This window comes from Alcaligenes sp. AB3 (assembly GCF_031844565.1).
GTDB classification, from domain to species: Bacteria; Pseudomonadota; Gammaproteobacteria; order Burkholderiales; family Burkholderiaceae_B; genus Alcaligenes; species Alcaligenes faecalis.
Map to the genome: position 1 here is coordinate 1 of NZ_JAUZVM010000002.1, position 55,426 is coordinate 55,426.

Annotated in this window: 55 protein-coding genes, 1 tRNA gene and 2 riboswitches (1 of these 58 cut by a window edge); of the genes, 24 read left to right on the forward strand and 32 right to left on the reverse strand. The window is 57.5% G+C overall.

From position 1 onward, the window contains the following. Positions 1 to 206: 206 nt before the first annotated feature. The 4 genes from Q9R35_RS05050 to Q9R35_RS05065 all read right to left on the reverse strand — a co-directional run bounded on the left by Q9R35_RS05050 (position 207) and on the right by Q9R35_RS05065 (position 8,394). On the reverse strand, positions 207 to 1,679 hold the full coding sequence (locus Q9R35_RS05050) for a glutamate synthase subunit beta (protein ID WP_045930699.1): 1,473 nt from the start codon (positions 1,677 to 1,679) through the stop codon (positions 207 to 209). Between the two features lie 33 nt (positions 1,680 to 1,712). Beyond that, positions 1,713 to 6,446, reverse strand: a complete 4,734-nt coding sequence (locus Q9R35_RS05055) for a glutamate synthase-related protein (protein ID WP_311219458.1) — start codon at positions 6,444 to 6,446, stop codon at positions 1,713 to 1,715. 219 nt (positions 6,447 to 6,665) lie between these two features. Continuing rightward, complete coding sequence (locus Q9R35_RS05060; RefSeq protein WP_045930700.1) at positions 6,666 to 7,409, reverse strand: enoyl-CoA hydratase/isomerase family protein; 744 nt, start codon at positions 7,407 to 7,409, stop codon at positions 6,666 to 6,668. Positions 7,410 to 7,422: 13 nt separating this feature from the next. Then, positions 7,423 to 8,394 (reverse strand): nitronate monooxygenase family protein, encoded by a 972-nt coding sequence (locus tag Q9R35_RS05065; RefSeq protein WP_042488193.1) that lies wholly within the window; start codon positions 8,392 to 8,394, stop codon positions 7,423 to 7,425. Between the two features lie 246 nt (positions 8,395 to 8,640). Between Q9R35_RS05065 and Q9R35_RS05070 the strand changes: the two genes are divergently transcribed. Then, positions 8,641 to 9,873 (forward strand): CaiB/BaiF CoA-transferase family protein, encoded by a 1,233-nt coding sequence (locus Q9R35_RS05070; RefSeq protein WP_311219459.1) that lies wholly within the window; start codon positions 8,641 to 8,643, stop codon positions 9,871 to 9,873. A gap of 31 nt (positions 9,874 to 9,904) precedes the next feature. Continuing rightward, complete coding sequence (locus Q9R35_RS05075; protein ID WP_042488187.1) at positions 9,905 to 11,440, forward strand: 3-hydroxyacyl-CoA dehydrogenase; 1,536 nt, start codon at positions 9,905 to 9,907, stop codon at positions 11,438 to 11,440. A 276-nt stretch (positions 11,441 to 11,716) separates the two neighbouring features. Here the strand turns inward: Q9R35_RS05075 and Q9R35_RS05080 are convergent, their stop codons facing one another. Both Q9R35_RS05080 and Q9R35_RS05085 read right to left on the reverse strand, forming a co-directional pair. Continuing rightward, positions 11,717 to 12,319, reverse strand: coding sequence for a hypothetical protein (locus tag Q9R35_RS05080; RefSeq protein ID WP_063689320.1), 603 nt, complete (start codon positions 12,317 to 12,319; stop codon positions 11,717 to 11,719). 181 nt (positions 12,320 to 12,500) lie between these two features. After that, on the reverse strand, positions 12,501 to 13,391 hold the full coding sequence (locus tag Q9R35_RS05085) for a c-type cytochrome (RefSeq protein WP_311219460.1): 891 nt from the start codon (positions 13,389 to 13,391) through the stop codon (positions 12,501 to 12,503). 243 nt (positions 13,392 to 13,634) lie between these two features. Between Q9R35_RS05085 and Q9R35_RS05090 the strand changes: the two genes are divergently transcribed. Then, positions 13,635 to 13,709: transfer RNA gene (locus Q9R35_RS05090), tRNA-Arg, on the forward strand. A 429-nt stretch (positions 13,710 to 14,138) separates the two neighbouring features. Here the strand turns inward: Q9R35_RS05090 and Q9R35_RS05095 are convergent. The 3 genes from Q9R35_RS05095 to gshA form a co-directional block, all read right to left on the reverse strand. Continuing rightward, entirely contained in the window at positions 14,139 to 14,915 is a 777-nt protein-coding gene (locus Q9R35_RS05095) for a class I SAM-dependent methyltransferase (RefSeq protein WP_311219461.1), read from the reverse strand. After that, positions 14,912 to 16,972, reverse strand: coding sequence for a TonB-dependent receptor domain-containing protein (locus Q9R35_RS05100; protein WP_125303918.1), 2,061 nt, complete (start codon positions 16,970 to 16,972; stop codon positions 14,912 to 14,914). Before Q9R35_RS05100 ends, Q9R35_RS05095 begins: the two co-directional genes overlap by 4 nt. A 193-nt stretch (positions 16,973 to 17,165) precedes the next feature. Next, the gene (gene gshA, locus Q9R35_RS05105; RefSeq protein ID WP_311219462.1) at positions 17,166 to 18,749 is read right to left on the reverse strand and encodes a glutamate--cysteine ligase; all 1,584 of its coding nucleotides are present in this window, start codon (positions 18,747 to 18,749) and stop codon (positions 17,166 to 17,168) included. Positions 18,750 to 18,943: 194 nt separating this feature from the next. On the opposite strand from gshA, the gene Q9R35_RS05110 reads away from it, so the two are divergent. Beyond that, on the forward strand, positions 18,944 to 19,474 hold the full coding sequence (locus Q9R35_RS05110) for a hypothetical protein (protein ID WP_042488168.1): 531 nt from the start codon (positions 18,944 to 18,946) through the stop codon (positions 19,472 to 19,474). Here Q9R35_RS05110 and Q9R35_RS05115 read toward each other — a convergent pair. Continuing rightward, positions 19,404 to 19,679: a response regulator transcription factor gene (locus tag Q9R35_RS05115; protein ID WP_009462666.1), complete on the reverse strand. Its 276-nt coding sequence runs from the start codon at positions 19,677 to 19,679 to the stop codon at positions 19,404 to 19,406. The genes Q9R35_RS05110 and Q9R35_RS05115 overlap by 71 nt on opposite strands. 203 nt (positions 19,680 to 19,882) lie before the next feature. Then, positions 19,883 to 19,961, forward strand: a riboswitch (SAM riboswitch). Here Q9R35_RS05115 and Q9R35_RS05120 point away from each other — a divergent pair. From Q9R35_RS05120 to Q9R35_RS05135, 4 genes are all read left to right on the forward strand, one after another. Further along, positions 19,951 to 21,195 (forward strand): homoserine O-acetyltransferase, encoded by a 1,245-nt coding sequence (locus Q9R35_RS05120; protein WP_042488164.1) that lies wholly within the window; start codon positions 19,951 to 19,953, stop codon positions 21,193 to 21,195. (Overlaps the previous riboswitch by 11 nt.) Next, entirely contained in the window at positions 21,192 to 21,821 is a 630-nt protein-coding gene (gene metW / locus Q9R35_RS05125) for a methionine biosynthesis protein MetW (protein ID WP_042488161.1), read from the forward strand. The genes Q9R35_RS05120 and metW overlap by 4 nt, the downstream gene beginning before the upstream one ends. A gap of 17 nt (positions 21,822 to 21,838) precedes the next feature. Then, complete coding sequence (locus tag Q9R35_RS05130) at positions 21,839 to 23,068, forward strand: muropeptide transporter (protein WP_086069652.1); 1,230 nt, start codon at positions 21,839 to 21,841, stop codon at positions 23,066 to 23,068. Between the two features lie 8 nt (positions 23,069 to 23,076). Then, positions 23,077 to 23,694 (forward strand): trimeric intracellular cation channel family protein, encoded by a 618-nt coding sequence (locus Q9R35_RS05135; RefSeq protein ID WP_009462658.1) that lies wholly within the window; start codon positions 23,077 to 23,079, stop codon positions 23,692 to 23,694. A gap of 20 nt (positions 23,695 to 23,714) precedes the next feature. Here Q9R35_RS05135 and Q9R35_RS05140 read toward each other — a convergent pair whose 3' ends face one another. From Q9R35_RS05140 to Q9R35_RS05155, 4 genes are all read right to left on the reverse strand, one after another. Beyond that, positions 23,715 to 24,449, reverse strand: coding sequence for an LrgB family protein (locus Q9R35_RS05140; RefSeq protein WP_042488155.1), 735 nt, complete (start codon positions 24,447 to 24,449; stop codon positions 23,715 to 23,717). Continuing rightward, complete coding sequence (locus tag Q9R35_RS05145) at positions 24,449 to 24,799, reverse strand: CidA/LrgA family protein (protein ID WP_042488153.1); 351 nt, start codon at positions 24,797 to 24,799, stop codon at positions 24,449 to 24,451. Before Q9R35_RS05145 ends, Q9R35_RS05140 begins: the two co-directional genes overlap by 1 nt. A gap of 144 nt (positions 24,800 to 24,943) precedes the next feature. Further along, on the reverse strand, positions 24,944 to 25,441 hold the full coding sequence (locus Q9R35_RS05150; protein WP_086069651.1) for a RidA family protein: 498 nt from the start codon (positions 25,439 to 25,441) through the stop codon (positions 24,944 to 24,946). Positions 25,442 to 25,533: 92 nt separating this feature from the next. Then, positions 25,534 to 25,911 carry a RidA family protein gene (locus tag Q9R35_RS05155; protein WP_009462650.1) on the reverse strand — a complete coding sequence of 126 codons (378 nt, stop codon included), beginning with the start codon at positions 25,909 to 25,911 and terminating at the stop codon, positions 25,534 to 25,536. 117 nt (positions 25,912 to 26,028) lie between these two features. On the opposite strand from Q9R35_RS05155, the gene Q9R35_RS05160 reads away from it, so the two are divergent. From Q9R35_RS05160 to Q9R35_RS05185, 6 genes are all read left to right on the forward strand, one after another. Beyond that, complete coding sequence (locus Q9R35_RS05160) at positions 26,029 to 26,904, forward strand: phosphorylase (RefSeq protein ID WP_063689311.1); 876 nt, start codon at positions 26,029 to 26,031, stop codon at positions 26,902 to 26,904. A 337-nt stretch (positions 26,905 to 27,241) separates the two neighbouring features. Further along, a complete protein-coding gene (locus Q9R35_RS05165) occupies positions 27,242 to 27,931 on the forward strand; it encodes a DNA-binding response regulator (RefSeq protein WP_311219463.1) in 690 nt (229 codons plus the stop codon). A gap of 365 nt (positions 27,932 to 28,296) precedes the next feature. Next, positions 28,297 to 29,514: an ESPR-type extended signal peptide-containing protein gene (locus Q9R35_RS05170; protein WP_311219464.1), complete on the forward strand. Its 1,218-nt coding sequence runs from the start codon at positions 28,297 to 28,299 to the stop codon at positions 29,512 to 29,514. 42 nt (positions 29,515 to 29,556) lie between these two features. Then, positions 29,557 to 30,354, forward strand: a complete 798-nt coding sequence (locus Q9R35_RS05175) for a winged helix-turn-helix domain-containing protein (protein ID WP_042488142.1) — start codon at positions 29,557 to 29,559, stop codon at positions 30,352 to 30,354. Positions 30,355 to 30,881: 527 nt separating this feature from the next. Then, a complete protein-coding gene (locus tag Q9R35_RS05180) occupies positions 30,882 to 32,579 on the forward strand; it encodes a sodium:solute symporter family protein (protein WP_063689304.1) in 1,698 nt (565 codons plus the stop codon). 32 nt (positions 32,580 to 32,611) lie between these two features. Further along, positions 32,612 to 32,734 (forward strand): putative transporter small subunit, encoded by a 123-nt coding sequence (locus tag Q9R35_RS05185; protein ID WP_086046060.1) that lies wholly within the window; start codon positions 32,612 to 32,614, stop codon positions 32,732 to 32,734. 107 nt (positions 32,735 to 32,841) lie between these two features. Here the strand turns inward: Q9R35_RS05185 and Q9R35_RS05190 are convergent, their stop codons facing one another. From Q9R35_RS05190 to Q9R35_RS05205, 4 genes are all read right to left on the reverse strand, one after another. Then, a complete protein-coding gene (locus tag Q9R35_RS05190; protein WP_404977940.1) occupies positions 32,842 to 33,498 on the reverse strand; it encodes a LysE family translocator in 657 nt (218 codons plus the stop codon). A gap of 4 nt (positions 33,499 to 33,502) precedes the next feature. Further along, positions 33,503 to 34,237: a 2OG-Fe(II) oxygenase gene (locus tag Q9R35_RS05195; protein WP_197313723.1), complete on the reverse strand. Its 735-nt coding sequence runs from the start codon at positions 34,235 to 34,237 to the stop codon at positions 33,503 to 33,505. A 124-nt stretch (positions 34,238 to 34,361) separates the two neighbouring features. Beyond that, positions 34,362 to 34,694, reverse strand: a complete 333-nt coding sequence (locus Q9R35_RS05200) for an alanine-tRNA synthetase second additional domain-containing protein (protein ID WP_231691436.1) — start codon at positions 34,692 to 34,694, stop codon at positions 34,362 to 34,364. Then, entirely contained in the window at positions 34,675 to 34,998 is a 324-nt protein-coding gene (locus tag Q9R35_RS05205; RefSeq protein WP_231691435.1) for a hypothetical protein, read from the reverse strand. Before Q9R35_RS05205 ends, Q9R35_RS05200 begins: the two co-directional genes overlap by 20 nt. An 86-nt stretch (positions 34,999 to 35,084) precedes the next feature. Between Q9R35_RS05205 and Q9R35_RS05210 the strand changes: the two genes are divergently transcribed. Further along, the gene (locus Q9R35_RS05210) at positions 35,085 to 36,026 is read left to right on the forward strand and encodes a LysR family transcriptional regulator (protein WP_063689292.1); all 942 of its coding nucleotides are present in this window, start codon (positions 35,085 to 35,087) and stop codon (positions 36,024 to 36,026) included. Here Q9R35_RS05210 and Q9R35_RS05215 read toward each other — a convergent pair. Continuing rightward, the gene (locus Q9R35_RS05215) at positions 36,023 to 36,547 is read right to left on the reverse strand and encodes a carboxymuconolactone decarboxylase family protein (protein WP_311219466.1); all 525 of its coding nucleotides are present in this window, start codon (positions 36,545 to 36,547) and stop codon (positions 36,023 to 36,025) included. The genes Q9R35_RS05210 and Q9R35_RS05215 overlap by 4 nt on opposite strands. A 125-nt stretch (positions 36,548 to 36,672) precedes the next feature. Next, positions 36,673 to 37,998, reverse strand: coding sequence for an aspartate aminotransferase family protein (locus Q9R35_RS05220; RefSeq protein WP_252605910.1), 1,326 nt, complete (start codon positions 37,996 to 37,998; stop codon positions 36,673 to 36,675). A 165-nt stretch (positions 37,999 to 38,163) separates the two neighbouring features. Between Q9R35_RS05220 and Q9R35_RS05225 the strand changes: the two genes are divergently transcribed. Both Q9R35_RS05225 and Q9R35_RS05230 read left to right on the forward strand, forming a co-directional pair. After that, complete coding sequence (locus Q9R35_RS05225; RefSeq protein WP_236779997.1) at positions 38,164 to 39,039, forward strand: MurR/RpiR family transcriptional regulator; 876 nt, start codon at positions 38,164 to 38,166, stop codon at positions 39,037 to 39,039. A 5-nt stretch (positions 39,040 to 39,044) separates the two neighbouring features. Then, positions 39,045 to 40,082: a C45 family peptidase gene (locus Q9R35_RS05230; RefSeq protein WP_197313721.1), complete on the forward strand. Its 1,038-nt coding sequence runs from the start codon at positions 39,045 to 39,047 to the stop codon at positions 40,080 to 40,082. A gap of 80 nt (positions 40,083 to 40,162) precedes the next feature. Here Q9R35_RS05230 and Q9R35_RS05235 read toward each other — a convergent pair whose 3' ends face one another. Together Q9R35_RS05235 and Q9R35_RS05240 are read right to left on the reverse strand one after the other, a co-directional pair. After that, entirely contained in the window at positions 40,163 to 40,726 is a 564-nt protein-coding gene (locus tag Q9R35_RS05235; RefSeq protein ID WP_063689277.1) for a cob(I)yrinic acid a,c-diamide adenosyltransferase, read from the reverse strand. Positions 40,727 to 40,735: 9 nt separating this feature from the next. Further along, positions 40,736 to 41,260 carry a GNAT family N-acetyltransferase gene (locus Q9R35_RS05240; RefSeq protein ID WP_081251399.1) on the reverse strand — a complete coding sequence of 175 codons (525 nt, stop codon included), beginning with the start codon at positions 41,258 to 41,260 and terminating at the stop codon, positions 40,736 to 40,738. 111 nt (positions 41,261 to 41,371) lie between these two features. On the opposite strand from Q9R35_RS05240, the gene Q9R35_RS05245 reads away from it, so the two are divergent. Beyond that, a complete protein-coding gene (locus tag Q9R35_RS05245) occupies positions 41,372 to 41,677 on the forward strand; it encodes a copper-binding protein (protein ID WP_042488111.1) in 306 nt (101 codons plus the stop codon). A gap of 87 nt (positions 41,678 to 41,764) precedes the next feature. Here the strand turns inward: Q9R35_RS05245 and hslU are convergent, their stop codons facing one another. From hslU to Q9R35_RS05270, 5 genes are all read right to left on the reverse strand, one after another. Continuing rightward, positions 41,765 to 43,102 (reverse strand): ATP-dependent protease ATPase subunit HslU, encoded by a 1,338-nt coding sequence (gene hslU / locus Q9R35_RS05250; RefSeq protein WP_042488109.1) that lies wholly within the window; start codon positions 43,100 to 43,102, stop codon positions 41,765 to 41,767. Between the two features lie 17 nt (positions 43,103 to 43,119). Next, entirely contained in the window at positions 43,120 to 43,653 is a 534-nt protein-coding gene (gene hslV, locus Q9R35_RS05255; protein WP_009462614.1) for an ATP-dependent protease subunit HslV, read from the reverse strand. Positions 43,654 to 43,873: 220 nt separating this feature from the next. Further along, entirely contained in the window at positions 43,874 to 44,311 is a 438-nt protein-coding gene (gene dksA, locus Q9R35_RS05260) for an RNA polymerase-binding protein DksA (protein WP_042488105.1), read from the reverse strand. 82 nt (positions 44,312 to 44,393) lie between these two features. Next, the gene (locus Q9R35_RS05265; RefSeq protein ID WP_045931151.1) at positions 44,394 to 45,494 is read right to left on the reverse strand and encodes a GTP-binding protein; all 1,101 of its coding nucleotides are present in this window, start codon (positions 45,492 to 45,494) and stop codon (positions 44,394 to 44,396) included. Between the two features lie 199 nt (positions 45,495 to 45,693). Next, positions 45,694 to 46,185, reverse strand: a complete 492-nt coding sequence (locus tag Q9R35_RS05270; RefSeq protein WP_009462608.1) for a Fur family transcriptional regulator — start codon at positions 46,183 to 46,185, stop codon at positions 45,694 to 45,696. Positions 46,186 to 46,267: 82 nt separating this feature from the next. On the opposite strand from Q9R35_RS05270, the gene Q9R35_RS05275 reads away from it, so the two are divergent. Genes Q9R35_RS05275 through Q9R35_RS05290 form a run of 4 tightly spaced genes read left to right on the forward strand, consistent with a single transcriptional unit; the run spans position 46,268 to position 49,071 of the window. Continuing rightward, on the forward strand, positions 46,268 to 46,417 hold the full coding sequence (locus Q9R35_RS05275) for a hypothetical protein (RefSeq protein ID WP_165589481.1): 150 nt from the start codon (positions 46,268 to 46,270) through the stop codon (positions 46,415 to 46,417). A 4-nt stretch (positions 46,418 to 46,421) separates the two neighbouring features. Next, the gene (locus Q9R35_RS05280; RefSeq protein ID WP_035273564.1) at positions 46,422 to 47,144 is read left to right on the forward strand and encodes a metal ABC transporter ATP-binding protein; all 723 of its coding nucleotides are present in this window, start codon (positions 46,422 to 46,424) and stop codon (positions 47,142 to 47,144) included. After that, positions 47,144 to 48,043 carry a metal ABC transporter permease gene (locus Q9R35_RS05285; RefSeq protein ID WP_311219606.1) on the forward strand — a complete coding sequence of 300 codons (900 nt, stop codon included), beginning with the start codon at positions 47,144 to 47,146 and terminating at the stop codon, positions 48,041 to 48,043. Before Q9R35_RS05280 ends, Q9R35_RS05285 begins: the two co-directional genes overlap by 1 nt. Next, positions 48,043 to 49,071 carry a metal ABC transporter substrate-binding protein gene (locus Q9R35_RS05290; protein ID WP_311219467.1) on the forward strand — a complete coding sequence of 343 codons (1,029 nt, stop codon included), beginning with the start codon at positions 48,043 to 48,045 and terminating at the stop codon, positions 49,069 to 49,071. Before Q9R35_RS05285 ends, Q9R35_RS05290 begins: the two co-directional genes overlap by 1 nt. A 1-nt stretch (position 49,072) precedes the next feature. Here Q9R35_RS05290 and Q9R35_RS05295 read toward each other — a convergent pair whose 3' ends face one another. Genes Q9R35_RS05295 through Q9R35_RS05315 form a run of 5 tightly spaced genes read right to left on the reverse strand, consistent with a single transcriptional unit; the run spans position 49,073 to position 53,453 of the window. Next, entirely contained in the window at positions 49,073 to 50,113 is a 1,041-nt protein-coding gene (locus Q9R35_RS05295; RefSeq protein WP_404977938.1) for a tyrosine recombinase XerC, read from the reverse strand. Continuing rightward, complete coding sequence (locus Q9R35_RS05300; protein WP_311219468.1) at positions 50,101 to 50,778, reverse strand: DUF484 family protein; 678 nt, start codon at positions 50,776 to 50,778, stop codon at positions 50,101 to 50,103. The genes Q9R35_RS05295 and Q9R35_RS05300 overlap by 13 nt, the downstream gene beginning before the upstream one ends. A gap of 2 nt (positions 50,779 to 50,780) precedes the next feature. Further along, a complete protein-coding gene (dapF, locus tag Q9R35_RS05305) occupies positions 50,781 to 51,704 on the reverse strand; it encodes a diaminopimelate epimerase (RefSeq protein WP_311219469.1) in 924 nt (307 codons plus the stop codon). Positions 51,705 to 51,711: 7 nt separating this feature from the next. Continuing rightward, positions 51,712 to 52,602, reverse strand: coding sequence for a lysophospholipid acyltransferase family protein (locus Q9R35_RS05310; protein ID WP_311219470.1), 891 nt, complete (start codon positions 52,600 to 52,602; stop codon positions 51,712 to 51,714). Continuing rightward, the gene (locus tag Q9R35_RS05315) at positions 52,599 to 53,453 is read right to left on the reverse strand and encodes a lysophospholipid acyltransferase family protein (protein ID WP_311219471.1); all 855 of its coding nucleotides are present in this window, start codon (positions 53,451 to 53,453) and stop codon (positions 52,599 to 52,601) included. Before Q9R35_RS05315 ends, Q9R35_RS05310 begins: the two co-directional genes overlap by 4 nt. 237 nt (positions 53,454 to 53,690) lie before the next feature. Between Q9R35_RS05315 and metK the strand changes: the two genes are divergently transcribed. Both metK and ahcY read left to right on the forward strand, forming a co-directional pair. Next, positions 53,691 to 54,854 (forward strand): methionine adenosyltransferase, encoded by a 1,164-nt coding sequence (gene metK / locus Q9R35_RS05320; protein WP_026484120.1) that lies wholly within the window; start codon positions 53,691 to 53,693, stop codon positions 54,852 to 54,854. A gap of 195 nt (positions 54,855 to 55,049) precedes the next feature. Then, a riboswitch (S-adenosyl-L-homocysteine riboswitch) is annotated at positions 55,050 to 55,141 on the forward strand. Between the two features lie 74 nt (positions 55,142 to 55,215). After that, a protein-coding gene (ahcY, locus tag Q9R35_RS05325; RefSeq protein ID WP_045930729.1) for an adenosylhomocysteinase crosses the window boundary here: on the forward strand, positions 55,216 to 55,426 show its 5' portion. 1,187 nt of this gene lie beyond the right edge of the window; the window shows 211 of its 1,398 coding nt (coding positions 1-211); it begins with the start codon at positions 55,216 to 55,218; its stop codon lies beyond the right edge, outside the window.

Sequence of the window (55,426 nt, forward strand, 5' to 3'; positions counted from 1 at the left end):
ACTCAAACAGCAAGGTGCTTGCATCCCTACAACAGCCCCAGACGGCGGCAAGCCCCCTGAATGCTCCAACCCAGCCTCAAGCCAGCAAGGGCTTCAGAATGGTAGCAACCAACCATCAACCACCAATAATCAACTACCAGTACATAGACGAACAGCCAGCCGTTTATCGCGGCTGGCTGTTTGCTTACTGGTGCTGCCAAGAGGACTTAGCGGGGAAGTGTCGAACTCCCCATCAAGAACTCGTCTACGGAACGGGCACACTGGCGGCCTTCGCGGATGGCCCAGACGATCAGGGACTGGCCGCGTCGCATGTCTCCGGCTGCAAAGACTTTGGCGCGGTTGGTTTGGTAGTCGTCTGTGTTGGCGGCGACGTTGCCGCGCTGGTCGGCGTCCACGGCAAAGGCTTCCAGGACTTGGCGCACGGGGGCGGTGAAGCCCATGGCCAGCAGGACCAGGTCGGCTGGGAAGGTCATTTCAGAGCCGGCGATGGGGGTCATGCTCATGCGGCCTGTTGCTGGGTCGGTTTTCCATTCCACGCGCACGGCGCGCAGTTCTTTGACTTGGCCGTTCTTGCCTTCCAGCTCTACGGTGTTGATTGCCCAGTCACGCTCGCAGCCTTCTTCGTGCGAGGACGAGGTGCGCAGCTTCATGGGCCAGTAGGGCCAGGTCAGCTCCGTGTTTTCCTGCTCGGGCGGGCGGGGCATCAGTTCGAATTGGGTGACTGATTTTGCGCCTTGGCGTGTGCTGGTGCCCACGCAGTCCGAGCCGGTATCACCGCCGCCAATCACTACGACATGCTTGCCTTGAGCGCTGATGGCGGGAGTGCCTCGCGAACCGGCAACTTGCTGGTTCTGGATGCGCAGGAAGTCCATGGCGGGATGTACACCTTGCAGCTGGCTGCCGGGGGCGTCCAGCAGGCGTGGGGTTTCGGAGCCGCCTGCCAGGATGATGGCGTCGAACTGCTGCTCAAGATCGGTAGGGGACAGTACGGTCAGCCCCGGTTCCTGGGCGGCTTGGTCTTGTGCTTGGCCTATGTAGGTAGAGGGGCAAAACTGCACGCCCTCGGCCTGCATTTGGGCGATACGGCGATCCAGCAGGTGCTTGTCCAGCTTGAAGTCGGGGATGCCGTAGCGCATCAGGCCACCAATGCGGTCGCTTTTCTCGTACACGGTGACGTCGTGGCCGACGCGTGCCAATTGCTGGGCGCTGGCCAGTCCGGCAGGGCCGGAGCCGATGACGGCCACACGTTTGCCGGTTTTATGGGTAGGCACTTGTGGCACAACCCAACCTTCTGCCCAGCCTTTGTCGATGATGGCGTGCTCGATGGATTTGATCCCCACGGGTGCGCGATCGATGTTCAGGGTACAGGCTGCCTCGCAAGGAGCGGGGCAGATACGGCCGGTGATTTCCGGAAAGTTGTTGGTGGAGTGCAGCACGTCCAGCGCTTCTTTCCACTGCTGGCGGTAAACCAGATCATTCCAGTCGGGGATGATGTTGTTGACCGGGCAGCCGTTGTGGCAGAAGGGGATGCCGCAGTCCATGCAGCGGGCAGCCTGTTGGCCTGCCTGTTCGTCGTTCAATACCTGGACAAACTCTTTCCAGTGCTTGACCCGCTTTAAAGGAGCTTCTACGGCTTCTTGCAGACGTTGAAACTCAAGAAATCCAGTCGTCTTTCCCATGATGTGTCGTTTCCTGATGGTGATGGGAAGGGTTCAGGCCGAAGCCGAACGGCGGGTTTTACTGCTTTTGGGCGCGGCTTTGCTCGCTTGCGGACCTTGCCACAATTCGCTCAATGCACGGCGGTACTCGCGTGGAATGACTTTGACGAATTGTGCGCGGGCGCTGTCCCAGTCTTTCAAAAGCTCGCGAGCCTGGAAGCTGCCCGTGGCCTTGAAGTGTTCCTGGACCAGAGTTTGCAAGATGGCATCGTCGGTCTGACGTTCGCCCTGGGCGCTACGGCTGTGCCATTGCGCCATGCTGCTGTTCATCTCTTGCTCGGCCTTGCTCAAAACGGGCTCCAGATCCACCATGCCAGGGTTGCAGCGCAGTTGCAGGCGACGTAGCGGGTCCCACACGTAGGCCACGCCACCGGACATGCCGGCTGCGAAGTTGCGGCCCACTTCACCCAGGACAACGACCGTGCCGCCCGTCATGTATTCGCACCCGTGGTCGCCTACGCCTTCTACAACTGCGCTGGCACCGGAGTTACGCACAGCAAAGCGTTCGCCGGCGACGCCGTTGAAGTAGGCTGCACCCGCCAGAGCACCATAAAGCACGGTATTGCCCACGATGATGTGGTCCGGGCCGTAGCCACGGAAGTCGTTGGGCGAGCGCACGATAATGCGGCCACCGGACAAGCCTTTGCCCACGTAGTCATTGGCTTCGCCCACCAGATCCAGGGTGATGCCCTGAGCCAGGAAAGCGCCAAAGCTCTGGCCCGCCGTGCCTTTGCATTGAATGTGCAGGCTGTCGTCAGGCAAACCTTGATGACCGTATTTCTTGGTGAATACGCCCGAGAGCATGGCACCGACGCTGCGGTTGCGGTTGCGTACGGGGGTGATGAAGGACAGTGGGGTGCCCTGATTCAGGGTGACGGCGCTGCGCTCGATCAGTTGGCGATCCAGCGTGTGTTCCAGGTCATGATCCTGGGTGGCGATCTGACGTGGCGACTCTTCGTTTTCCACTTTGTGCAGCAGGCGGGAGAAGTCCAGACCTTGTGCTTTCCAGTGTTCGATACCACTGCGCATATCCAGCCAGTCGCTGCGACCGATCAGATCGTCAAAGTGACGCACGCCCAGTTTAGCCATCAGTTCACGCACTTCTTCGGCAACAAAGAAGAAGTAGTTCACTACGTGCTCAGGCTTGCCCTTGAACTTGCGGCGCAGCACCGGATCCTGGGTGGCAACGCCAACCGGGCAGGTGTTCAGATGGCATTTGCGCATCATGATGCAGCCTTCCACGACCAGCGGGGCGGTAGCAAAGCCAAATTCATCCGCACCCAGCAAGGCGCCGATCACCACATCACGGCCGGTCTTCATCTGGCCGTCAGCCTGCACACGAATGCGGCTGCGCAAGCGGTTCAGCAACAGGGTCTGCTGAGTTTCAGCCAGGCCCAGTTCCCACGGCGTACCGGCGTGCTTGATGGAGGACAGGGGCGAGGCACCCGTACCACCGTCGTGGCCGGCAATCACAATGTGATCGGCCTTGGCTTTGGCAACACCAGCAGCCACAGTACCTACACCCACTTTGGACACCAGCTTCACCGAGATATCCGCCTGCGGGTTCACGTTTTTCAGGTCGTGAATCAGCTGGGCCAAATCTTCGATGGAGTAAATGTCGTGGTGGGGTGGGGGCGAAATCAGTCCCACACCGGGGACGGAATAACGTAGCTTGGCGATGTACTCGGACACTTTGTGGCCGGGCAATTGACCGCCTTCGCCGGGTTTGGCTCCTTGTGCCATCTTGATCTGGATTTGATCGGCACTGCACAGATACTGGGCCGACACGCCAAAGCGGCCGGACGCTACCTGCTTGATGCGCGAGCGCAGCGAATCGTTCTCTTGCAGATCAATGTCGGCAAACACGCGATCCTGGCCCAGGACGCTGGCCAAGGTATCACCCTGGCGGATGCCACTTTTACCGTGCTGCATTTCGTGCTGATAGCGCAACTCGTCCTCGCCACCTTCGCCGGTATTGGACTTGCCGCCAATCCGGTTCATGGCCACGGCCAGTACGGCATGGGCTTCGGTGGAAATCGAACCCAGCGACATGGCGCCGGTTGCAAAGCGTTTGACGATCTCGCTGGCCGGTTCTACCTCTTCCAGGGGAATGGCCCGGGCCGGGTCCAGACGCAGCTCGAACAAACCGCGCAGGGTCATATGACGGCGGCTTTGCTCGTTGATGAGCTGGGCGTATTCCTTGTAGGTGTTGTAGTTCTGGCTGCGGGTAGCGTGTTGCAGCTTGGCGATGGAGTCGGCCGTCCACATATGGTCTTCACCACGCACGCGTACTGCGTATTCGCCACCGGCTTCCAGATGGTTTTCTAGTACGGGGTCCTTACTGTAGGCGGCGCGATGCTGACGCAGCGCTTCTTCGGCCACGGTGAAGATATCAATCCCTTCTACCGGACAGGAGGTGCCCACAAAGTACTTGTCCACCAGCGAGCGCGACAGGCCGATGGTCTCGAAAATCTGCGCGCCGGTGTAGGACATGTAGGTGGAGATGCCCATTTTGGACATGACCTTGTACAAGCCCTTATTGATGGCCTTGATGTAGTAGCCCTCGGCCTGGGACGCGTCGATCTGGTTGATCGGGTCCTGGGCCAGCTGCTGCAGGCTTTCAAAAGCCAGCCAGGGGTGCATGGCTTCGGCACCATATGCACCCAGCAGGGCGAAGTGATGCACTTCACGGGCCGAGCCGGTTTCCACAACCAGACCCGTGCGGGTACGCAGGCCGATGCGGATCAGGTGCTGGTGAATGGCCGAGGTCGCCAGCAGGGCAGGGATGGCCACATGCTCGGCGTCACAACGGCGATCTGTCAGGATCAGGATGTTGTAGCCATCGCGCACGGCATCCGCCGCACGGGCGCACAGGGCGGCCACGCTGGCCTCAATGCCTTCCGGGCCCCAGGCGCTGGGGTAGACGATGTCCAGTTCCTGGCTGCGGAACTTGCCATTGCTGGCCGTTTCAATGCGCCGGATCTGGTTCATGTCAGACGGGCTCAGCACGGGCTGGGAGACTTCCAGACGCAGTGGCGGGTTGACGTTATTGATGTCCAGCAAATTAGGCTTGGGGCCAATAAAGGACACCAGCGACATCACCATCTGTTCGCGAATCGGGTCGATAGGTGGGTTGGTAACCTGGGCAAACAGCTGGCGGAAGTAGTTGTAGAAGGGCTTGGACTTGTCGGACAGCACGGCCAACGGCGCGTCGTTACCCATGGAGCCGGTGGCTTCTTCACCCTTGCTGGCCATGGGCTGCAGCACGACCTTGATGTCTTCCTGGGTCCAGCCAAAGGCTTGTTGTTGATCTAGCAGGTCGCGGTTGGCCAATTGTGGGCGTACACCGGGCACGCTGGGCAGGGAGTCCAGGCGCAAGCGCAGGCGTTCAATCCACTGCTTGTAGGGATGGGTGTTGGCCAGCTGGGACTTGATCTCGGCATCGTCAATGATGCGGCCCTGTTCCAGGTCGATCAGCAGCATCTTGCCGGGTTGCAGACGCCATTTTTTGACGATGCGGTGCTCGGGGATGGGCAGAGTACCGGCTTCAGAGGCCAGCACAATCATGTCGTCGTCGGTGATGACGTAGCGGGCCGGACGCAGGCCGTTACGATCCAGCAGCGCGCCGATTTGCAGGCCATCGGTAAAGGCGATGGCGGCGGGGCCATCCCAAGGCTCCATCTGGGCTGCGTAGTACTCGTAGAAGGCGCGACGGCTTTCATCCATCTCGGCGTGCTGTTCCCAGGCCTCCGGCATCATGATCATCATGGCGTGCGGCAAGGAATAGCCAGCCATCACCAGCAGTTCCAGACAGTTGTCGAAGGTGGCCGTGTCGGACTGGCCTTCGTACACGATGGGGTAGAGCTTTTGCAGGTCCGAGCCCAGCACGGCCGATTCCATGGCGCCTTCACGGGCACGCAGCCAGTTGAAGTTGCCCTGTACCGTGTTGATCTCGCCGTTGTGGGCGATCAGGCGGTACGGGTGGGCCAGAGGCCAGGCAGGGAAGGTGTTGGTGGAAAAGCGCTGATGCACCAGAGCCAGTGCGGAACAGGCACGAGGGTCGGCCAGATCGCGGTAGTAGCGGCCAACCTGGTCAGCCAGCAGCAAGCCCTTGTAGACGATGGTGCGCACCGAGGCCGAGGTCACAAAGTATTCCTGGCCGTGGGCCAATGCCATGCGGTAGATGGCGTGGCTGGCAGTCTTGCGGATGACGTACAGCTTGCGCTCCAGCGCGTCGGGCACCATCACATCCGGGCCGCGGCCAATGAACAGCTGGCGAATCACCGGCTCGTTGGCCTTGACGGTGGGCGACATGGGCATGGTGCTGTCCACAGGCACGTCGCGCCAGCCCAGCATGTGCTGGCCTTCGGCACGTACCGCACGCTCCAGCTCCTGCTCACAGGCCAGGCGGGAGGCGGTTTCCTTGGGCAGGAACACCATGGCCACGCCGTACTCGCCAGGGGGCGGCAGGGTCACGCCCTGGGCGGCCATTTCTTCGCGGTACAACTGGTCGGGGATCTGGATCAGAATGCCTGCACCGTCGCCCATCAAGGGGTCTGCGCCTACAGCGCCGCGGTGATCAAGGTTTTCCAGGATTTTGAGGCCTTGGGTGATGATGGCGTGGCTCGCCTGGCCTTTGATGTGTGCGATAAATCCGACGCCGCAGGCGTCGTGTTCATTAGCGGGGAGGTACAAGCCTTGGGCTTGGGGGGGACAGGAGTGTGTCATGGGCGTATCCGCAAAGAACGTGTTAAAGCGGTGCATTTGTTGCAGCGCAAAAAATAAAATACAGCGATTTTTTTTTTGCACGCAAGAAATTTTTGCGAATACGGTAAAAAAAATTAGGGACCTGCTCTCACAGGCCCCTTATCACCCCCCTGAACGGGGTGCACTGTGGCAAGATCGCTGCACATGCGGGTTTGCGCAGAAATCAGGCCTGATGAACGGCTATTTGCCGCTGCGATTCTGGCTCATTTGGCCCAGAATTTGCAGAGCTTCTTCACCTTCAAGCAGTTTGGAAAACAGCTTGCGTTCGCGCTCCAGAACATCCAGCAACACTTCGCGCTGGGGCTCACGTAGCAAACGCTTGCTGGTGCGTAGGGCAATGGGAGGCTGCTCGGACAGCGCGTGAGCGCAGGCACGGGCGGCTTCCAGGCTGTTGCCGTGGTCGGTCAGTTCAGTGAGCAGGCCGTCTTCCATGGCCTGCTCGGCACTGAAGGCTTGTGACAGCAGCAGCCATTCGTTGGCACGGCGAGGCCCCACGTACTGGGCCAGCAGGTGGCTGGATGCGCCCTCCGGGCACAGGCCCAGGGCCGTGAAAGGCATGCGCAAGCGCGCGTCACGGGCCGCGTACACAAAGTCCGCATGCAGCAGCAAGGTCACGCCGATACCCACAGCGTGGCCTTCTACGGCCACGATCAATGGGATGTCGGCTTTGACCAGACTGCGCAGGAATTTGATCGGCGGCGGCATGTCGTTGTTGCGCACATTGGACAGCTCCGAGATGTCGTTGCCGGCACAGAAATGCTCGCCCGCGCCGGTCAGAATCAGGGCACGATATTTCTGATTCTGATCGGCCTGGTCGATGATGTCGGCCAGCTCTTCGTACATGGGGCCGGTCAAGGCATTGCGTCGTTCCGGACGATCCAGAATGACTTCCAGCCAATGGCCCGCGTCATGAGTCCGTATCATGGCGTGCTCCTGTTCAGGCGAAAGGGGAGGCCAGCAGTGCTGCCTTGGCTTCCTGATATTCGCGGTGCAGACGGGCCACGATGTCGGCAGTAGGTTCTACCGAATCAATGCCACCAATGCCTTGGCCAGCGCCCCAGATGTCGCGCCAGGCTTTGCTCATGCCCGAACCAAAGGCGGTATCGGCCGTTTTTTCCGCATCCAGCTTGTCCGGGTCCAGGCCGGCAGCGCGGATACTGTCCTTCAGGTAGTTGCCAGGGATGCCGGTAAACAGCGGCGTGTAGACGATATCGGCAGCACGGCCCTTGACGATCATGTTCTTGTAATCGTCCGAGGCATTGGCTTCGGTACTGGCAATGAAGCGGGTGCCGATGTAGGCCATGTCGGCCCCCATGGCTTGGGCGGCCAGAATGTCGCGACCCCGGCTCATGGCGCCGGACAGGGCAATCGGGCCATCAAAAATCTGACGAATTTCGTTGACCAGTACAAAGGGGCTCAAGGTACCGGCGTGACCACCTGCACCGGCTGCCACCACGATCAGCCCATCCACACCGGCTTCCAGGGCTTTTTCGGCGTGACGCAAGGTGGTCACATCGTGGAAAACCTTGCCGCCCCAGGCGTGCACATGCGGCACGATGTCCTGCGGGGCACGCAGGCTGGTAATTACCAGCGGCACCTTGTGGTCGGCGCATACCCGCAGATCCTGCTCCAGGCGGTCGTTGGACTGGTGGATGATGTGGTTGATGGCATAGGGGGCGATGCGGCGCTCGGGGTGGCGCTCGCGCAGTTCGGCCAGGGTGTCGTCGATCTCGTCCAGCCAATCCTTGAGCTTTTCCTGGGGGCGGGCGTTCAAGGCGGGGACGGAACCGATAATGCCGCTGGCGCATTGCGCAATCACCAGGGCGGGGTTCGAAACAATAAACATGGGCGCTGCCATTACAGGCAGGGTCATAGATTGATAAAGCTGCTGCGTTAATGCCGATGGCATAAGGTCGGTCTCCTGTTATCGAAAGAAGTGCCCTGCCTCTTGAAGGGGCGGGGTCCTGCAAGGAAGATCTGCCGCTGATAATCTATCGTCACCTATTCTAGGACGGTTTATCGTCGCCCGGCTTGGTGCGCCGCACAAATTCCTCCGGGCCCGAAAATGACCATGGTTTGAGCACTTTTTTCTGTCCGTAGACCGGACTAAGAAGACGTAGTGCACAATAAGCGACTTGAAGGATTTTTGTTTGCTATGACCACGACTGAACGAAAAGCGCCCTTGGCGGGATTGCGTGTTCTGGACTTGACGCGCGTGCTGGCCGGGCCCTGGTGTACTCAAAACCTGGCTGATCTGGGTGCGGAAGTCATCAAGGTCGAACGTCCCGGTGCGGGAGATGACACCCGGGGCTGGGGGCCGCCTTATCTGCAGGATGGTCACAGAGCGGACACGGAAGATGCGGCCTATTTTGGGGCCGCTAACCGCAATAAAGAATCCATCACCCTGGATATAGGCACTGCACAAGGCGCAGATGTGGTGCGTCAACTGGTCAGTCGCTGCGATATCCTGGTGGAAAACTTCAAGGTTGGTGGTCTGAAAAAGTACGGGCTGGATTATGAAAGCCTGCGAGCCATCAACCCGGCCCTGATTTATTGTTCGATTACCGGATTTGGGCAGACTGGCCCCTATGCAAGTCGTCCAGGATATGACTTCATGATCCAGGGGCTGGGTGGCTTGATGTCACTGACTGGTGAGCCAAGAGGCGAACCGCAAAAAGCGGGGGTGGCCGTGGCCGATGTCATGACCGGCATGTACGCCACGGTGGCCGTACTGGCCGCGGTGGTGGAACGCCATCGTAGTGGCCTGGGCCAGCATCTGGATATTGCCTTGCTGGATTGCCAGGTGGCCATGATGGCCAATCAGAACATGAATTACTTGTGTACCGGGCAGGCGCCACAGCGGCCCGGTAATGCACATCAGAATCTGGTGCCCTATCAGGTCTTTGAGGCCAGTGACGGGCATTTGATTGTGGCGGTGGGTAACGATGCCCAATTTCGCAGTTTTGCGCAGGAACTGGGTCACCCCGAGTGGGCGGATGATCCCCGTTTTGCGCGCAATGCCGGACGCGTCATGCACAGGGACGAACTGGTGCCCCTGCTGGCGCAGGTCATGTTGAGCCGGACGCGTGATAGCTGGTTGCAGGCGTTGGAAGCCGTGGGTATTCCAGCCGGGCCCATCAATACGATGGAACAGGTTTATCAGGACCCGCAGGTGTTGGCGCGTGGTTTGCGCCTGGACTTGCCGACCGGGCAGGGTGGCAGGCTGCCTTCGGTGGCCAGCCCTTTGCGTTTGTCGGCTACGCCGGTGCAGTATCGCAGTGCGCCCCCGCGTTTGGGTGAACACACCCGCGAGGTCCTGGCGCGAGTGCTGGAGCTGTCGCCCGACCAGGTAGAGGTCTTGGTGTCTGGCTCCGCTGACCAGGCTTAATTTTTATTGCTTTTCGATCAGGTTGTGAATCATGAAACAGATACAAACCATCGCTATTGTTGGCGCAGGAGCTATGGGACGGGGCATTGCCCAGATTGCTGCCCAGGCTGGCAAGCAGGTCTTGCTGTATGACCTGAATGCGGACTCGGTCAAGGCTGCTTTGGCCGACGTGCATGCCGTTTGGAGCCGTCTGCAAGAAAAAGGCCGCATGACGGCTGAACAGGTGGACGCGGCCAAAGCGTGCCTGCAAACCGCCAGCGACCTGCAAGCCTTGGCCCCTGCTGATCTGGTAGTGGAAGCCATTGTGGAGCGTCTGGACGTCAAGCAAGGCTTGCTGCAGCAGTTGGAAGAGATTGTGTCGGCCGATTGCGTGCTGGCCTCCAATACCTCTTCGCTGTCCATTACCGCCATTGCCCAAGCCTGCCGCCACCCCGAGCGTGTGGCTGGTTATCACTTCTTTAACCCCGTGCCCCTGATGAAAGTGGTTGAGGTGATTGATGGCCTGCGCACCTCGCCTGAAGTGGGTGATGCCCTGATGCAAGTGTCACGCGATATGGGCCATACGCCCGTGCGTGCCAAGGACATGCCTGGCTTTATCGTGAATCACGCTGGTCGCGGCATGAACATCGAGGGCCTGAAAATCGCCCAGGAATGTGTGGCTCCTTTCTACCAGATCGACGCCATCATGCGCGAGCAGGCCGGTTTCCGCATGGGCCCTTTCGAGCTGCTGGATCTGACCGCGCTGGATGTATCTCACCCGGTGATGGAATCCATTTACCGCCAGTTCTACGACGAGCCTCGCTTCCGTCCTTCGCCCATCACGGCAGTGCGTCATGCGGGCAAGCTGTTTGGCCGCAAGAATGGTGAAGGCTTCTATAAGTATGAAGATGGCAAGAAACAGCTTCCTCAAGAGCCTGCCGTGCCTGCCGTGACTTCTTTTGCACCTGTGTGGGTCTCGCCTTACCACGAGCAAGGTCAGGCTCGCGCGCTGCAATTGCTGAACGAGCTGGGTGTGAAAGTGGTGGAGGGCGACCAGCCACCGGCTGATGCGCTGATTCTATTGACGCCTTACGGTGAAGACGTGGCGACTTTGGTGTCCCTGCATGGCCTGGACCCTGCCCGTACCGTGGCGCTGGATACCTTGTTCGGTCTGGAAAAAGGCCGCCGCCGTGTACTGATGTGTTCGGCTGCAACCACGCCCGAATGGCGCGACCAGGCCTGGGCCATGCTGGCCAGCGATGGTACGGCTGTCAGTGTGATTGAGGATTCCGCTGGTTTTGTGGCCCAGCGTTTGGTGGCCACCATTGTGAACATCGCCAGCGATATCGCTCAGCAGCAGATTGCGACACCGTCTGACATCGACGCTGCGGTGCGTCTGGGTCTGGGTTACCCGCATAATGGTCCGCTGTCCATGGGCGATGCCGTCGGCTCGCGGGATTTGCTGGATGTGTTGAACACGCTGCAAGCCGTCACGGGTGATATGCGCTACCGCGCCAGCCCTTGGCTGCAACGCCGTGTGCAATTGGGCATGTCCTTGACGGCCTTGGCGCAGTGCAAGGCGCAGTAAAAGACGTCTCAGATTGCTCTCCTGGGCGCTTTATGAGGCTTTAAAGCGTGTTCTAGGGGTAGATCAGCCAACCAGGCTATGAGTAGGCCTGAGTCCGGGATGACACCGGACTCAGGCTTTTTTATTGTCAGAAGGGAGCTGCAGGAGGAGTTGTTGTTCGGGCAGCTCCTGGTGCTAAGGCTATGGCGAATCCCGCCTACATATAAAAGACAGCCTAAATCAGGTGCTAAAGAAACGGATGCTGGGACCGGGCTTAGGGTCCAAGGAGAGCAGGACTCACTTCTGTGTTTTCGCCGCAGGTATTTTCACCGAGGCCAGGTCCGGATATAGCTCGATCAGTTCTGGCAGCAGCGCATCTTCACTGAGCGGGATGATGAAAATCGTCTTGCCATCTACGCTGGCCAATGTGGGATAGCTAAGCTCAAAGGTTTTGCCGTCTTTCTTGAAGGTACGGCTGTAGTTCAGTACGGCGTAGTCGCGACCAGTGCTGGTTTTACCGAACTGTGCGGTATTCACGTCGTAGTGGCCAGACAGAATCTGTACGGGCTGATGCTCATCCATAGAGCGGCCCAGCCGGATCAGTTCGGCAATGGTCTCTGTATAGTCCTTGCCCATCGCTTGTGACATTTTCTGGATCTTTCGTGGTGACTGAAACTGCAGAATCGTTTTCAGATCCCTGTCCATGGTGGCTTGCAGCAGCGTGTGCATGGCTTTGTCCAGACTATCCCGATTCAGGACGCTAGTGGCCTGTGCTGCGTTCTGAGTGGCTGCCGTTGCCGACTCATTGGCGAAGGCCTGGGCCGACGGCAAGATCAAAACGGCCAGGGCCGACAGGATGCCCGTAACGGCCAGACGAGCAGGGGAAGGAAGGCGTGTCATGGTAAGTGCCCGCAACTGTTTGATGGCGGCGGAGTGCAGTGATCCGAGGGTTCGATTGTAGGGGGCAGTTCCTGCCTCAGTCATCTGCAAACAGCCTTGGACAAAGAAAAAGCCCGATGAATATTCATCGGGCTTTTTGTATTCGCAGGCTCTGTACAGTGCCAGAGCCTTGGAGCAATGCTTACTTGGCGGCGTTGACCATGTGCTGAATGGCAGCACGGATTTCGTCGTCAGAGGCTTGCGAGCCACCGCGTGGAGGCATGGCGCCTACACCGTGGATGGCCTTTTGAACCATAGTGTCCATACCGGATTCGATATATGGCTTCCAGGCAGCTTGATCGCCAAACTTGGGCGCACCAGCTACACCGGCAGCGTGACAGGCAAAGCAGATGGTGTCGTACAGCTTGATACCAGCTGGGTCGACCTTGCTGTCGTCAGCGGCAGAGGTTTCCGTGGCTTTAGGAGCCTCAGCCGCAGGCGCTTCGGCAGGTTTGGTGTCGGCGGCAGCAGTCGCTTCAGGCTTGGCGTCGGCTTCTTCACCTTCTGGTGCAGGCGCTTCGGGTTCCTTGAAGTCAGCGCCAGCAGCGTTAGCCATGTAAGCAACGGCACGAGCCACTTCGATATCGTCCAGCGAAGGGTTACCACCCTTGGCTGGCATGGCACGGATACCGTGAATAGCGTTCTTGACCAGTTCGTCCTGACCCAGATTGATCAGCTCGCCCCAGGCACCCTTGTCGCCAAATTTGGGCGCACCGGCCACACCGGCGCCGTGACAGGCGGTACAGGTGGTTTCGTACACTTGCTGACCCGTCTTCAGTTCTTTGACGGCATTGGCGTCAACCAGTTTGAAGCCAGCCACAGGCTGGATGCGGGCAGCAATGGCTTCAGGGGAAAGGGCGGCGGAGCCAGCACCTGCACCCATGGTGGAGGTAACCAGGCTGACCAGCATGACAATAATCGCGATGGGCACTAAGAAAGCCAGAGCCACGGTCACAAGCAATTGTTTAGGGGTTTTGATCATGGCTGAGTGACCCTCGTTGTGTTCTTCGGTTTTTTGTTCCGTGTTGCTCATTATCGGATCCTGCGAGTTCGTACAAGAAATGACGGGAGGGCCTTTAAAGGCCACCAATAAAGGCTTGCGCCTACCTAATGGGTGTGCGCAAGGACGTGTCTACCAAGCCACCGACCCAGATCGCGCAACCATGGATTATAGCGGAGTGTGTCGCTCTTGTATCTGACTCTTGATTTGGCACAGTCATAATTGCCGGATAGATACTGAAAAAAACTCCAAACTCGCGCTACAATAGCGAGCTTGGCGTCCGTAGTTCAATGGATAGAATTAGGGTTTCCGAAGCCCTCGATACAGGTTCGATTCCTGTCGGACGCGCCAGAACTCCTTGTTTATACGGCTCTTTGGGGCAGTTTTTCAAGGCCTGGTTTGAATTTCCAGTTATAAAGCGTCGCAATGCAGGCAGCCTATGGCTGCTTTTTTTGCGCCTGTTGTTTGTCAAACGTTCTGCTCTGGGCTTGCTGAAGTGAAGTTGGCTAATTATTGATTTCGATCATTTGACCTGGGACGAAGTGGGCGGTGTCCATTTGTATTTTTATGTCCTGCCTTTGCTGGGGCGTGAGGACAGAATGTGTTCAGGTTTATCTCCCGGAATGATGTCTGACACAAGCAGGGCAGCATCCGACAAGGGTATGAAACCAGACGGTGTTTCCAGGTTCTGGCTATAACAAAGTAGAGATCAGTGGGATTCTGAAAAGATAAAGGGACCGATAAGGCCCCTTTATCTTTTTCCTGTGCAGCTTTCTGGTTTTAAATAGCTTCGGCACAAATCACATAGTCATGACCATGGCGCAGCCCCCCCAAGGTCTGATTCAAGGCCAGGGCTTGTTGGCGCAAGGCCTGAACATGCTCGGACAAGGCCATGGCCAGGTTGCGGTCCTTCAGGCGGCGCAAGCGCCCATCACACATATCCAGCTGACCGTGGATAAAGCTGTCGCCGTAACGAATGCCAAAGCGTTGCGCATCCACACAGCGGTAGCCGGACTGCCGCAGGTGGCGCAGTACCCAGTCCATCGGGTACTCGCGGTACGGTCGCTCGCCTGCCAGCAGCAGGCAGGCATCGCGCAAACGGCCTATTTCCACAATCAGTTTGCCCGCCGGATCCGTGCTGCTATAGGGCACGTAGGGCTCCAGACCAATAATGTAGAGGCGCTGGTCGGTCAGTGGCCGCAGGCGGCTGAACAGTTGGTCCTGGGTGTAGGGGGCAAAGCCGTCTATGGCACCGAGCAGATAGTCCGCCAGAACCGTATCAAAGCGTTCGCCCTGCAAAAACTCCGGATCGCTCCAGTTGCCCACCAGCAGACGGTCCTCGGGGCGTTTCTGATCGCCCAGCTCACGGGTCACCTGTTCGGCCATACCGGGGGAGGCGGTAATGGCCGTCCAGCGTTCTGTGTCCAGCGTCAGCAACCAGCGCAGGGAGCCTTTGCCGGTGCCGGCATCCAGAAAGTTGCCCCAGGGACGGTTGCCCTGCATGTCGGCCACGATCTGGTAGAGACGGCTACCCGTGTGTATGGCGGTCTTGCTCAAAATTCCACCTGTATCCCGGCCAGGATGTTGCGCCCCATCAGCGGGGCCTGACGGGCAATAAAGGAGGTATGGCGGTAAGCCAACTTGTTCAGCAAGTTATTTCCTCTCAGGTACAGGGTGTAGGTGTTCTGGTCCATCTGCAGGCGGTAGCTTAAACCCATGCTGAGCAAACCGTAAGACGGCGAGCTCTCTTCATGCTCCGCCACGCGCTCCTGGCCGAAGGTGTGGGTGTATCCCACAAAACCGGACCAGTTCTGCCAGTTCAGATCCGTGCGAATACCCAGGCGGGCGGCGGGCATGCGTGGCAGGTTGCGGCCGGGGTCTTGCAGTTTACCGCGCACCAGATCGCCATAAACGCTCAGCGAGGCCCAGGACGTGACGGGGTAGGAGGCTTCCGCTTCCAGACCCCAGAACTGGGCTTTGTCCTGGCTGTATTGAATCAGCTGGAAGTCTTCGTGGCGGTCCAGGCTGCGGCCATAAATGTAGTTCGAGCTGCGGGTGTAGAAGGTGCGCAGATCAAAGCGCAGATCACCCAGGTGTTTTTGCAGGCCCAGATCAACCGTATGGCTGGTTTCCCGGTCCAGATTCGGATCGCCGCGTTCATAGCTGAGTGTGGCAAAGTGCACGCCTTTGGCAAACAGCTCCTGCGCCGTGGGCAGACGCTGCGAGCGGGATACGGACAGGCTGGCCGCGTACTCAGGCGCAAAGTCCCAGACGGTGCCCAAAGAGAAGGAGGTGGCCGTGCCTTTGCGGCGCTCCAGAGTTTGCGAGTCGGGTGTGACGGTTTGCCATTCCTGACGAGCGCCCAGTTCCAGACGCCAGTCGTCCCAGTTCACGCTCTCCAGAAGGAACAAGCCTTGACTGCGGGTGCGGGTAGGAGGGATGAAGTTTTCCGTGCCGTCGCGGGACGCAAAATCAGACTGGCTGGTTTGCAGGCCGATGACCCCTTCAAACGGCCCCCATGGATTGTGTTCCAGCTCCAGGCGGGTGTCATAACCTCGATTGGTAAAGCGGGTGCCAGCAATATCGCCATCTTTTTCTACGTGCTGGTAGTTGGTCGCACCCGCACGCAGGCGAGCGCGCTGGAAACCGGGCAAGGGATCGCGCAGTTCGCCTCGTATATCGAAACGTTGGGTACGCAGATGAGCGGTGGCGGAGTGCTCGTGCTCATGACCGTGATCGTGGCTGTGCCCATGATCGTGGTCATGGCCATGGTCGTGACTGTGGCCGCCGCAATGCAGGGTGGCGCCGTGCGGGTGGCAGTCCTCGTATTCGTGGCTGTGACCGGGCAGACCATAGCTGCCTTCACGATACGAGTAGGCGGCACCAATGTAGCCACGGTCGCCAATAAAGGACAGGCCGATGCTGCCCGTGTCTGTGCTGGAGTCCGAGTCCTTGACGCGGCTGTCGGTCCAGTTCGGGACACGATAGTCACGGCTGCGGTGGGAGGCACCTTCTACGTGCAAGGCGATATTGCCTTCACCCGCCGTCATTTCCACCGCGCCGATCCTGCCGCGATCAGCCGTGGAGCCTTGGGCGCGTACCGAGCCTTCAAACCCCTTTTCGGGGATGGCGGTTGGGATCTTGCGATCCAGTACGTTGACCACGCCACCAATGGCGCCGCCACCATACAGCAGGGCCGATGGGCCGCGCAGCACTTCAATGCGATCAGCTTGCCAGGTGTCGACCGTGATGGTGTGGTCGGGCGAGATGGCCGATGCGTCCATGACCTCTGCGCCATCGCTCAGGACTTTAACGCGGGGTGCGGTTTGGCCGCGGATGACGGGGCGGCTGGCACCGCTACCAAAGCTGTCTACATGGATGCCGACTTCACCGTCCAGCAACTCACCCAAGGTGCTGCTGCGGCGCAAATCCAGTTTGGGGCCTTGCAGGACCGTGCTGGCCGTGGCCAGCTCGGTTTGTTGCAAGGCCAGGGGGCTGGCGGAGATTCGGATAGGGGCCAGTTCAGGGACAGGTTCTTCAATTTCATTGGCTTGGGCAGAGGCGCACAAAAGCAGAGCCAGGGCGAGTGGCAGGGGACGGGGTTGGAAACGCATCTCATCTTCCGGTTTGTTAATTTTCGAGATGTTATAACATAACAATTATTTTTTGAAATAGTCGGAAAGCCATTTCAAGAAAAGGGGAAAAGCAGAGCTTGCTTTTGTGCTGTTCGAAGGAGCTCGGAGGTCGCGTGGGTGTGCAGGCAGCAAAAAAAAGCCGCTCTTGAGAGCGGCTTTTTAGTGGAGTCGTTTAGCTGTTTTCCACTTCAGGTGGAATCAGGTTGCGCTCGTAGCGCTGTACGTAGTCTTCAAAGGACTCCTGATCCTGGGCCTCGATATCAATTTGGGCTTGCAGAGAATCTTTGGCCTGTTGTTCGAAAGCCGCTTGCTTGTCGGCAGGCAAAGGGTGGGCCAACAAGGTTTCATGATGTTCGCGGCTGCGTTGCAAGGCGTAGTCGTGAAAGCTCAAACCCGTGTCGCGCAAGCGGCTCAGCAGCTGGGCTGACGGCGTCAGCTCGGGGTTCTTCAACTTGCGGATTTGGGCTTGCACGGCTTCGGTGTGACCTTGGGTATTCAGGGCCTGATCCAGCATGTGTGCGTAAGGCAGCAGAGATTCCAGGATCTCGTGGCCCCAGTCCTGCAGCTTGACGCTTTGTTTTTGCTGATTGGTCAGCATCAGGCCTGGGCGGCGGCCTTCGCGTACAACGGTTGCAAAGTTGTTCTTGCTGTCCTGGCAGTAGCCACCGTCCGGGAAGAAGGGGCTGTCTTGTATGGTACAGAACAGCAGGAACGTATCCAGGAAGCGGCAGGTTTGCTCGGATATTCCAGTGGGTGATTCAGGGTCTATATCCAGGCAGCGAACTTCAATGTATTCCACACCGCGCTGGGCCAGGGCTGTAGCCGGGCGCTCGCTGCGCTGGGTGGTGCGCTTGGGACGAATGCTGGAGTAGTACTCGTTTTCAATCTGCAGGATATGGGTGTTGAGCTGAATCCATTCGCCATTGCGGTGAGTACCCAGTTTTTCGTAGTCCGGCCAAGGGGTCACGGCAGCGTGATACATGCGCATCACAAAGGTGTCCAGGTCGTTGTAGCAAAGCTGAAGCTCGGCTTGGGCTTCCTTGTTGTGATAGCCCAGATCGCTCATGCGCAAGCTGGTTGCCCAAGGCATGGTCAAGGTGTCCTCGTCGATCTTGTCCAGATTGTTGCTGCGACCTTGCAGGAAGTTCGCGTCCAGCACGGGCGAGGCGCCAAACAAGTACATCAGTAGCCAGGAATAGCGCGTGAAGTTGCGGATCAGCGCCAAATACCCGTTGGAGCGCTGGTCTTGCAGATTGTCGCCACAGACATTCAACAAGGGCCAGATGCCATCCGGCAGGGAAAAGTTGTAGTGCACGCCGGCGATACATTGCATGGGCTTGCCATAGCGCTCGGCCAGGCCACGGCGGTACACATGCTTGAGCATGCCGGTGTTGGACTTGCCGTACCAGGCAATGGCAATGTCTTTTTCGGCGGGCAGGAGCGCGGGCATGGACTGGTTCCAGATAATTTCCTGGTCCAGCTTGCTGGCTACAAAGGTATGGATGTCGCTTAACTCCTGCAACACGACCTCGACCCGGGCTCGTGGCTCGGTAATCAGCTCCAGCAGGGCTTCGGCGTAGTCGGTGGTGATGTGGCCGTTGGTCAGGGCCGACCCGATAGCTTGCGGGTGGGGAGTGTTTGCCAATTGGCCCAGCGCATCGACGCGCAGTCCTTCTTTTTCGATGCCACGCAAGATCCCTTTCAAAATCTCGGGATTCTGTTGCAGGGCAAGGCGGCGTTCGTGGCTGGTGTTCATGGTGGTGTTTCCCACTTTCGAAATCGGGTGCAAGATACGGGACTGTTCAAAGGGGCCTGGCCCCGTCTATAAATAGTAGTCCGACCACACTTGCTTTGTTAAGTTGCGCCAAAAGGCGTATCGGGCAGGGCGAGTATAAGGCGGCTGTTCAGCCAGCCGATGAAAAGCATGAAACGGGATATGGGATTAGCACCATGATGATCAGGCGCATTATCGCGATACTGGTGGCCTTCTTGACCTTGGCTGCCTGCAGTCCGGAGTTTAACTGGCGCAAGGTCCAGCTTGAGCAAACCGGCTTGTCGGCCATGTTGCCTGGCAAGCCCACCACCAGCCACCGAATGTTGGATTTCGAGCAGCATCAACTGGATTTTTACCTGACTACTGCCACGGCCGGCGGGCAAAGCTATACCGTGGGCCACGTGATTTTGCCCACGGAACTGCAACAGGACGAGGCTGCCCGCCAACGGCTGTATGAAGCGCTGCATGAGTCCCTGCGCGGGAAATTCATACCGGATGGACAGGTCAGCGAGCAAAGCCAGATACAACTTCCTCCACCAGGCCAGGTCTTTTTCATGACGCGTGATGTGGGCGGCGTGGCCTTGCGCCTGGAGGCCATGATACGCATGGAGCCGGGCTGGCTGGTGCAGGGCTTTGTTATGACGGATTCCGGGAAGGCCCCGGACGCGGCTCAGGCAAAGGTTTTCTTTGACGGCTTAGCTCGCTAGCCGGATCGCCACTGATCAGGTGCTGTTGCAGGGCCAGGGTAATGGCAGCTTGACGGCTATAAACTCCAAGCTTGGCGTAGGCGTTCTGGAAGTGAAAGTTGATCGTGCGTTCAGTAATGCCCAGGATGATGCTGATTTCCCAGCTGGTCTTGCCATGGGCAGCCCAGTTCAGGCAGGACTGCTCGCGTGAAGTTAGATGCGTCACGGTAAAGCCATTCCTCATGCATTCGTGGTAGACGTCGGGCCAATGTACTCAAATTTAGCTTAGCTGGCAGACAGATGTGCACGAAAATAATGATGTAAATCAAAGCATTGTATTTTTTCTGACGTTACCTTTGCCCAGAGTTCTGAATCGATCCCGGCTGGTCGATTTGGACGCCGCGCCGCAGCGATGCTAGAATTTTGTCTTATACGTTTTGCGCCGATTTGCCTGATCCGCTTGCGGGCGCTCCATAAATCCAGCTAAAGAGGTCCTGATGGCCACTGATTCCGTCCCTAGCGCCGACGCTGGCGCCCTTAGCCCATCCTGCGGTTTGATCCCCGAAGGTTCCGTGGGCCCTGTACAAGCCGAACTCATCGCCTTTGACGAACCCCTGCATCTGCGCAGCGGGCAAGTGCTGCCCAGCTACGAGCTGGCAGTCGAAACCTACGGCACCCTTAACGAAGAACGCAGCAATGCGGTATTGGTGTGCCATGCGCTCAATGCCTCGCACCACGTTGCCGGTTATTACGACGACGATCCCAAAAGCACTGGCTGGTGGGACAATATGGTCGGCCCCGGCAAAGCGGTGGATACCGATCGCTTCTTTGTTATTGGCGTCAACAATATCGGCTCCTGCTTTGGCTCTACCGGCCCGTCCAGCATCAATCCCGCCACTGGCAAACCCTGGGGTTCCGAGTTTCCCGTTCTGACGGTAGAAGACTGGGTGCGTGCCCAGGCCCGTCTGGCTGATTACTTTGGTATCCGCAAGTTTGCGGCCGTCATGGGCGGTTCCTTGGGGGGCATGCAGGCCCTGAGCTGGGCCATCAGCTGCCCGGAGCGCGTGGAAAACTGCGTGGTCATTGCCAGTACCCCGCGTCTGTCGGCCCAGAACATTGCTTTCAACGAAGTGGCCCGCAGCGCCATTTTGTCCGACCCGCAGTTTCACGGTGGTAATTATTACGAGCACGGCGTGGTGCCCAAGGCTGGCCTGGGCGTGGCTCGCATGGTGGGCCATATCACCTACCTGTCCGATACTGTCATGGCGGAAAAGTTTGGCCGCAATCAGCGCGCCCCAGCCCAAGGCGGTGAGTACCACTACAACTACGGGGTGGAATTCGAGGTCGAATCCTATTTGCGTTATCAAGGCGAGAAGTTCTCGCGTTATTTTGACGCCAATACCTACCTGATCATCACCCGTGCGCTGGATTACTTTGATCCTTCGCGTCAGTACCAGGGGGATCTGGTCAAGGCGCTGGAAAAGGTGCAGGCCAAATTCCTGTTGGTGTCCTTCACGACAGACTGGCGTTTCTCGCCCGAGCGTTCGCGCGAAATCGTGCAGGCCTTGCTGCGCAACCAGCGCCAGGTAACCTATGCCGAAATCGATGCGCCGCACGGGCACGACGCTTTCTTGCTGGAAGACCCTCGTTACCATGCCGTTGTGCAGGGATACTATGACCAGATCGCCACTAATTTGGGCTTGCCTGCGCGCACGCGTACTACAGGGGTGCTGGCAGAATGACTAAGCTGCAAACACAGGTGGATGACGCCATGTTAAGACCGGATTTGCTGCGCATTGCGCAGTGGATTGAGCCAGGTTCGCGTGTGCTGGATCTGGGCTGTAACGATGGCACCTTGCTGGCGCACCTGCGTGATACACGCCGGGTTGTCGGCACGGGTGTGGAGCTGAATGATCAGTTCGTGATCGCTTCGGTGCGCCGTGGCGTCAATGTCATTCAACAGGACTTGGAAAAAGGCCTGGCGCTTTTCAGCGACCAGCAATTTGATACCGTCGTCCTGTCCAAAACCCTGCAGTCCATGCACCATACCGAGCACATCCTGCGCGAGATGGCGCGAGTGGCGCGGTATGGTATCGTCTCGTTTCCTAACTTCGGTTATTGGCCACATGGCTGGAGCATCTTGCGCGGACGCATGCCGGTCACGGGCGAAATGCCTTATCAGTGGTACAACACGCCCAACATCCATTTGTGCACCATGAAAGACTTTCAGGATCTGGCCCAGGCGGTGGGCGTACGTATTCTTGATCGTGCGGCATTCAATGGTCGCGACACGGTGCGCTTTTTGCCGGGCTGGCGCAGTACCTTGGCCATGTATCGTTTCGAGTCTCCCCATTTTCTTGCTGCTTAGCGCTAATAAGGCCTGACGTGTCACGTGTCTATACCAGTCCCCGAGTCTTGCCTTTGCTGATTCTGGGGTTCGCCAGCGGCCTGCCTCTGGCCCTGGTTTCAGGCACTTTGCAGGCCTGGGCAACCGTTGAAAATGTTTCGCTGACCGAGATCGGTTTCCTGACCCTGGTTGGCTCGGCTTATACGCTGAAATTTCTGTGGGCCCCCCTGATTGATCGCTATGCGCCGCCTTTTATGGGGCGTAGACGCGGCTGGATACTGGTCACCCAATTGCTGCTGGCCGCCTCGATTGCGGCCATGGGTCTGTTTTCTCCTTCCGTGAATTTGACTGCGCTGGCCTTGCTGGCCGTGTGGGTAGCCTTTTTGTCGGCCACGCAGGACATTGCCTTTGATGCGTATTGCACGGATGTGCTGCAAGCGCAGGAACGGGCGGCAGGGGCGGCGGTCAAGGTCATGGGTTATCGCATTGCCATGATTGTGTCTGGTGGTTTGGCCCTGATTCTGGCCGACCGCTGGCTGGGCTGGTCCAACACCTATTTCCTGATGGGTGGCTTCATGGCGCTGTGCGCACTGGTGACCTTGATTTCACCGGACCCACAGGAGCAAAGCCGCCCACCGCGCAGCTTGTCTGAGGCGGTGGTAGCGCCGTTGGCAGATTTTTTCTCGCGCCCCGGAGCCTGGAGTGTTCTGGCGCTGATCGTGCTCTACAAGCTGGGCGATGCCTTTGCGGGAGCCTTGTCCACCACCTTTCTGATTCGGGCTGCCGGTTTTACCTTGTCCGAGGTCGGCACGATCAACAAGGTGTTCGGCCTGGCCGCCACCGTAGTTGGAGCCTTGATGGGCGGGGCGATCATGGCGCGTCTGGGCTTGTATCGTGCCTTGATGATTTTTGGTGTTTTGCAGGCCGTCTCCAACCTGGGTTACTGGCTGATTGCGATTGAAACTTCGCCATCCATGTGGCTGATGGGCAGTGTGGTCGGTCTGGAAAACCTGTGTGGTGGCTTGGGTACAGCGGCTTTTGTCGCTTTGTTGATGGCCTTGTGCAATCGAACTTATTCCGCCACTCAATTTGCGTTGCTGTCGGCCTTGTCGGCAGTGGGACGCACCTATCTGGCCGGGCCCTTGACGCCTGTGCTGGTCGAATCCCTGGGCTGGCCGGGCTTTTTTATTTGTACCGTCTTTATTGCTGTGCCTGGCTTGCTGATGCTGCGTTGTTATCGGGGCCTTATTCAACAGCTTGATGCTTGAAAAATATCATGCTCTTACTTGTTCTCTATATTATTGCCATCACCGCAGAAGCCATGACCGCGGCGCTGGCCGCTGGCCGTCGCGATATGGACTGGGTGGGCGTCTGTACCATCGCCTGCGTCACTGCTCTGGGCGGCGGCTCGGTGCGGGACGTGCTCCTGGGGCATTACCCGCTGACCTGGGTGCAGCATCCTGAATACCTGTGGATCACGGCGGGTGCGGCCATTCTTACGGCTTTGATCGCCCCTATCATGCGGCGCTTGCACAGTCTGTTCCTGCTGCTCGATGCCATGGGGCTGGTGGTCTTTACCGTGATTGGCTGTCAGATTGCGCTGGAGATGAAGCTGCCCATTACGGTGGTGCTGCTCAGCGGCATGATTACCGGCTGTGCCGGTGGCGTCTTGCGCGACATCTTGTGTAATGACATCCCCTTGCTGCTGCGCAAGGAGATGTATGCCAGCGTTTCCATGCTGACCGGCGCTTTGTATCTGGGTGCCCAGCACCTGGATTGGCACCCGTATGTGACCCTGCTGGGCCCCATGATTATTGGCTTGAGCTTCCGTATGCTGGCTCTGCACCGCAATTGGCAGATGCCCCGCTTCGTCTATCGCGACGAATGGCGCTAGAGCCAGCCTGTCCTGCCTTGTCAGGCCACGCCTAACCAGCGCAGCACAATTGGAACAAAGGGCACCAGCACTGCGGTCATGATCCCGTTCAGGCTCAGGCCTATGGCGGAGAAGGCTCCAATTGTTTCATGAACCTGCAAGGCACGGGCGGTGCCAATGGCGTGCGCCGTTACTCCCACCGCAAAGCCCCGCGCTTCGGGGCGATCAATACGCAGCAAGTTCAGCAGAGGGCGCGCCATGATGGTGCCCGCAATCCCGGTAATGGCAACCGCCACCGCGGCCAGGGAAGGCTGCCCGTTAAATTGCTCTGCCAAAGCCATGGCAATCGGCATGGTAGCCGAGCGTGGCGCGACCGACATGATGGTTTCAGCCGAGCCACCCAAGGCCCAGGCAATCAGCACCGTACTGAAAATAGCGGTAACCGAGCCAATCAGCAGGGCAATGGTCAGCGGCTTCCAGATCTTGCGCAACTGACGCAGCTGGCTATAGAGCGGTACCGCCAGGGCAACCGTGGCCGGTCCAATCAGAAAGTGAATGAACTTGGCCCCTTCAAAATAGACGGGGTACGGTGTGCGGGTCAGCAAGAGCAGGGACACAATCACAATGACTGAGACCAGAATCGGCAACAAAAAGGGGCTGCTGCCCGACTTGCGATACATCCAGACCGAGCCTGCGTAGACCGAGCAGGTCAGGGTCAGCCACAGCAGGGGTGAGCTGGCCAGAAAGACCCAGATTTGAAAAAGTCCGTCCGTCATTATTCTTCTTCCTGGCGGTTTTTAAGCAGACGATTGAGCACCAGGGCGGTAACCACCATGGTAATGACGGTGCCGCCCAAGGTGGCAATCAGAAAGGGCTGCCATTCATCGGCCACCCGATCAAAATACAACATCACGCCGGTGACAGCGGGGATGAACAGCAGCATCAGGTTTTGCAGCATGACACTGGCCGTGCTCTCCAAAGAGCTGGGCACGCCGCCGCGAATCAGCAAGGCAGCAGTCAGAAGCAGCATGCCTGCCAAAGGGCCTGGCAGTGGCAAGGACAGAGTCTGCACCAGAATTTCGCCTAGTAACTGAAAGGCGAAAAGGGCAGTAATCGCGTAGATCATGAGAGTTTCCGTAAAGGCACGAAAACGCCAGGCGGCGGGCCTGGCGCGGGTGAAAATCGGGCTAAGGGTGCTAGTGTGCCATACAAGGCAGCCAGGCTGTAAGCGTGCTGCTTATATCGAATTGCCTATAGTAAGTGGCCTGCATCAATGCTTGGCGGGGCTGGTTTTAGCGCCTGTCCAGGCTTGAACGTCGATTTCCACGTCCACACCATCTACCAGTTTGGCTTGTACCAGAGAGCGCGCCGGGAAGTTGCTGCCCAGCCGTTCTTTATAGGTTTTGTTGAACTGGTCGTACAAGGCAATATCAGACAGGTAGACCGTGGCTTTGACGATATGGCTGAAGTCTGCGCCTGCCAGTTTCAGAGTCTCTTCAATCCGGTCCAGTGCGGCATTGGTCTGATCTTCAATGCTGCTGCGTACGATCTCGCCTTTCTCGTTCAATGGAATCTGTCCGGACAGGAACAAAAAATCCCCGGCCTGTACGGCGCGGGAGAATGGCATGTCCGAGTTGCCCAGAAAGCGTTTGATCGCAGTCGGCTCTGCGGTTTTTTCAGTATTGGCTGCGTAGGCGGTGCTGCTGATGCCCAGGCCTAAGATAGAACAAGCCAGCAAAGTGTGACGGGCCGAAGAAAAAAAACGCATCAGAATTCTCCTTGGACTAGGGAAATTCAGTGTGCCATAGCCGGGGCTGGGCAGCGTTAATTTGTGTGACGGCCCGTCGGCCTCAAGGCGGCTTAGGCGCGATCGCCCAGCCAGGCCTGCACTTCGATTTCTACGTCCACGTTCTTGGCCAGCTTGGCTTCAACCAGCGAGCGGGTAGGCAGGGTGTCACCAAAGCGCTCGGCATAGACTTTGTTGAAGTCGGCAAACAAGGCCATATCGGACAGCCAGACCGTGGCTTTGACGACATCAGCCAGGGTGGCGTCAGCCAGAGCCAGGCCTTCGATCAGGCGATCAAACACGGCGTGGGTCTGGTCCTGGATGGAACCGCGCACCACTTCACCTTGGGCGTCGTAAGGAATCTGGCCGGACAAGAACAGAAAGCCGCCAGCCATGGTGGCACGCGAGAAGGGCAGTGGCAGTGGGCTGGCAATACGGCGGATACCGGACATGGAGTACTCCTGATAGGGATGGTGGAAAATTCGGACTAGGCAGCAATGCGCGTTTATTCGCGTCTCTTGCCTACAATAAGGCGTCACTATACAACTTCAAATGAGGAGCGAGACGACGTGAGCAAGGAAATTTTGCAACGCCTGGACCAACTGAGCCAGGCCGCGCTGGCCAGCGGTGACTTGTTGCCCGTGCAAGCTCAGGAAGAGCTGATGCAGGATCAAGGGCTGACATTTTTTGTGCGTTGGGTATCCACTCTGGCGGCCAAGGATGCCGCCAGCGTCTCGATTCCAGGTGGACCGCGCGACCCCAACTTCAATCCTTTCTTGCCGCCGGCCCCTGCCTTGACGGTGGCTGATGCCAGCAGCACGCACAATATTGTGCTGAACAAGTTTGCTGTCTGTGATCTGCATCTGGTTTTGGCTGACAAGGTGTTCTCCGAACAGCTCAGCCCGCTACGCGATATTGATTTCCGGATTCTGGCCGACTTTCTGACACTGCAAGGCGGCCTGGGCTTTTATAACGGGGGAGGCCCGGCAGGGGCCAGCCAGCGCCACAAACATACGCAGTGGATTCCGCAAGCAGACCGCAATGGTTCGCTGGCCCTTTATCTGGACAAGCTGCCTGCGCAGGCAGCGGCGGGCGGTGTGCATCACCATCCCGCGCTGGCCTTCGAGCATTGCTTTGTTCGTTTGGTGGATACGTCCGACCCTGTGGCCTTGAGTGACAGTCTTTTAAGTTCTTACCGCCGGGCCTGCAATGAATTGCGACTGGCCCCTGGAGAGGATGGCCTGTTGCCAGCCCATAATATGTTGGCCGGCCAGGGTTGGTTGTTGCTGGTGCCACGCAGTGTGGAGTTGGTCGATGGGATTTCAGTCAATGCACTGTCGTATGCTGGCTGCATTTATGTGCGCACTCCCGAGCAAATCGACCTGGTACGCCAGATCGGCCCATTGGGCGTTCTGGCTCGAGCGGGCTATGCCAGAAACGCATGATCCTTGGGTTTTACCCTGCTTTACATGATGAACCCCGCTGCGGCGGGGTTTTTATTTGTGTATTTGCGTATTGTTTGGAAGCTTCATTTACCAAATTGAAACAAAAGACAAATATTTGAATGTAATAAAGCCCAATTTTCGATTTGTTGCGGTTTGGGGCGACGTTTAATGGGTTTAAAAGGAAATGTTCTGAAATAATGTAACTTTTGTTATAGAAATAAATAGAAATATGGAGTGTGGGAAAATTGGAGCGTTAATGTATAAGCGAAATTAATTATTAGAATTACCGTCAGCTTGAAACTGCAAAAATTTGTCTGTCTTCATAGGTGGATCGCTTATGTGTGTCTCGTCTGAAGCACATATTTTGTTTATTGCTCCAGAACCTGCAGGGGTAGCGGATTTATTAGTTTTGTTACGCACCAGTTTCGCCCGTATCAGCTTTGCGCTGGATGCCCAGCAGGGGCTGGCGCGCTGCCAGTCCTTGCTACCCGATTGTGTGTTGAGTGAGTACCACTTGCCCCGATTGCGGGGTGATACGTTTATGCGAATGTTGCGTTCCAATCCCCAAACAGCCTCTATCCCGGTGGTGTTCATGTCAACGGTGCCCTGTGCGGATAGTCAGCTTATGGCCCTGCGTAGCGGAGCTCGCGATTTCATTGCCTACCAAACAAATATGCAATTAGTGGTGGAGCGAATTCGTTTGCATCTGGGATTGAAAGAAGTGGAGTCAGATAGAGAGGATGTCAGCCAGGCTAGGGAGTGGGGCCGATTTACCAGGCCATCTTTGCAGCATCTCCTGGTGGATGCGGTCCAGCAATATGTGCGGGACAACCTGTCGGATTGCTTGACGGCCGAAAGCCTGGCGGAGATGTTCGGGACCGCAGGACGCCGTCTTAATGAGCTCTTCAAGGGCGGTTGCGGCTTGACAGTGCATGACTTTGTGCGCTCCAGTCGAATGCGCTATGCCATGCACCTGCTCAGACAAACGGATATGGCTGTAACCAATGTGGCGGTGGAGTCCGGGTAGGTGAATCCGGCCAACTTTGCCACCGCCTTTCGTCAGTACAGCGGCCTGTCTCCGTCGGTTTACAGACAGCGCAACGGTACTAATATTTAAAACGAAAATGAAATAAGTAATTTAATAAAATGTTGTTTTGCAGTGATTCAAATGGCTTCTGTAGAAATTCAAAAGTAATTATTAAAAAACGGTAAGAAAATAAAACGATCCGAATAGGAATGAGGGTTCGGTAAGGCTTTCCTGAACAACAAATTCAAATTATCACCGTGACGTGGTGAGGGGATTTGTTGCGCCTGAAAACTCTGTTACGTCAGCGCGGGAGAAGGGTGATCCGGAAAGGCTAATGGCTAATTTTTTTTGTAAGCGAAGAGACCATGAACAGAATCTACAAGTCGGTTTGGAACGAGCAAACTGCAACATTTGTGGCAGTGGCGGAAAACACCAAGGCACGCGGCAAACGCAGTTCAGGGGGCGCTTGCGCCAGCCAGACGGTGCTGGAATGGTTGCAGGGATTGCGTTTGCGGACGGTGGCGCTGGCCTTGCTGAGTGCGGGTGTCGTGACGCAACCTGCCATGGCACAGATTACTGATGGCTGGGAATTGGCTGTAGATGGAGCCGCTCCTTTTCACGTGATTCCTGGCGGGGCTTTCTCCCTGACTTTGGGAAACAACATCGCTCTGACCCAGACGGGCGGGACTGTTGCCGTTGCCCTGAATCCTGATCTCAACGTGGACTCCGTGACGGCTTCGGGCCTGGTCAAAGTGGCCACGGTGCAAGGTAATTTGCAGGCGAATACCGCCACGATTACCAACCAATTGACGGCAGGAAGTGTGTCCGCCGGGGCAGGTCCGTTTACGGGAGGTTTGACGGCACCCAGTGCCATTATTGATGGAAACATCGCGGCAAAATCGGCCTCGGCGGTGGGCTCCGTCAACTCGGGTGGCGTCATTACCGTCAGCCTGACGGCGACCGGCAATAGCAGCCTGCGTGCCGTGAATGTGAATAACAACAAGATTTCGGGTCTGGCCGATGCCGCCGTGAGCGCCTCCAGTACCAAGGCTATCTCGGGCAAAGTCTTGTATGGAGTCTTGAATTCAGGCGATGGCATCAAGTATTTCCACGGCAGCTCCACCAAGGCAGATTCGGTGGTCAGCGGGACAGACTCCACCGCCATAGGGCCGCAAGCGACCTCCAGCGGCGAGGCAGCGTTGGCAGCGGGACTGGAGTCGGAAGTCACAGGCAAGGAAGCAATTGCTCTGGGTGCACGCTCGGGCACGGGCAACACCGTGGAAAACGGTATTGCGATTGGCAGTGATGCAGGGACCACCAGCAAGGGCAGCGATTTGACGCGCGTGGCCTCCTTGCGTACCGAGCAAGGGCAGCATCTGGTTCGATTTCAGTTGAATTCTTTAGGGGCGCGCAAGTTGGCTGAGGTCAGCTCTGGTAATGTGGGACCCTTGCTGGTTTTGGTCATGGAAGATCAGGTGGCACAGGTCGCCCGAATTGGCGAACCCTTGAAGCAGGGGATGATTTACCTCTCCATGCCTGACGACGCAGCGGCACAGCGTTTGTTACGGCAGGTCCAAGGGTAAAAAAACACAAAGTGCCTAATGGGGCCAGCAAGGGTGAGAACTATGACGGTAGAACAGATTTTTCTGTTGTATGACGATAAGGCTAGTTTGCAGCAGATCGCTTTGGAGTCGGAACAGTGGGGGGTGAAGGTTCAGACGGTAGAGACGATGGAGCAGTGCTTGTCCCTGGCGCATTCGACCAGTGCCGAGAGGGTGTTTGCCTTGATGTGTCAGGCAGACAACGTTTTTTTGCATATCAATCGTTTACGCATGGATTTTCCGGCTGCGGGCGTCCTGGTTGTGCGACGCGACAAAATGGCCGGCCTGGAGCGAGGGCATTTGCTGCTTGCCGGGGCTGATGCCTGCTTTGATCAGGACGCCTTGCCGGTGGAAGTGGTGGCCTGCGTGCAGGCGCTGCGACGTCGCGGTTATGCCTTGCAGCGAAGTTTGCAAACCGTTCTTGCGGAACCTGCCAAAGCCGGGCCTGTGTCTCAAAAAAAAGAGCTGGAGCCGGAGCTGCAATTATGGGACTTGATGGAGAACGGTTGGACCATGCTTACCCCCAGAGGCCACTCGGTCATGCTGACCCGTGGCGAGCGGCGTATTGTGCAGGTTCTCTTTGCCGTCAGTCCCCAAACTGTGGAGCGCGACCGTCTGTTTCCACTGGAGGAGGGACGGGAGGCAACTGCCCGTTCTGTGGACGTTTTGATCAGTCGCTTGAAACGTAAAATAACCGCGATGGGAGAGGAGTTGCCCATACGCGCGGTGCGGGGGGAAGGCTACGCTTTTGTAGGCAAAGTGTCCGTTGCCTGCCAGGAACTGGCGCGTGTCAGCCTTAGCATGGACGAGGTCTATGAATGATTCGGAAAAGGCTTGAAAGCCCTTTCTCGATGCTGAAACAGCATGATATAGACCCTAAAATTTTAAATATGTATAATTGATCGCTCTGGTTCATTGAATCAGCTTCTCGAACAGGCCGTTCAGGTGCGACAAAATTGCATAAAAAAATGGCGGTCCGTTCTTCAACAGGTTGTTGCACAACAACCCGGCTTTAGCCCGAAACACCTTGCCCGACCCTTGGGTCGCGGAACAACCAGCCGACTGTCTCACATGACATCGGCCTGCAACAGAGCGGTTTGTCTCTGGCCATGTTTATTTGCTGTAAGGCCCGTAGACTCGCCGTAATGTGAGGCACTTTGCGCTGTGTCTTGCTTTTTTTTCGCTTTGGCTCTCGCCAAGGGCGAAGGCGCTCGTGCGCGCGTTCGGTTCAGGTGTTTCGGTTCTGGTCCTGGGACCGGTGCCGCCCAGCGCGTTACTGCGGAATCGGCACGCATGCGAGTGAGGGTTGTTTTGCAAGCAACCATCGCGCAGAAGAGAAAGGGAAAGACATGCAAGAGGCGGAGTTTTTTACGCTTTCAACTACAACGGCCATATTGTTGCTGGTCGGCTTTTATGGCGCGACATTCCTGATGTCGCTCATGATCGGTCAAAAGAAAGAAAACGTGGATGGATACATGGTATCCAACAGTGCGGTGGGGTTTGGCTTGTCAGCAGCCAGCATGATCGCCACCTGGGTATGGGCGGCGTCGTTTTATGCCAGCGCAACCTCAGGTTTTAAATACGGGCTATCGGGCCCTTTGCATTACGGGCTATGGGGTGCCTTGATGATTCTGTTCATCTACCCCTTTGGCAGGCGTTTTCGCCAGCTTGCCCCGCAGGCACACACATTGGCCGAGGTGCTGCATGCACGGCACGGCTCCTCCAGCCAGATGATTATGGCGATTTCCAACGTGGTGGGCAGTGGTATCAGCCTGATGGTGAACTTCACCGCCGCGGGTGCGTTGGTCTCGATCCTTAGCCCTCTGACATTTATTCAAGGTGTGTTGATTGCCGGTCTGGGTGTGCTGTCTTATACCCTGTGGTCGGGCTTCCGTGCGTCGGTGATGACGGACTTTGCCCAGCTGGTCGCCATGATCTTGTCGGCCGTGGTCATTATTCCGCTGATCTTCTTTAACGCCGGTGGCACAGAGATGATTCAGGCCAACTGGTGGCGTCTGGATTCCGAACAAGCCAACTTTTATTCGACCAAGGCCATTCTGGAGCAAGGTGCGCCGTATTTTGTGGCCGTGCTGGCTTACGCGATTGGTAACCAGACCATTGCGCAGCGCCTGTTTGCCGTGCGTGAAGATTTGATCAAACCCACGTTCCTGACCGCCACCATTGGCTATGGCGCCGTGGTGATTGGTCTGGGCATGCTGGGTCTGCTGGCGCTGTTCACCGGCCTGCAGCCAGTAGACGGGAACATGAACAACATCATCCCGCAGATGGCGTCCACTTACTTGCCGCCATTTGGCATCGCCTTGTTCTTCGTCCTGGTGGTGGGCTCCCTGTCCTCCACGGCGGACTCGGACCTGGCTGCACTGTCGGCCATCATGATGACTGACATCTATGCCAAGAACATTGCCCGTGGTCGTCCAAAACCAGCTCGCATGTTGTGGTGGGGCCGTATCACCATGGTGGTTGCCACGATGGTGGGTGTGATCTTCGCTAGCCTGCGCCTGGATATTCTGGTGATGCTGGTGTTTGTAGGTGCCTTGTGGGGTGCGATTGTGTTCCCGGTCATCGTCAGTTTTTACTGGGACCGTGTCACCAACAAGGCCTTTAGCTGGTCGGTGCTGTGTGCCGTTGTGCTGTTTACGATCGTGCGCTTCGAGTTGATTCCTATCGAAGGTGTGGTGGCGGTCTTCTATGAAGTGACCGCATCGATTGGTGGTGGCGTGGTTGCCGGTTTGATGGCATTCGCATTTTTCCGCAGCCGTATTGCGATTGCGATCGGTGTGATCGCCACGGCTATCTTGCTACCCAACTTCATTGGTTTCCTGCGTGAATACATTGTCTTGCTGGGATCCTTGACGGCTTATGGCGTTAGCGCTGTGGTTTGTGTAGCCATCAGTTTGCGTAGTCAGGAACGTTTTGATTTTTCCGTACTGGCCGAGCGCGTGCAGTCTTTCCACTACGACGAAACCCCGGTACCGAGCAAGAAACAGCGTGAAGTGAAAGGCGAGCCAGCGTCGGCCCGCGCTTGAGTTCACGATAGAAAAACCCAAAGGAGAATCTTATGCTTATGACGATTTACTTTATGGTTTGGCCTGTCATGTCGGCCATTATCCTGGCCTTGCTGGTTGGAAACCTGATCCGCGATTGGCGTAGAGCCCGCAAGACGGGTGAGTCCATGGTCTAAGTGCAAAAAATCCCGCCCTTTTCTGAAGGGCGGGATTTTTTTGTGATGTAGATGAGCCTCACCAAGGCGTTAGAGTACTGAGACCTTGGCGGGGCTCAGGAGCAGACCTAGAGCAGGATGCGCTGTCCTGCATGCACGAGCAGACGCACTGAAAAGCCCAGCAGCAAGATGCCTGTGATCCGTTCAAACCAGGTTCCCATACGCAAGAATCGTTGGCGTACGCCGGGATTGGTAAAGATCAGGCTGACAATTACAAACCAGCCCGCGTTGACCAGACACATCCAGACGCCGTAGAGCATCTGGGTCGTCAAGGGCGTGCTGGCGCTGACCACGGTGGTAAACACCGCCAGAAAGAACAGCGTGGCTTTAGGATTGGTGGCGTTGGTCATGAAGCCCAGCGTCAGGGACTGACGCACACTGACAGCGGCAGACTTGCCATTGCCGGACTCGGCCAGACTGACTTCCATGGGGGTATGGGCCTGCCGTAAAAATCCCCAGCCTATATACAGCAGGTAAGCGCCACCCAGGACTTCGGCCACGCTCATCAGCCAGGGGGTGGAGTGCAGCAAGGCGCCCACGCCCATCAAGGTGTAGATCACATGAACGGAGATTCCTGCGCCAATGCCAATGGCAGTGGCAATCCCGGCCTGGCGGCCCAGCCGCACACTTTGGCGGATGGTGACAGCAAAGTCAGGCCCAGGGGCAATAACGGCCAAAAAATGAATCAAAGCCAGAGTAGCGAACTCTGGCCAATAGGTTTGCAACACATTAACTCCAAAAGGTCAGCGGCATGGCCGGGCCGCGATATCCCACAAAGCAAGACAGGCTCAAGCGCAAATCGCCCTTGCCGGGGGTGACGGCATGCATTTTGCGAGAATTGAAAATAATCAGATCGCCCGGACCGGGACGTATCTGTACTTCGGGGGCGCCCAGCAAGTCAGGTTGAATGCCGTAGCTGTCGCCCCGCATCTGATCAAACTCCTCAGGACTCAGTTCGGTTTGCCAGATCTGCAGTTCACCTCCTTGCTCAGGCATTTTTAAATAAACATTGGCGGCCAGCTGTCCTTGCAGACTGATGGCCTGATAATTACCGGGGGCGTCTTTGGCCAAAATGTCGTGATGCGCCAGAAAGTGGACATCGGGCTGCACCACACGCGACAAACCCACATACATTCTTTTGCCATACAGCGTCTCCAGCGTGGCTCCGGCGGGCCAGACTTCGTCCAGCGTGCAGCGCAGCACATCAATGGGGGACAGGTAGGGCGCGCAGCGGCGACGCAGCTCGTCGATATTGTCAAAAACCCCCTCGAAGTAAGAGGCCATGCGTTCGGGCTGGTTTTCGGCTTCGTAAAAAGCCATGCCTATACGGCCGATGCTGGGGGCATTCACATAGCGATCAAAGCCTTTATCAATGATCTGCTTGCCCAGCTTTTGTGAAGTGGGCGCATCAATGAACTGGGACAGGCGAATGGCCAGGAGTTCGCCATTTAGCAGGGACTGCATATGCTCAGTCCGCAATCGTTCGGTCTCTAAATACATATCTCACTTCCCTTGGGGTTTTAGAAGAATTGTTTTTCTTTTCCGATAATAGCCATAACTAATAAACAGCCTTAATTTTTATTATTTATTAATCCATCATTTCATAATGAACGCTCAATTCATCTTTTTTGTTTTTGATGCGGACTATTTTCAATCCATTTAATTCAGATGTGTTTTCAACATGGGTGCCGCCACATGCATATTGCCCCAGGCCGCCAATGGCAACCTGACGTCGGCCTTCCTGAAAACTGATGGAAATAGGCTGGGCCAGCTGGATCTGTTCGGCACAGCGGTTCGACAAATCATCCAGGAAGGGTGGGAGGGCGTTTTTGGGGTTACGAAAGACGACACGCGACTCGCCACGCCAATGATGTGCCTTTACGGCCTGCCAACCAATGCGCTCAACCAGATGGCCGATCATATGGCACAGCGGTGTGCAGCCGGGCATGTTCCAGTCTATGGTCGCGGTCGATATGCAGTTCTACGGGGCCCAGAGGCAGGCGTACGTGCAGGTAATGCAGTACATGGCCGTCGCGGTTTTGCGCCACATGCAGAACCTCGTGCCCATTTATCGTGCCTTTGTCACAAGGTTGGCCACCGCCTTGAGGGTGAAATAAGGTTTTATCCAGCCTGACAGCATAGCGTTCATTTTCAGAGTGATAACACTCCAGGATTTCCGCTATGCAGGTAAGGCTATTGCTAGTCAAATATAATTTATCTTGCATTTTATTACCTGTAGGTTGGTTTTAAGGCATTGTAGGCATTGTGAGCAGTCCTGATAATTGCAATTCATTGAAATAATTTATTCCCTATGAGCACAAGTAATCTCACTTCCCTGATGAGCGATATGGTGGTTTTTGTCAAAGTGGTGGAGACAGGCAGCTTTTCTGAAGCCTCTCGCCAGCTTGGCTATACCCCGTCGGCGGTCAGCCGTTCCATTGCGCGTCTGGAGAAAGGTCTGGGAACGCGCGTCCTGCAGCGCACGACACGCAAACTGCGCTTAAGTGATAGTGGTCAGGCGATTTATGAGCATGCCCGTGACATGCTGTCTTGTGCCCAGGCGGCGATGGAGATTTCGGGGCAGTTCCAGACCGAGCCAGAGGGGCAGATTCGTTTGAGTGTCCCCAAAGCAGTCGGGCATTTCCTGATTCATCCGCACATGCCGGATTTCCTGGCGGCGCACCCCAAGGTGAATGTGCTGATGAATCTGGATGATCGCTATGCAGACCTGATCGACGATCAGCTGGATCTGGCGATACGGATTACCGATCAGCCGCCGCCCGGTTTGATGGGGCGTCATCTGACCGATATTCGACATGGTCTGTACGCCAGTCCGGACTATCTGGCCGAGCACAGTTTGCCCGTGCATCCCCAGCAGTTGCGCGAACACAGCTGCATCTATCTGGGCGAGGCACCCAGCGATTCACGCTGGCGGTTCAATAAAGGCGGGCGGGTGTTGAATGTGTCGGTTAGCGGACGCTACGCGGCCAACCATACGGGCGTGCGTCTGGATGCGGTGGAGCGGGGCTTGGGGATCGGCAGCCTGCCTTGCTTTGTGGCCAAGGAGCCTGAGCAGGAAGGGCGTATTGTGCGCGTGCTGACCGATTGGGAGTTCCGCACTCAATATTGCGGTGCCTTGTGGGCCTTGTATCCGCCTACCCGCCATCTGCCCCCCAAGCTGCGCTTGTTTGTGGAGTTTCTGGCGGGGCGCTTGGGAGGTAGCAGGACGGATGTACTCAGGGTACCGTTTTAGCGCGAGTCGTCGGAATGGATGTGCAAGGCTTCCAGAAAACGCGACACCATATTGTAGGTAGCGATAGTGGCAGTTAGCTCCACCGTCAGTCGCTCATCGAAATACTGGCGTACGTCCTGAAAAACAGCGGGTTCCACTTGCACATTCAGGGTCATGGCATCTGTGTAAGCCAGTACAGCCCGCTGGATGGGCGTGAATGTCTCCGAGTCCTGCCAGTCAGGCAGGGCATCCAGTTGGGCCTGACTCAGGCCCTCTGCCAGCGCGATAGGGGCATGTTGGTCGGCCTCGTATGGGGCGCGGTTCAGCAAGGCAACACGCATGATGACCAGCTCACGCAGATCACCCGCCAGGCTGCTGTTGTGGCGTATGCCGGTCAGGTGATTTAGCCAACCTTTCGCAATGGGTGGGCTGTGCAGCAGCATCTGGTACAGGTGCAATACGCTGCCACGCTCTGCAATGATCTGTTCTACCAACGGGGCAGCCTCGGGGGCGTTCAAGTCAGCATAAGGTAGGCGGGCCATGGTTCTCCTTTAGGTAAAGCTGGCGGTGCTTCTTGCGGCGGGCTTGCCGCAGGGCGGTCGGCAGAGCGTTCTGCAGTGGCCAAGACCCGGGCGGGCTGCCTGCTCAACGCTCTGCAACATGGGATTTAACGAGGCAAGATGTGCTCTATGGTCTGCGTCAGACGTTTCACGATTTCCTGAATGTCGGACTCGGTGCAGATAAAAGGTGGCGCCAGCAAAATATGATCGCCATGCACCCCATCTATCGTGCCACCCATAGGGTAGAGCATCAGGCCCTGGGAAAACGCATATTGCTTGATCTTGGCATGAGTTTTCAGGCCAGGGTCCAGCGCTTGCTTGCTGGCCCTGTCTTGCACCAGCTCGATCCCGACAAACAGACCGCGACCGCGTATGTCGCCCACGTTGGGGTGGCTGTCCAAGGCCTGATGCAGTTCCCGCCGCAGTTGTTCGCCGCGCTGACGAACGTTTTTCAGCAGCTGGTCTTGCTCAATCACTTGTTGTACGGCCAGAGCACCGGCGCAGGCCGTGGCATGCCCCATATAGGTATGCCCGTGCTGGAAGAAGCCCGAGCCATTCAGTATGGCCTGATAAATCCGGTCACTGGCCAGCATCGCGCCGATAGGTTGATAGCCTGCGCCCAGACCTTTGGCTATGGCCATGATGTCCGGCACTACGCCGTCCTCTTCGCAGGCGAACAGATAGCCGGTGCGCCCCATGCCGGACATGACCTCGTCCAGAATCAGCAGCACGCCATGCTTGTCGCAGACCTGGCGGATTTTCTTCCAGTAGTCGCCTACCGGGGCCAAGGCGCCGGCGGTGGCGCCCACCACGGTCTCGCCAACAAAAGCGGCGACATTCTGGGAGCCCAGACTTTGAATCATGTCGTCCAGCTCCTGGGCCAGACGGTCCGCATATTGCTCGGCGCTTTCATCGCTGCGCTGGTCGCGGTAGGGATAGCAGGGGGAAACGTGCTGGGTTGGAGCCAGTAGGGGCAGGAAGGGCTTGCGACGCCATTCATTCCCCCCAATGGCCAAAGCGCCCAGTGTATTGCCGTGATAGCTCTGGCGGCGGGCGATGAAAATATGGCGCTCGGGCTGGCCAATTTCCACAAAGTATTGCCGAGCCAGTTTCAGACTGGCTTCCACAGCTTCAGAACCGCCGGATAAAAAGTAGACGTGATTCAGATCCCCGGGGGATCGGCTGCTGAGAAAATCCGCCAGATCTTCGGCAGCCTGGCTGCTGAAGAAAGAGGTGTGGGCGTAGGCAATCTGGTCCAGCTGCTGCTTGATGGCCGTGATGACGGCTGGGTGGCTATGGCCCAGGCAGGACACGGCCGCACCCCCACTGGCGTCTATATACGATTTGCCTTCCTTGTCCACGATGCGGATGCCATCGCCTTTGACGGCATAGGGCAGCGTTTGCTTGGGGTTGCGATGAAAAACATGTGTCATGGCGCAGATCCAGAAAGTAGTCCCAATGAATTTTCAACGTATGTTGAATGTATAATAATACTTTCAACAAATAAATCATCATTGAATGATCGGTATGGGTGGATAAAGGCTGCACTGTTGCGCCTTGGCAGCATTTGCGACCGATATATACTTGGTGTCCCCTTTTTGAGCGTATTGGCCATGAACTCCCTGAGCACCTTGACTGAGCGCATTCAAGCGGCGTTTGCCGCCATGTCGCCCCAGTTCCAGCAAAGCGCACGCTATGTGCTTGATCATGCCGATCAGGTGCCCTTGCTGTCCATGCGTCAGTTGGCAGCCCAGGCACAGGTACAGCCTGCAACCTTGCTGCGTTTTGCACAGTCTTTGGGCTTTGGCGGTTGGGCAGAATTCAAGGCCGTGTTCACCCAGGCTCTGCATGGCCAGGGGGCCCGCCGCTATGCCGATCAGGCGCGGGCGGTGGTTCGTAATCGGAACAAGGAAGATCGGCTGGCGCAGGCCTTGACCGCGCAAATGGATAATCTGGCGCTGTTGCGCGAGGTGAACGAAGCGCGGCTGCCCCAGGCTGTCAGCTTGCTTGCCAAGGCGAAACGGGTTTTTGTTGCCGGATTCCGAGCCTCTTTTGCGCCTGCTTTTTCCTTTCATTACCAGTACCGTTTGTTCCGGCCTTCCATTGCCTTGCTGCGTGGGGAGTCGGGGACTCTGGATATGGATTTGCGGGCCTTGCAAAAGGGCGATGTGCTGGTCTTGTTTGGTTTTGCTCCCTATTCGCAGGAAGCCGTGCTGGCGCATCAGGCGGCCCGGCAGGCAGATGCACAAATTCTGGCTATTTGCGACAGCTTGCTTGCCCCTATTGCGCAGCAGGCTGATGCCACATTATTGTTTGGAACCGACAGTCCGTCTTTCTTTCCTTCTCTGGTTGCTGCACAGGCGCTGGTGGAGGTTTTGCTGGAGCAGGTTCTGGCCAAGGCGGGCAGTCGTGCGGTAAGCGGTATCGAGTTGCTTGAAAATCAATTGCACCAGTCCGGTGCCTACTGGAAATAGACGCAATGGCTAAGTTGTCCTATCTGGAGTTAAGTGGTGGTCCCAAAGAAATTGGCCATTCTTTGGGACGTTTCGGAGCCCCCGCAGTGCATGCCTACTTGCTGAGTTCAGCAGCATGGCAAGGCATCATGCAATCAAAAGGGACGGCTGTAGCCAGTCAGCTGGCCCAGTACACCGAGCGCTATTTCCCCCGAATATGGACCGAGCTCCAGGGCCTGGCATTAGGTCTGGAGCTCCCATTCGAAGAAGTGTTTTTGTGGAATTGCCGTGGCGACCTGTGGGCCATGGCTCCCGATGGTTGCACCACCGTACAAATGCCGGCCCAGGGCGAACCTCGCCTGGTGCATAACGAAGATGGTGATCCAGGGTTTGCCGGTTACTGCGGGGTGGCCAAATTCATCCCCGACAGTGGCATGTCCTTTGTCTCCTTCCTGTACCCCGCCTCCTTGCCAGGTCACAGCTTTGCGGTGACACAGGCAGGCTTGGCCATGACCGTCAATAATGTGCGCGCCCGTCATGTGACCGCAGGGGTGCCGCGCATGGTTCTGACCCGTGCCATGCTGGATCAGCCCGATCTGGATCAGGCGGTGGGTATCCTGCAGGATCATCCCCGTTCCGGCGCTTTCCATTTGAGTCTGGCGCAGCGTGGCGATCCGCGCTTGCTGAGTGTGGAATTTAGTGCCGAGGCCGTTTCTGTGCAGACCATTGAGCAGAACCATCTGCACGCCAATCATGCGGTACATCCGTCCATGCAAGGCTTTGAACAGCGTATTACCCGGTCTTCCGAGCTGCGGCAGGAGCGTGGGGATCAGTTGCTGGCACAAGCAGGTGCTGCACTTGATCCTTTGACGGTCCTGGCGGATCAGCACCATGCGGAATTTCCGATCTGGCGCTGTGACCCTAAGGACAGCGACGCGGAAAACACCCTGGCAACTGTGGATATTCAGGTGGGCAGCCAGTCCTTAAAGTGGCAGGTCTACGAAGACCCCACGGACGAGCCTGTGCTGAAATTTGCGGATACCACTCGCATTGATCTAACCTGAAAAGGAATAGGGCCCTGCTAATGCAGGGCCCTATTCTTATAGTCGCAGTCGCAGTCGCAGTCGCAGTCGCGACGGGGCGATCAGTCCTTGTCAGTCTCGTTGCGTTTGGGCTCCCACAGTACGTCAGAGCGGCCAGCATGGCGGTTCAAGGTACGCGCCAACACAAACAATAAATCCGACAGGCGGTTCAGGTACAAGCGCGGACCGTCCTGTGGCAATGCCTCAGAGGGCACAGCAACAACACTGCGCTCCGCACGACGTGCCACACAGCGCAGCACATGGGCTTGTGCGGCTGCCGGGCTGCCGCCCGGCAAAATGAACTCTTTGAGTATGCCCAAAGGCTCGTTGTAGTGGCGAATCGCCTGATCCAGACGCTCTACATGGGCACTACCTATGACCTGATGGCCAGGAATGCACAGTTCAGCTCCCATATCGAACAAGTCGTGCTGGATATCGGACAGCAGGCTATCGACATCTTCTGGCAGCGCCATGCTGCGCAAGACACCAATATGGCTGTTCAGCTCATCCACGTCGCCCAGGGCGTGGATCAGGGGAGCGGTTTTGGGCAGGCGGCTGCCGTCGCCCAAACCTGTTGTCCCATCGTCGCCGGTGCGGGTGCTGATAATGGAAAGTCGTGTGGACATGAGGGGGCCTTAAATTTCGGCAGGGCTAGGGGTGCCTTGGGCCAGATTCACCAGGGCATCGCCAGTAACACGCACCACACGCCAGTCTTCCAGCACTTGAGCGCCTTGGTGCTTGTAAAAGTCGATGGCGTTCTGGTTCCAGTCCAGTACTACCCACTCCAGGCGACCACAGCCTTGGGTGACAGCCATCTGGGCCAGATGGCGCAAGACAGCAGCGCCCAGACCGTGCTTGCGATGGGCCGGGTCTATATACAAATCCTCCAGATAGATGCCGCGGCGATCCAGAAAGCTGGAGTAGTTGTAAAACCACATAATGTAAGAAATTGGTGCGTCGGGCTGGTCTTCTGGCGTGATCACCAGGCAGTAGGCGCTGGGCTCATCGGAGAAGAAGCTGTTGCGCAGCGACTCGGCGCTAGCCTTGAAAATATGCTCCAGTTTTTCAAAGGCGGCCATATCGCGCATCAGGCCCAGAACGGCCGGAATGTCTGCGGGGGTGGCTGGACGCAGCACATACCCTTTAATAAATTCGCTCATGCTTTTGCAAAGGTTTAGCGTTATGCTTGATCGGAAGCAGACGCATCAGGCGTCCGAAAGTAGGCATTATGAGCTAATTGTCTGGCTCTGCCCAATTTGCAGGAGGTAAAAATGACGTGGACGAAACGAGGCGCAGCCTTGGCACTGGGAACATTGGGTGTGGTAGCGGGCTCGGCGTATGTCGTGGTTGCCCAGGCTCAGGAAGCCAGTGCCTCGGGTGAAGTACGCCGTCTGGACGCCGAGGCCGGCAAAATTACCATCAAGCATGGTGAGATCAGCGACCTGGAGCTGCCCGCCATGACATTGGTGTACAAAATTGATCCCGCCTTGCTGGCCAATATCAAGCCGGGTGACAAGGTAAAGTTCACCGCCAAACGTGATGGCGGTGATTACGTGGTCACTAAGATCAGCAAATAGGCGCAGCGCTCTGCGGGCGCAGGGTTGCAGTAAGAAAAAGGGGCAGAAGAATCTGCCCCTTTTCTATTACAGCGACAAGCGGATGTCTTACAGCACGTAGCGTGCTAGATCCTGGCTGGCTGCGGTTTCCTGCAGCTGCTTGTTCACGTAGTCAGCGTCAATGACCACATTTTGCTCACCGTGGCTGCCGGCGCTGTAGGACAGCTCTTCCAGCAGTTTTTCCATGACGGTGTACAGGCGACGGGCACCAATGTTTTCGGTACGCTCGTTGACATCGAAGGCCAGCTCGGCCAGACGCTGGATACCGTCGGGACGGAAGTCTAGTTGCACGTCTTCGGTGCCCAGCAAAGCGGCGTATTGCTTGGTCAGGGAAGCGTCCGTGGTCGACAGGATCTGTACGAAATCCTGGGCGCTCAGCGATTCCAGTTCCACACGGATAGGGAAGCGGCCTTGCAGTTCAGGGATCAGATCCGAGGGGCGGGACAGATGGAACGCGCCCGAGGCAATAAACAGGATGTGGTCGGTACGCACCACACCGTATTTGGTCGTGACGGTGGTGCCTTCTACCAGTGGCAGCAGGTCACGCTGCACACCTTGGCGGGACACATCGCCGCCGCTGCCCTGGCTTTCGCCACGCGCAGTGATCTTGTCGATCTCGTCCAGGAACACGATACCGTTCTGCTCGGCGTTGGCCACTGCAGCGGTACGCAAGTCGTCTTCATTGACGCGACGGGCCGCTTCTTCCTCGGTCAGTTGCTTGAAGGCTTCCTTGACCGTCAGCTTGCGAGCCTTGGTTTTTTCCTGGCCCAGACCGGAGAACATGCCGCGCAATTGCTCGGTCATCTCTTCCATGCCGGGAGGGGCCATGATTTCCATGCGAGGCATGGCCTGAGCCATCTCGATTTCAATCTCGGTATCGTCCAGCTTGCCTTCACGCAGACGCTTGCGGAACACCTGGCGTGCCGAGTTGTCCTCACGCTGGGGCTGACCGTGGGCATCGCGCGAGGGCGGCACCAGTACGTCCAGAATGCGGTCTTCAGCGGCTTCCTCGGCCTGGGTGCGCACACGGCGCATTTCGACTTCGCGAGTTTGCTTGACCGAAATATCCACCAGGTCGCGGATGATGGTTTCAACGTCGCGGCCCACATAGCCCACTTCCGTGAACTTGGTGGCTTCAACTTTGATAAAAGGCGCATTGGCCAGCTTGGCCAGACGACGGGCGATTTCGGTTTTACCCACGCCGGTGGGTCCGATCATCAGAATGTTCTTGGGCACGATCTCGCTGCGCAGGGGCTCGGCAACCTGCTGGCGGCGCCAGCGATTGCGCAGGGCCACGGCCACGGAGCGCTTGGCCTTGCCCTGGCCAACGATATGCTTGTCCAGTTCGGAGACGATCTCTCCGGGAGTCATATTAGGTGTAGACATGGTGGGGTATCCGGCTGTCAGAGTGTTTCGACGATATGGTTCTGGTTGGTGTAGATGCACAGGTCACCTGCGATCTCCAGAGACTTTTTAACGATGTCGGCAGGAGCCATATCGGTGTTTTGCAGCAAGGCCATGGCGGCTGACTGGGCATAGGAGCCGCCCGAACCGATGGCAGCCAGGCCATGCTCGGGTTCGAGCACGTCGCCATTGCCAGTCAGCACCAACGTGTGTTCCTTGTCCGCCACCAGCAGCATGGCTTCCAGACGGCGCAGAACGCGGTCGGTGCGCCAGTCGCGCGTCAGTTCGACGGCGGCGCGCAGCAGGTTGCCCTGGTGCTTTTCCAGCTTCGCTTCAAAGCGTTCTTGCAAGGTGAAGGCGTCGGCCGTCGCACCGGCAAAGCCGGCCAGGATGCTGTCGTTGTACAAACGGCGAATCTTGCGGGCCGTGCCCTTGATGACAATATTGCCCAGGGTGACCTGACCATCGCCGCCAATGGCGACCTGATCTCCGCGGCGTACACAGACAATAGTAGTGGCGTGAAATTGTTCCATGATTTCCTTCCTTTAAGGTTCCCATCTGGGGGCCGGGCCGGAAATTTCAAGCGCATGACAGCAGGAAGTTTTTACCGGGCGCTAGGTTGCTGCGCTGAACGGGGGCGAAGGAGTGCACGATGTGCTGCGTTGATGGGGGCTGGTGTGGTTGGGCTAAATGGCAAAAAAAAGCCCGCCAGAATGATCGGGCGGGCTTTTTATCAGGGCGATAGGCGTTGCATCAATCCCCAAACATCTTTTGACGCTTCTCGCGACGTTCCTGGGCTTCCAGAGACAGGTTGGCCGTGGGACGTGCCAGCAAACGGGGCAGGCCGATGGGCTCGCCGGTTTCCTCACACCAGCCGTATTCGCCCGAATCGATCAGGGCGATGGACTGTTGCACTTTCTTGAGCAGCTTGCGTTCGCGATCGCGGGTGCGCAGCTCCAGAGCGTGTTCTTCTTCGATCGTGGCACGGTCAGCCGGGTCAGGAACGAACTGGGTTTCACGCAGGTTTTCCGTCGTGGCACCGGCGTTGGCCAGAATTTCCTGCTCAAGCTGGCGCAAACGATGCTTGAAAAACTCCAGCTGGGCGGCGTTCATGTAGTCTGACTCAGGCATCGCCAAAAGCTCCTGCTCGGTCAGCAGGGTTGTAGTACTGTCATGTGACTTAGTTGCCATGATGCTTACCTCTTGTTGACGTCTGGGAGCCTGTAACTGTCGTCACGCGCAATCGCTCCGCATTTACTGAATAATTATTAATTCAAACCAGGCAATTCTCCAGGCCCTGGGTGAATATGTCTTGGGGCAGCTTGCGGCCAATAAAGACCAGCTTGGTGCCTTTTTTATCTTTGGCCAGCCAGGCATTGCCGGGCTCGGCGCTCATCATCATGTGTACGCCTTGGAACAGCATACGGCGATTGATGCCCTTCAGATACAAAATGCCCTTGTAGCGCATCAGATCTGGTCCAAATACTTGAACAATGCCCGACAGGAAGTCTTCCAGTCGCTCGGGGTCGAAAGGTCGGTCCGAACGGAACACGAAAGCCCCGATCTCGTCATTGTGAGCGGCGTGCTCGTGGTGATGATGGTGGTGGTCGTGCCCGCAGCCAGGACCGCAATCGCCTTCATCACCGTGGGCATGATCGTGGTGGTGATCATGCTCGTCCGCTGCATCGGGGTGTTGCTCTGCCAGGAATTGCGGATCAATGTCCAAAATGGAATTCAGGTTGAAACCGCTGACTTCCAGCAAATCCTTGATGTCGGTTTCACCGAAGTGAACCGGCGTAATCGTGGCTCGCGGGTTGATGCGGATCAGACGGGCGCGCAGGGCCTCGTAATCCACATCATTGACCAGATCTTTTTTGGAGATCAGCAAGCGGTCCGCAAAACCAACCTGTTTCTGGGCTTCTTCTTGCTGGTCCAGCGTGGCCATGCCGTGTTTGGCATCCACTACCGTGATGACCGCGTCCAGCCGATAGTAGTCGGCAATATCATCGTCCATGAAGAAGGTCTGGCAGACCGGGCCGGGGTTAGCCATGCCGGTGGTCTCGATGATGACGCGCTCGAACTTCAGTTCGCCCGCTTGGCGGCGAACGCGCAAATCGTTCAGGGTGCGCATCAGGTCACCGCGCACGGTGCAGCACACGCAACCGTTGCTCAGCTCGACGATTTCTTCTTCGGAGTCTTGCACCAACAATTCGTTGTCGATGCCTTCAGGCCCGAACTCGTTTTCGATGACGGCAATACGTCGACCGTGATATTCGCTCAGGATGCGCTTGAGCAGCGTGGTTTTGCCAGCGCCCAAAAAACCAGTCAGAACAGTGACTGGAACCATGTTGTTCAGATCTGATGCCGCGTTCATAAACATGCCTCGCAGTGGCGGGCGAAAGGTACAAGGCACGGCACCAACCGCGGCTTCCTGCACCCATCTGCTCCGCACGAAAACAACGTGCGATTACATCACAGCCTTGCCTGTTGGGCAAACGGTGATCTGTAAAAATTCACAGAGGTTTGCCAATAGATCGGGGAATATATACCGATTGGAGGCAAAATGCCACGTTTTAGGGGGCAGATAAGGGTTTTCGCTCGTTTTTAGCGGCAACGCAACGCTGGCACAGGCCACGCAACTCGGTCTCGTGACCGGACAGGGCAAAGCCGGCTCCGCGCACACAGTCAGCCAGCCGCTGGCTCAGGTCCGGAGCGCACAGCTCCACCACGGTACCGCACTGGGTGCAGACAATCAGCAAGTCGTGGGGGTGGCCACCGGCATCCACACAGGCCGTCCAGGCATTGACGGCATCCAGGCGGTGAATCAGACCTTCTTCAGTCAGAAAGTCCAGGGCACGGTAAACGGTAGGAGGCTTGGCGCCGGGCTGGAACTCGCGAACCAGATCCAGCAGTTCGTAGGCGCGCAAACTGCGCTGGGCCTGAATCAGGATTTCCAGCACCTGGCGGCGAATTGAAGTCAGCCGTTTACCGCGTTCCAGACAAAGCTGTTCAGCGGTAGCAAGCTGATCTTCAATGGCGTTGGGCGTAAGAATATGTACAGGCATGGCGCTTGATGGGTTGTTTGTTATGTTATAACATCTTTGGAAAATTAAATTATTCCCAATCTAGCCGCATTATCCCTGTTTCATGTCCTGTCCTCAATTTCCCTCGACTTTCCGCAGTCCGGCACCTCGTCGTTCGCTCTTGCTGGCCTCGGCCGGACAGCGCGTACTGGGCGCCTTGTGCGTGGCAGGAGCCTTGTGGCTACTGACTGCCTGGGCATTGGGCGCGTGGTAAGGGCATGAGTTCACATCAAACCTTGATCGAACTCGAGCATGTCGCGCTGGGCTGGAAAGACAAAATCGCTCTGCGTGATATCAGCGGCTGTTTTAACCGAGGCTCTTTGACGGCTATCGTCGGGCCTAACGGTGCTGGTAAATCCACCTTGCTCAAAGGGCTGACCGGGCAGATCAATCCCCTGAAAGGGCGCATTGCTGTCGACAGCGGTTTTCTGAATCAGCTGGCCTTGTTGCCGCAGATGGGCGATCTGGACAAAAGTTTTCCGGTGACGGTGCATGATCTGGTGGCTATGGGAGCCTGGAAGCGTGTGGGTGCTTGGGGCGGTTTCCCCAAAGCCGAGCACGAACGCATTGGTCATGCGCTCGAGCAGGTGGGTCTGGCCGACTTTGCGCGTCGTTCCATTGGCACCTTGTCGGGCGGTCAGTTACAGCGCGCCTTGTTCGCCCGCATGATCATGCAAGATGCCCAGATCCTTTTGCTGGACGAGCCTTTTGCCGCGGTGGACCGTGCAACCTCGGACGAATTGATGAACCTGATTCTGGACTGGCACAAACAGGGCCGTACCGTGATGGCCGTGTTGCATGATCTGGATATGGTGCGTAGCTGTTTTCCGCAAACCGTGCTGCTTGCCGGGCAGGTGGTGGGCTGGGGTGAGACCGAGGCGGTGCTGACGCCGGAGAACCTGCATCTGGCTCGCCATTTGTGCGCGGGGGACTATCTATGATTTCCCTGGTCGATGTGCTGTTTGGCCCCTTCATGGACTTTGGTTTCATGAAGCGCGCGCTGGCCGGTTCGTTTGCCCTGGCCGCAGCGGCCGGGCCTTTGGGTGTGTTTCTGGTACTGCGCCGCATGAGCCTGATGGGCGATGCGATGGCGCATGCCATTTTGCCCGGTGTGGCGGTGGGTTTCCTGACGGCGGGCCTGTCTTTAAGCGCGATGGCTATAGGCGGCATGATTACCGGCCTGGTCGTAGCCTTGCTGGCCGGTCTGGTGGCTCGCCTGACACCGCAACGGGAGGACGCCAGTTTTGCGGCCTTCTATCTGGTGTCTCTGGGGCTGGGGGTGCTGCTGGTGTCGCTGCGCGGCTCGAATATGGATTTGATCCATGTGTTGTTTGGCACCGTGCTGGGGCTGGATGATGCCTCCTTGCTGCTGGTAACCAGCAGCACGACGGTCACGCTGATTATTCTGGCCCTGGTCTTCCGACCTTTGGTGCTGGAGTGCATGGACCCGATCTTTCTGCGCACCCAAGGTGGGCGTGGGTCCGTGGTTCACATGTTGTTCTTGTTCATGCTGGTCATTACGCTGGTGGCTGGCTTCCAGGTTCTGGGGACCTTGATGGTGGTGGGGATCATGATGCTGCCCGCCGCCTCGGCCCGGTTCTGGGTGTATTCCGTAGGCCGGCAAATGCTGGTGGCGGCCTTGCTGGGCATGCTCAGCGCCTATCTGGGGCTGCTGTTCTCGTATTACTACAACGTGCCCGCTTCGCCCGCGATCATTCTGGCGGCCGGCGCGTTTTATTTTCTTTCTATCACCCTTGGCCCCCAAGGCGGTTTGCTGCGTGCCTATTCCCAATGGCGTGCACGGCGTCGGCGCATGGCCTCTCTCCTGGAGCACGATTGATGAAAATGCGAGACATTTATTCAGGCCGCACTGTATTGGCCTTGGGCTTGCTGGCAGCCAGTTTGTCGGTACAGGCCGAGCCCCTGCGCGTGGTCAGCAGCTTCTCGATCCTGAACGATATGGTCAAGGAGATTGGTGGCGACAAGGTCATGGCCAGCACGATCGTGCCTGCCAATGGGGATGCCCATTCGTTTGAGCCGCGTCCCAGCGATGCGAAGACCTTGGCCAGTGCGCAGTTGCTGGTGATTAACGGTCTGGAATTTGAGTCCTGGCTGCCGCGCTTGCAGCAGGCAGCAGGCTACAAGGGACCGCAGATTGTAGCGACAGAAGGCATTACGCCCTTGGCTTTTGAAGGCGGGCAGGACGACCATGCTGGCCACGATCACGATCACGATCACGATCACGATCACGACCATGAGCCTGCGCATGACCACGCTCATGATCATCAACACGCCAATGAGAAAGACCCTAGCGGCCACGACCATAGCCATCAGCACGGCAGTCAGGACCCGCATGCCTGGCAAAGTTTGGGTCTGGCGCAGATCTATGTTCGTAATATCAGCAAAGGACTGGAGCAGGCCGATCCGGCCAACGCCGAGTACTACCAGCGCCGCGCCAAGGATTACGCCCAGCGCCTTCAGGAACTGGACGACTCCATCAAGACTCGCTTGCAAGCGGTGCCGGTAGACAAGCGCAAGGTCATTACCTCGCACGATGCTTTCGCCTATATGGGCAAGGCTTACGATATCCGTTTCATCCCCTTGGTCGGTGTTTCCAGCCAGGCGGAGCCTTCTGCACGCGATATTGCAACGATTATTCAGCAAGCGCGCAGCGAGCAGATTCAGGCCATTTTTGTAGAAAACACGGTCAGCGCGAAGCTGGTTGAGCAAGTGGCTCGGGAAACTGGCGCGAAGGTAGGCGGCACTCTGTATTCCGACGCCCTGGGTGCGCCCGGATCAGGCGTGGATACCTATTTGGGCATGATGCGCTCGAATACCGATCAATTGATCAAGGCTTTGCAGCCCTGATTCATTCATCCGGCTTGTCACTGGCCCGGTTCTTGCGTTGTGCCCGAGGATGGGCCTGATCGTAAGCCTGGGCCAGATGCTGGAAGTCCAGACGGGTATAAATCTGGGTCGTGGAAATATTGGTGTGACCCAATAGTTCCTGCACCGCCCGTAAATCTTGAGCCGACTGCAGCAAATGGCTGGCAAAGCTGTGGCGCAAGCTGTGCGGGTGCACATGCACCGGCAGGCCGCTGGCCCGGGCGTAGTTTTCCAACTCCTGCTGCACCATCCGCGGATGAATGCGAGCCCCACGGGCTCCCAGAAACAGTGCAGCACTGGCATCGGCGCTCGTCGCCAGCGATGCCAAAGCGGGGCGTTTTTCTAGCCATTGCTGCAAGGCATGCAGGGCTTTTTCACCTACAGGCAGGCGGCGTGTCTTGCCGCCTTTGCCACTGACCACCAGCTCACGATCATCCAGCAGTAACCAGCTTTTGGACTGGTATTGCGTGTCCTGGTGATAGTGCGTGTCCAGGCTAACCAGCTCGGCTAAACGCAGCCCGCTGGAATAAAACAATTCAAACATGGCCTGATTGCGCCAGCTGACCGGGTCGTCCTGAATAGGGGCGGTTGGGCGGTCCAGTAATTGCTGGGTCTGGTCTACGGACAAGGCCTTGGGCAGGGGACGGCCTATCTTGGGTGCCTTCAGGCTGGCAGCCGGGTTCAAGGGCCAGCCCAGTGCTTTGGTGCGCGATTGATAGTAGCCACGCCAGGCCGCCAGAATACGGGCCAGGCTGCGCGGTGCCAGGCCCTGTGCATGCAAACGGGCGGCGGCCTGTCGCAACTGGCTCTGAGTCAGTGTGTCGGGGTCTGTGCCTGGGTACTGCGCCAGCAAATGGCGCAGATCATTGCGGTACGCACCGAGTGTGTGTTCCGAATAGCGTTTTTCATGGCTTAGTTGGTGCAGCCAGCTTTGCATGGCTGGGCTAAGGGCCTGGGGGGCGGCCGGCTGCTTGTGGGGCTTGTCCCCGGAAGGGGGGCGGTCTTGTTTGTTCAGGCCGGACATTCGCTTTGACTAACAGTGCTGGGCTTGTACAAACGCTGCAGGGCGGCGCTACACAGCTCACCTATGCCTTCCAGAAAGTCCGTACCCATATCGGCGGTAAAGCGCGTGGCTTCGGGCGAGCCCAGAACCAGCAGGCCAAACAGGGTGTTCGACTCGGGGAACTTCAAGGGCACAATGGCCACCGATTGCGCGTCTTGCTGCAAATCAGCCAGGAACTCCTGTTCGCGTCGGACGCCGCAATAGGGGTTGATCAAGGTGTAGGCCCAGCTGACCAGGGCGTCGTCAGCCAGCACTTCGTCCGGATTCCAGCAGTGCAGGCGGACAACAGGCATTTCAAAAATGCGCTCCAGGCTGCTGCAGATCAGTTCGGGTAGGGCTGCCGGGTCGGACTCGGCCAGCATCTGGCAGTTCCATTGGTGCAATTGGCGCGAGATCTTTTCATTGCCACGAGCATTAGCGACCAGTGTGGCCAGTTGGCGCTCGGTTTTCTTGCCGCGCTCGCGCAGCAGCATGATCTGGCGCTCGCCCAGGGAAATGGCGCGGCTTTGGTGCGGGTGCGGCACCATCAGTTTGGAAAAAACGTCGGCGTGCGCGTCGAAGAAATCAGGGTTGGCTTTCAAAAACTGGGCCACTTCCACGGCGCTAAGGCTGTTGGGGGTATCCATGTCTAGAAGGTTTCCTTTCTGGCTAAGGATGCACACAGTGCATCGATATCGACTTGTCCGGTAAAGACAGTTTGGGCCGGGCCGCTCATGCGTAGCGCCTGTCCGTCCCATTCAATGCGCAGGCTGCCTCCACGAGTATCAACGACAACCGGGCTTTGGAGCAATCCCCGGCGTATGCCCGCCACCACAGCCGCACACGCGCCTGTACCGCAGGCCAGGGTTTCACCAGCTCCGCGCTCGTAGACGCGCAGCTTGATGTGGTGGGGATCAATAACTTGCATGAAACCCGCGTTCACTTTGTGGGCAAAACGGGGGTGGGATTCGATGAAGGGGCCTACCGTGGCAACCGGGGCCTGTTTCACATCGTCCACGACCTGCACGGCATGGGGATTGGAAATCGAGACCAGTGACAGGGCGACGGGGGCGGCTTGATCGGGCACAGGCAAGAGCCACAGCGTGTCTTCGCCTTGGGCGCGCGTTTCCAGGCCCTTATTGTCAAAACCCACATCGGCAGGCGCAAAGCGGGTGCTGCCCATCATGACATCCACGCCGCGTTGCGGGTCGTCATTCAGGCTGATGATGCCGGTGCGGATTTGGGCCCGTAAAGGGTTGGCCGAGGACAGGCCTTGTTCATGTACAAAGCGCACAAAACAACGTGCGCCGTTGCCGCAATGTTCCACCTCACTGCCGTCCGCATTGAAGATGCGATAGCGGAAATCGGCCCCTGCTTCGGTGGCGGCCTCGACCAGCAAGATCTGGTCGGCACCAATCCCGAAGTGGCGATCGGCCAGGGCGCGGGCTCGTTCAGGTGTCAGTTCGATGTGCTGCGTCACACCATCCAGCATGACAAAGTCATTGCCCGCTCCGTGCATTTTGCTGAAACGCCAAAGGGAGGAAACGGGCTGGGGGGAGGTGGGACTGTGCATGATGGGTCTAGTAGATGCCGGGTTGACCTTCAGGTCGGGTTTTGAAGCGTCGATGTACCCAATAATACTGCGGCGGGTCCTCGCGCACATATTTTTCGATCAGGGCATTCATGCGCTCGGTGGCCTCTTCCAGAGTACCTTCGCCGGGGAAGTCCGACATGGGTTCCAGCACCTGAATATGGTAGTGGCCGGTCTGGGCATCCAAGCGGGAAATCACGGGAATGACCAGTGCATCCTGATTGCGGGCAATCTGGGCAGTGGACAGCAGGGTGGCGGCCGGGACATTGAAAAAGGGCACAAAGGCTGAGCCCTTGGTGCCGAAGTCCATATCAGGCAGGTAATAAATCGGCTGGCCTTTTTGCAGTGCGCGCATCAGACCACGGATACCATCCTTGCGGGAAATCAGCGGGACCGAGGAAAAGCGGCTACGGCCTTCGTACATCAGGCGATCTACATGGGGGTCGCGCTGCGGAGTGTAAAAGGCCACCAAGGGCGAGATGGACATGGACAGGCGGGTGCCCGCTGCATCCATACCCAGAAAGTGAGGCACCAGCAGCATGACCTTGCGGCCCTGTTCCAGGGCCTGGGTAATGTGTTCTTCGCCCGTCAGGTGCAGCGTGTTCAGAATGGTGTTGGGCAGGCCAAACCAGAGCAGGCCCCGATCCAGATAGGATTGAGCCAGCAGACGAAAGTGCTGTTTTTCCCATTCACGGCGCGTACTTTCTGGCGTGTCAGGGAAGCACAGGCCCAGATTGGTACGCACAATGTGACGGCGGCGGGAGGCGAAGCGATGCACCAGCCCACCCAGCGCGGTCCCCCAACGCTGACGCGTGCGTACGGAGGCACGGCCAAAGTAGGAGAAAACAGATTTGAGCAGCGGGTAAGAATTAAAACTCATGGGGTGGTATCGCCAGGCAAAGGGGGCGCATCGTGGGGGACCTTGTAGCGGTTGTAGCCCCACAGGTATTGGGTGGGGAAACGGCGTATCAAGTTTTCCATGGACTCGTTGATCAGGGTGGCCAGTTCCGTGGGATCTTCGGGCAAAGGCTCGGGCAGGCGCAAGGTGTGAATATGCCAGCCGCGCCCTTTGGGCAGGCGTTCGGCAGCAGTCACAATAACCGGCACATTGGACTGGCGGGCCAGCTTGCCAGCCAGCGTCATGGTCAGGGCAGGGCGGCCAAAAAAAGGTGCCCACACACCATCGCCGCCACTGGGAACCTGGTCAGGCAACATGCCTACCGACTCTCCTCGACGAAACGCGCGAACTAGTTCGCGCACGCCTTTGATATTGGCCGGGACTGCATGCAGGCCCGGTAACTCACGCGACTCCACCATCAAGGGTTCCAGAAACGCCTGACGGGGCGGGCGAAACAGAACAGTCATCGGATCCACACCGGAAAAGTAGCGCGCAATCATCTCAAAACAACCCAGGTGCGGGGTCAGGTAGAGTATGCCGCGTCCTTCGGACAAGGTGGCTTGTACCAGGGCCAGGTTGTCGATGGTGCAGCGTTCCAGACAGGCTTGCGGATGCAGCCAGACACGCGGGGTTTCCACTATCATGGCACCCGTCTCTCCGGCGGCTTGTCGGAAAAACGCGGGAGAATTGTAGCCCGCTTGGCGGCAGTTGCTTTGCAGACGGCGGCGATAGCGTCCGGGAAAGGCGTAAATCAGTCGGCCTATCGCTCTACCCAAACCATGCAGGACGGGTAAAGGCAGGCGAGCCATCAAGCGCAAGAGAGCCACTAACATGGGCCTGGCAATCCTTTAGTGTGAAGTTTTGCTGAAATAAATACGTATTTTCGCTTAAAATGGATTGTATCGCTGAGTTAAACGACAACTTGCGGAGCGATCGGGCGGCAAGCTGCCCACTATAAACCGCTAAAGCGTCGCGCCCCGTCTATCGTATCCACATCGCTGGCTTCGAGGTGCAACGCAGTTTGTTCAACCTCGTGCTGATTATCAGCCCTTATTAAAGGAAGCTACGCTGTGAACAACAACGACTTTCTCTTTACCTCCGAATCCGTCTCTGAAGGCCACCCCGACAAGGTTGCCGACCAGATCTCCGACGCCATCCTGGACGCTATTTTCGAGCAAGACCCTCAGGCGCGTGTTGCTGCCGAGACCTTGTGCAATACCGGTCTGGTTGTGCTGGCTGGCGAGATCACCACGCACGCCAACGTGGATTACATCCAGGTTGCCCGTGACACCATCAAGCGCATTGGCTATGACAATGGCGACTACGGCATCGATTACAAGTCTTGCGCCGTTCTGGTGGCCTACGACAAGCAATCGCCCGATATCGCCCAAGGCGTGGACCGCAGCCCTGAAGAGCTGCTGAACCAGGGTGCTGGCGACCAGGGCCTGATGTTTGGCTACGCGTGCGACGAAACCCCTGATCTGATGCCGGCTCCTATCTGGTACGCCCACCGTCTGGTGCAGCGCCAGAGCGAACTGCGCAAAGATGGCCGTCTGCCCTGGTTGCGCCCTGACGCCAAATCCCAGGTGACCTTCCGCTACGTGGATGGCCGTCCTACCGAAGTGGACACCGTGGTGCTGTCCACTCAGCACGCTCCTGAAATGTCCCAGAAAGACATTCACGAAGCCGTGATCGAACACATCATTCGTCCATGCTTCCCTTCGGATCTGCTGACCGAAAAAACCCGCTTCCTGGTGAACCCCACCGGCAAGTTCGTGATTGGTGGTCCTCAAGGTGATTGCGGTCTGACTGGCCGCAAGATCATTGTGGATACCTACGGTGGCGCATGCCCTCACGGCGGTGGTGCTTTCTCCGGCAAGGACCCCTCCAAAGTGGACCGTTCCGCTGCCTACGCGGCGCGTTATGTGGCCAAGAACATTGTGGCTGCCGGACTGGCCCGTCAGTGTCAGGTGCAGTTGAGCTACGCCATTGGTGTGGCCGAGCCTATCAACATCACCATCTACACCGAAGGCACCGGCGTGATTCCGGATACCGAGATCGCCAAGCTGGTGCGCCAACATTTCGATCTGCGCCCACGCGGCATCATCGAAATGCTGGATCTGCAGCGTCCCATCTACACCAAGACCGCTGCCTACGGTCACTTTGGCCGCAGCGAGCCCGAGTTCAGCTGGGAAGCCACGGACAAGGCCCAGGCTTTGCGTCAGGCTATCTAAGCAGTGTGAAAGGCCGCTTGCGGGCGGCGCTTTGCCGCAGTGAGACAGCGTTGCCGGGACCGGAGAATCGGGTTGCCCGCAACGCTGCAAGAGGCAGGCCCCGGCCCGACTCGCAAGAAGAAATTATGATTTTTACCCCTGGAGCCGTCTTCCCAAGACGATCCAAACGGGTACAATCACCCACATTAATTTGCCATCCTCGAGGGGCGTTGCGACAAGACGCTAGTCTTGCCAGGCTCGGGGCATGGATAGGTGGTATCCACCTTGGAGAACGACGCTCACCACGACCTGCATGGCGGGCTGCTGGTGAGAATTCATTTGCTCTCCCTGCAGTCTGCGTGCCGTATAACGGAGCCCGACTGTGACTTTTACCGATTACAAAATTGCCGATATTTCCTTGGCTGAATGGGGCCGCCGCGAGCTGACCATTGCCGAGACCGAAATGCCTGGCCTGATGGCCACCCGCGAGGAATTTGCTGCCTCCCAGCCCCTGAAGGGCGCGCGCATTGCCGGCAGTTTGCACATGACGATTCAAACCGGGGTTCTGATTGAAACCCTGACGGCCCTGGGCG

Excerpts from the sequence above, each read along its gene's own strand:
- Q9R35_RS05050 (WP_045930699.1), bottom strand. The coding sequence starts at position 1,679 with ATGGGAAAGACGACTGGATTTCTTGAGTTTCAACGTCTGCAAGAAGCC.
- Q9R35_RS05055 (WP_311219458.1), bottom strand. The coding sequence starts at position 6,446 with ATGACACACTCCTGTCCCCCCCAAGCCCAAGGCTTGTACCTCCCCGCT.
- Q9R35_RS05060 (WP_045930700.1), bottom strand. The coding sequence starts at position 7,409 with ATGATACGGACTCATGACGCGGGCCATTGGCTGGAAGTCATTCTGGAT.
- Q9R35_RS05065 (WP_042488193.1), bottom strand. The coding sequence starts at position 8,394 with ATGCCATCGGCATTAACGCAGCAGCTTTATCAATCTATGACCCTGCCT.
- Q9R35_RS05070 (WP_311219459.1), top strand. The coding sequence starts at position 8,641 with ATGACCACGACTGAACGAAAAGCGCCCTTGGCGGGATTGCGTGTTCTG.
- Q9R35_RS05075 (WP_042488187.1), top strand. The coding sequence starts at position 9,905 with ATGAAACAGATACAAACCATCGCTATTGTTGGCGCAGGAGCTATGGGA.
- Q9R35_RS05080 (WP_063689320.1), bottom strand. The coding sequence starts at position 12,319 with ATGACACGCCTTCCTTCCCCTGCTCGTCTGGCCGTTACGGGCATCCTG.
- Q9R35_RS05085 (WP_311219460.1), bottom strand. The coding sequence starts at position 13,391 with ATGAGCAACACGGAACAAAAAACCGAAGAACACAACGAGGGTCACTCA.
- Q9R35_RS05100 (WP_125303918.1), bottom strand. The coding sequence starts at position 16,972 with ATGCGTTTCCAACCCCGTCCCCTGCCACTCGCCCTGGCTCTGCTTTTG.
- gshA (WP_311219462.1), bottom strand. The coding sequence starts at position 18,749 with ATGAACACCAGCCACGAACGCCGCCTTGCCCTGCAACAGAATCCCGAG.
- Q9R35_RS05110 (WP_042488168.1), top strand. The coding sequence starts at position 18,944 with ATGATGATCAGGCGCATTATCGCGATACTGGTGGCCTTCTTGACCTTG.
- Q9R35_RS05120 (WP_042488164.1), top strand. The coding sequence starts at position 19,951 with ATGGCCACTGATTCCGTCCCTAGCGCCGACGCTGGCGCCCTTAGCCCA.
- metW (WP_042488161.1), top strand. The coding sequence starts at position 21,192 with ATGACTAAGCTGCAAACACAGGTGGATGACGCCATGTTAAGACCGGAT.
- Q9R35_RS05135 (WP_009462658.1), top strand. The coding sequence starts at position 23,077 with ATGCTCTTACTTGTTCTCTATATTATTGCCATCACCGCAGAAGCCATG.
- Q9R35_RS05140 (WP_042488155.1), bottom strand. The coding sequence starts at position 24,449 with ATGACGGACGGACTTTTTCAAATCTGGGTCTTTCTGGCCAGCTCACCC.
- Q9R35_RS05145 (WP_042488153.1), bottom strand. The coding sequence starts at position 24,799 with ATGATCTACGCGATTACTGCCCTTTTCGCCTTTCAGTTACTAGGCGAA.
- Q9R35_RS05150 (WP_086069651.1), bottom strand. The coding sequence starts at position 25,441 with ATGCGTTTTTTTTCTTCGGCCCGTCACACTTTGCTGGCTTGTTCTATC.
- Q9R35_RS05155 (WP_009462650.1), bottom strand. The coding sequence starts at position 25,911 with ATGTCCGGTATCCGCCGTATTGCCAGCCCACTGCCACTGCCCTTCTCG.
- Q9R35_RS05165 (WP_311219463.1), top strand. The coding sequence starts at position 27,242 with ATGTGTGTCTCGTCTGAAGCACATATTTTGTTTATTGCTCCAGAACCT.
- Q9R35_RS05170 (WP_311219464.1), top strand. The coding sequence starts at position 28,297 with ATGAACAGAATCTACAAGTCGGTTTGGAACGAGCAAACTGCAACATTT.
- Q9R35_RS05175 (WP_042488142.1), top strand. The coding sequence starts at position 29,557 with ATGACGGTAGAACAGATTTTTCTGTTGTATGACGATAAGGCTAGTTTG.
- Q9R35_RS05180 (WP_063689304.1), top strand. The coding sequence starts at position 30,882 with ATGCAAGAGGCGGAGTTTTTTACGCTTTCAACTACAACGGCCATATTG.
- Q9R35_RS05185 (WP_086046060.1), top strand. The coding sequence starts at position 32,612 with ATGCTTATGACGATTTACTTTATGGTTTGGCCTGTCATGTCGGCCATT.
- Q9R35_RS05195 (WP_197313723.1), bottom strand. The coding sequence starts at position 34,237 with ATGCAGTCCCTGCTAAATGGCGAACTCCTGGCCATTCGCCTGTCCCAG.
- Q9R35_RS05200 (WP_231691436.1), bottom strand. The coding sequence starts at position 34,694 with ATGATCGGCCATCTGGTTGAGCGCATTGGTTGGCAGGCCGTAAAGGCA.
- Q9R35_RS05205 (WP_231691435.1), bottom strand. The coding sequence starts at position 34,998 with ATGCAAGATAAATTATATTTGACTAGCAATAGCCTTACCTGCATAGCG.
- Q9R35_RS05210 (WP_063689292.1), top strand. The coding sequence starts at position 35,085 with ATGAGCACAAGTAATCTCACTTCCCTGATGAGCGATATGGTGGTTTTT.
- Q9R35_RS05215 (WP_311219466.1), bottom strand. The coding sequence starts at position 36,547 with ATGGCCCGCCTACCTTATGCTGACTTGAACGCCCCCGAGGCTGCCCCG.
- Q9R35_RS05220 (WP_252605910.1), bottom strand. The coding sequence starts at position 37,998 with ATGACACATGTTTTTCATCGCAACCCCAAGCAAACGCTGCCCTATGCC.
- Q9R35_RS05230 (WP_197313721.1), top strand. The coding sequence starts at position 39,045 with ATGGCTAAGTTGTCCTATCTGGAGTTAAGTGGTGGTCCCAAAGAAATT.
- Q9R35_RS05235 (WP_063689277.1), bottom strand. The coding sequence starts at position 40,726 with ATGTCCACACGACTTTCCATTATCAGCACCCGCACCGGCGACGATGGG.
- Q9R35_RS05240 (WP_081251399.1), bottom strand. The coding sequence starts at position 41,260 with ATGAGCGAATTTATTAAAGGGTATGTGCTGCGTCCAGCCACCCCCGCA.
- Q9R35_RS05245 (WP_042488111.1), top strand. The coding sequence starts at position 41,372 with ATGACGTGGACGAAACGAGGCGCAGCCTTGGCACTGGGAACATTGGGT.
- hslU (WP_042488109.1), bottom strand. The coding sequence starts at position 43,102 with ATGTCTACACCTAATATGACTCCCGGAGAGATCGTCTCCGAACTGGAC.
- hslV (WP_009462614.1), bottom strand. The coding sequence starts at position 43,653 with ATGGAACAATTTCACGCCACTACTATTGTCTGTGTACGCCGCGGAGAT.
- dksA (WP_042488105.1), bottom strand. The coding sequence starts at position 44,311 with ATGGCAACTAAGTCACATGACAGTACTACAACCCTGCTGACCGAGCAG.
- Q9R35_RS05265 (WP_045931151.1), bottom strand. The coding sequence starts at position 45,494 with ATGAACGCGGCATCAGATCTGAACAACATGGTTCCAGTCACTGTTCTG.
- Q9R35_RS05270 (WP_009462608.1), bottom strand. The coding sequence starts at position 46,185 with ATGCCTGTACATATTCTTACGCCCAACGCCATTGAAGATCAGCTTGCT.
- Q9R35_RS05275 (WP_165589481.1), top strand. The coding sequence starts at position 46,268 with ATGTCCTGTCCTCAATTTCCCTCGACTTTCCGCAGTCCGGCACCTCGT.
- Q9R35_RS05280 (WP_035273564.1), top strand. The coding sequence starts at position 46,422 with ATGAGTTCACATCAAACCTTGATCGAACTCGAGCATGTCGCGCTGGGC.
- Q9R35_RS05290 (WP_311219467.1), top strand. The coding sequence starts at position 48,043 with ATGAAAATGCGAGACATTTATTCAGGCCGCACTGTATTGGCCTTGGGC.
- Q9R35_RS05295 (WP_404977938.1), bottom strand. The coding sequence starts at position 50,113 with ATGTCCGGCCTGAACAAACAAGACCGCCCCCCTTCCGGGGACAAGCCC.
- Q9R35_RS05300 (WP_311219468.1), bottom strand. The coding sequence starts at position 50,778 with ATGGATACCCCCAACAGCCTTAGCGCCGTGGAAGTGGCCCAGTTTTTG.
- dapF (WP_311219469.1), bottom strand. The coding sequence starts at position 51,704 with ATGCACAGTCCCACCTCCCCCCAGCCCGTTTCCTCCCTTTGGCGTTTC.
- Q9R35_RS05310 (WP_311219470.1), bottom strand. The coding sequence starts at position 52,602 with ATGAGTTTTAATTCTTACCCGCTGCTCAAATCTGTTTTCTCCTACTTT.
- Q9R35_RS05315 (WP_311219471.1), bottom strand. The coding sequence starts at position 53,453 with ATGTTAGTGGCTCTCTTGCGCTTGATGGCTCGCCTGCCTTTACCCGTC.